Origin of the sequence: Nostoc sp. FACHB-152, from assembly GCF_014697475.1 — a bacterium.
In the GTDB taxonomy this organism is placed as follows: domain Bacteria; phylum Cyanobacteriota; class Cyanobacteriia; order Cyanobacteriales; family Nostocaceae; genus Nostoc_B.
On the sequence record NZ_JACJRV010000035.1, the window covers coordinates 1 to 57671 of the forward strand.

General features: G+C 39.9%; 49 protein-coding genes. 31 read left to right on the plus strand and 18 right to left on the minus strand.

Annotation, left to right across the window (positions count from 1 at the left end; all coding sequences use genetic code 11):
• Positions 1 to 303 precede the first annotated feature (303 nt).
• Together H6G76_RS20935 and H6G76_RS20940 are read right to left on the minus strand one after the other, a co-directional pair.
• Positions 304 to 1200, minus strand: a complete 897-nt coding sequence (locus tag H6G76_RS20935; protein ID WP_190704965.1) for a CoA-binding protein — start codon at positions 1198 to 1200, stop codon at positions 304 to 306.
• Between the two features lie 30 nt (positions 1201 to 1230).
• Entirely contained in the window at positions 1231 to 2463 is a 1233-nt protein-coding gene (locus tag H6G76_RS20940) for a succinate--CoA ligase subunit beta (protein WP_190704968.1), read from the minus strand.
• A 914-nt stretch (positions 2464 to 3377) separates the two neighbouring features.
• Between H6G76_RS20940 and H6G76_RS20945 the strand changes: the two genes are divergently transcribed.
• From H6G76_RS20945 to H6G76_RS20980, 8 genes are all read left to right on the plus strand, one after another.
• Entirely contained in the window at positions 3378 to 5150 is a 1773-nt protein-coding gene (locus H6G76_RS20945) for a hypothetical protein (protein ID WP_190704971.1), read from the plus strand.
• Between the two features lie 117 nt (positions 5151 to 5267).
• Positions 5268 to 6269, plus strand: coding sequence for a porphobilinogen synthase (gene hemB / locus H6G76_RS20950; protein ID WP_190704974.1), 1002 nt, complete (start codon positions 5268 to 5270; stop codon positions 6267 to 6269).
• A 54-nt stretch (positions 6270 to 6323) separates the two neighbouring features.
• Positions 6324 to 7553, plus strand: coding sequence for an FAD/NAD(P)-binding protein (locus H6G76_RS20955; protein WP_190704977.1), 1230 nt, complete (start codon positions 6324 to 6326; stop codon positions 7551 to 7553).
• A gap of 75 nt (positions 7554 to 7628) precedes the next feature.
• Positions 7629 to 8666 (plus strand): GTP-binding protein, encoded by a 1038-nt coding sequence (locus tag H6G76_RS20960; protein ID WP_190704980.1) that lies wholly within the window; start codon positions 7629 to 7631, stop codon positions 8664 to 8666.
• Between the two features lie 95 nt (positions 8667 to 8761).
• Positions 8762 to 9412 carry a GTP cyclohydrolase I FolE gene (folE, locus tag H6G76_RS20965; protein WP_190704983.1) on the plus strand — a complete coding sequence of 217 codons (651 nt, stop codon included), beginning with the start codon at positions 8762 to 8764 and terminating at the stop codon, positions 9410 to 9412.
• A gap of 255 nt (positions 9413 to 9667) precedes the next feature.
• Positions 9668 to 11248, plus strand: a complete 1581-nt coding sequence (locus H6G76_RS20970; RefSeq protein WP_190704986.1) for a DEAD/DEAH box helicase family protein — start codon at positions 9668 to 9670, stop codon at positions 11246 to 11248.
• Positions 11178 to 12392, plus strand: a complete 1215-nt coding sequence (locus tag H6G76_RS20975) for a DUF790 family protein (protein WP_190704989.1) — start codon at positions 11178 to 11180, stop codon at positions 12390 to 12392. Before H6G76_RS20970 ends, H6G76_RS20975 begins: the two co-directional genes overlap by 71 nt.
• A gap of 516 nt (positions 12393 to 12908) precedes the next feature.
• Positions 12909 to 13097: a hypothetical protein gene (locus H6G76_RS20980; protein WP_190704992.1), complete on the plus strand. Its 189-nt coding sequence runs from the start codon at positions 12909 to 12911 to the stop codon at positions 13095 to 13097.
• Positions 13098 to 13298: 201 nt separating this feature from the next.
• Here H6G76_RS20980 and H6G76_RS20985 read toward each other — a convergent pair whose 3' ends face one another.
• The 3 genes from H6G76_RS20985 to H6G76_RS20995 all read right to left on the minus strand — a co-directional run bounded on the left by H6G76_RS20985 (position 13299) and on the right by H6G76_RS20995 (position 16696).
• Entirely contained in the window at positions 13299 to 13994 is a 696-nt protein-coding gene (locus tag H6G76_RS20985) for a PD-(D/E)XK nuclease family protein (protein ID WP_190704995.1), read from the minus strand.
• A gap of 431 nt (positions 13995 to 14425) precedes the next feature.
• Positions 14426 to 14854: a hypothetical protein gene (locus H6G76_RS20990; RefSeq protein ID WP_190704998.1), complete on the minus strand. Its 429-nt coding sequence runs from the start codon at positions 14852 to 14854 to the stop codon at positions 14426 to 14428.
• Positions 14855 to 14887: 33 nt separating this feature from the next.
• Positions 14888 to 16696: an ABC transporter transmembrane domain-containing protein gene (locus tag H6G76_RS20995; protein WP_190705000.1), complete on the minus strand. Its 1809-nt coding sequence runs from the start codon at positions 16694 to 16696 to the stop codon at positions 14888 to 14890.
• A gap of 137 nt (positions 16697 to 16833) precedes the next feature.
• Here H6G76_RS20995 and H6G76_RS21000 point away from each other — a divergent pair, with 137 nt between their 5' ends.
• From H6G76_RS21000 to H6G76_RS21035, 8 genes are all read left to right on the plus strand, one after another.
• The gene (locus H6G76_RS21000) at positions 16834 to 17682 is read left to right on the plus strand and encodes a prohibitin family protein (protein WP_190705003.1); all 849 of its coding nucleotides are present in this window, start codon (positions 16834 to 16836) and stop codon (positions 17680 to 17682) included.
• 75 nt (positions 17683 to 17757) lie between these two features.
• Positions 17758 to 18174: a DUF1824 family protein gene (locus H6G76_RS21005; protein WP_190705005.1), complete on the plus strand. Its 417-nt coding sequence runs from the start codon at positions 17758 to 17760 to the stop codon at positions 18172 to 18174.
• A gap of 72 nt (positions 18175 to 18246) precedes the next feature.
• Positions 18247 to 20175 carry an ABC-F family ATP-binding cassette domain-containing protein gene (locus H6G76_RS21010; RefSeq protein WP_190705007.1) on the plus strand — a complete coding sequence of 643 codons (1929 nt, stop codon included), beginning with the start codon at positions 18247 to 18249 and terminating at the stop codon, positions 20173 to 20175.
• Between the two features lie 24 nt (positions 20176 to 20199).
• Positions 20200 to 20784 (plus strand): Uma2 family endonuclease, encoded by a 585-nt coding sequence (locus tag H6G76_RS21015; protein ID WP_190705009.1) that lies wholly within the window; start codon positions 20200 to 20202, stop codon positions 20782 to 20784.
• A gap of 8 nt (positions 20785 to 20792) precedes the next feature.
• Positions 20793 to 21290, plus strand: a complete 498-nt coding sequence (locus H6G76_RS21020; RefSeq protein ID WP_190705011.1) for a pentapeptide repeat-containing protein — start codon at positions 20793 to 20795, stop codon at positions 21288 to 21290.
• A 185-nt stretch (positions 21291 to 21475) separates the two neighbouring features.
• Positions 21476 to 22651 (plus strand): formate-dependent phosphoribosylglycinamide formyltransferase, encoded by a 1176-nt coding sequence (gene purT / locus H6G76_RS21025; RefSeq protein WP_190705012.1) that lies wholly within the window; start codon positions 21476 to 21478, stop codon positions 22649 to 22651.
• Positions 22652 to 23122: 471 nt separating this feature from the next.
• Positions 23123 to 26479: a PAS domain S-box protein gene (locus H6G76_RS21030; protein ID WP_190705014.1), complete on the plus strand. Its 3357-nt coding sequence runs from the start codon at positions 23123 to 23125 to the stop codon at positions 26477 to 26479.
• 5 nt (positions 26480 to 26484) lie between these two features.
• Complete coding sequence (locus tag H6G76_RS21035; RefSeq protein WP_190705016.1) at positions 26485 to 27813, plus strand: sensor histidine kinase; 1329 nt, start codon at positions 26485 to 26487, stop codon at positions 27811 to 27813.
• A gap of 51 nt (positions 27814 to 27864) precedes the next feature.
• Here the strand turns inward: H6G76_RS21035 and crtH are convergent, their stop codons facing one another.
• Entirely contained in the window at positions 27865 to 29373 is a 1509-nt protein-coding gene (gene crtH, locus H6G76_RS21040; RefSeq protein ID WP_190705018.1) for a carotenoid isomerase, read from the minus strand.
• A gap of 375 nt (positions 29374 to 29748) precedes the next feature.
• Between crtH and upp the strand changes: the two genes are divergently transcribed.
• The 3 genes from upp to H6G76_RS21055 all read left to right on the plus strand — a co-directional run bounded on the left by upp (position 29749) and on the right by H6G76_RS21055 (position 31531).
• Positions 29749 to 30399: a uracil phosphoribosyltransferase gene (upp, locus tag H6G76_RS21045; protein ID WP_190705021.1), complete on the plus strand. Its 651-nt coding sequence runs from the start codon at positions 29749 to 29751 to the stop codon at positions 30397 to 30399.
• A gap of 74 nt (positions 30400 to 30473) precedes the next feature.
• Positions 30474 to 30818, plus strand: a complete 345-nt coding sequence (locus H6G76_RS21050) for a hypothetical protein (protein WP_190705024.1) — start codon at positions 30474 to 30476, stop codon at positions 30816 to 30818.
• Positions 30819 to 31255: 437 nt separating this feature from the next.
• Positions 31256 to 31531 (plus strand): YggT family protein, encoded by a 276-nt coding sequence (locus H6G76_RS21055; RefSeq protein ID WP_190705026.1) that lies wholly within the window; start codon positions 31256 to 31258, stop codon positions 31529 to 31531.
• A 267-nt stretch (positions 31532 to 31798) separates the two neighbouring features.
• Here the strand turns inward: H6G76_RS21055 and H6G76_RS21060 are convergent, their stop codons facing one another.
• Positions 31799 to 32239: a biotin carboxylase gene (locus H6G76_RS21060; RefSeq protein ID WP_190705116.1), complete on the minus strand. Its 441-nt coding sequence runs from the start codon at positions 32237 to 32239 to the stop codon at positions 31799 to 31801.
• Positions 32240 to 32456: 217 nt separating this feature from the next.
• Between H6G76_RS21060 and H6G76_RS21065 the strand changes: the two genes are divergently transcribed.
• A complete protein-coding gene (locus H6G76_RS21065) occupies positions 32457 to 33068 on the plus strand; it encodes a hypothetical protein (RefSeq protein WP_190705029.1) in 612 nt (203 codons plus the stop codon).
• Between the two features lie 397 nt (positions 33069 to 33465).
• Here the strand turns inward: H6G76_RS21065 and H6G76_RS21070 are convergent, their stop codons facing one another.
• Positions 33466 to 33648 (minus strand): CsbD family protein, encoded by a 183-nt coding sequence (locus H6G76_RS21070; RefSeq protein ID WP_190705032.1) that lies wholly within the window; start codon positions 33646 to 33648, stop codon positions 33466 to 33468.
• Positions 33649 to 33888: 240 nt separating this feature from the next.
• On the opposite strand from H6G76_RS21070, the gene H6G76_RS21075 reads away from it, so the two are divergent.
• From H6G76_RS21075 to H6G76_RS21085, 3 genes are all read left to right on the plus strand, one after another.
• Entirely contained in the window at positions 33889 to 34758 is an 870-nt protein-coding gene (locus tag H6G76_RS21075) for a TIGR02587 family membrane protein (protein ID WP_190705036.1), read from the plus strand.
• Positions 34755 to 35153 carry a TIGR02588 family protein gene (locus H6G76_RS21080; protein WP_190705037.1) on the plus strand — a complete coding sequence of 133 codons (399 nt, stop codon included), beginning with the start codon at positions 34755 to 34757 and terminating at the stop codon, positions 35151 to 35153. Before H6G76_RS21075 ends, H6G76_RS21080 begins: the two co-directional genes overlap by 4 nt.
• A gap of 85 nt (positions 35154 to 35238) precedes the next feature.
• Entirely contained in the window at positions 35239 to 35901 is a 663-nt protein-coding gene (locus H6G76_RS21085) for a hypothetical protein (protein WP_190705040.1), read from the plus strand.
• A gap of 174 nt (positions 35902 to 36075) precedes the next feature.
• Here H6G76_RS21085 and H6G76_RS21090 read toward each other — a convergent pair whose 3' ends face one another.
• Together H6G76_RS21090 and H6G76_RS21095 are read right to left on the minus strand one after the other, a co-directional pair.
• The gene (locus H6G76_RS21090; protein ID WP_190705042.1) at positions 36076 to 37503 is read right to left on the minus strand and encodes an LCP family protein; all 1428 of its coding nucleotides are present in this window, start codon (positions 37501 to 37503) and stop codon (positions 36076 to 36078) included.
• 282 nt (positions 37504 to 37785) lie between these two features.
• Positions 37786 to 38217, minus strand: a complete 432-nt coding sequence (locus tag H6G76_RS21095) for a hypothetical protein (RefSeq protein ID WP_242056477.1) — start codon at positions 38215 to 38217, stop codon at positions 37786 to 37788.
• A 108-nt stretch (positions 38218 to 38325) separates the two neighbouring features.
• Here H6G76_RS21095 and H6G76_RS21100 point away from each other — a divergent pair, with 108 nt between their 5' ends.
• Positions 38326 to 39501: an AI-2E family transporter gene (locus tag H6G76_RS21100; RefSeq protein ID WP_190705046.1), complete on the plus strand. Its 1176-nt coding sequence runs from the start codon at positions 38326 to 38328 to the stop codon at positions 39499 to 39501.
• 76 nt (positions 39502 to 39577) lie between these two features.
• Here H6G76_RS21100 and H6G76_RS21105 read toward each other — a convergent pair whose 3' ends face one another.
• Together H6G76_RS21105 and H6G76_RS21110 are read right to left on the minus strand one after the other, a co-directional pair.
• The gene (locus H6G76_RS21105; protein WP_190705049.1) at positions 39578 to 40900 is read right to left on the minus strand and encodes a serpin family protein; all 1323 of its coding nucleotides are present in this window, start codon (positions 40898 to 40900) and stop codon (positions 39578 to 39580) included.
• Positions 40901 to 41217: 317 nt separating this feature from the next.
• Entirely contained in the window at positions 41218 to 42813 is a 1596-nt protein-coding gene (locus H6G76_RS21110) for a S8 family serine peptidase (protein ID WP_190705052.1), read from the minus strand.
• 173 nt (positions 42814 to 42986) lie between these two features.
• Here H6G76_RS21110 and rpe point away from each other — a divergent pair, with 173 nt between their 5' ends.
• Both rpe and H6G76_RS21120 read left to right on the plus strand, forming a co-directional pair.
• On the plus strand, positions 42987 to 43694 hold the full coding sequence (gene rpe / locus H6G76_RS21115) for a ribulose-phosphate 3-epimerase (RefSeq protein WP_190705055.1): 708 nt from the start codon (positions 42987 to 42989) through the stop codon (positions 43692 to 43694).
• Positions 43695 to 44001: 307 nt separating this feature from the next.
• Entirely contained in the window at positions 44002 to 44424 is a 423-nt protein-coding gene (locus H6G76_RS21120; RefSeq protein ID WP_190705058.1) for an EamA family transporter, read from the plus strand.
• A 3-nt stretch (positions 44425 to 44427) separates the two neighbouring features.
• On the opposite strand, the gene H6G76_RS21125 is transcribed toward H6G76_RS21120, so the two are convergent.
• On the minus strand, positions 44428 to 46266 hold the full coding sequence (locus H6G76_RS21125) for a bifunctional serine/threonine-protein kinase/formylglycine-generating enzyme family protein (RefSeq protein WP_190705071.1): 1839 nt from the start codon (positions 46264 to 46266) through the stop codon (positions 44428 to 44430).
• A 516-nt stretch (positions 46267 to 46782) separates the two neighbouring features.
• Positions 46783 to 47592: an ABC transporter permease gene (locus tag H6G76_RS21130; RefSeq protein WP_190705074.1), complete on the minus strand. Its 810-nt coding sequence runs from the start codon at positions 47590 to 47592 to the stop codon at positions 46783 to 46785.
• Positions 47593 to 47934: 342 nt separating this feature from the next.
• On the opposite strand from H6G76_RS21130, the gene H6G76_RS21135 reads away from it, so the two are divergent.
• Positions 47935 to 49011 carry a glycosyltransferase family 4 protein gene (locus H6G76_RS21135; protein WP_190705076.1) on the plus strand — a complete coding sequence of 359 codons (1077 nt, stop codon included), beginning with the start codon at positions 47935 to 47937 and terminating at the stop codon, positions 49009 to 49011.
• Between the two features lie 93 nt (positions 49012 to 49104).
• Here H6G76_RS21135 and H6G76_RS21140 read toward each other — a convergent pair whose 3' ends face one another.
• Both H6G76_RS21140 and H6G76_RS37210 read right to left on the minus strand, forming a co-directional pair.
• On the minus strand, positions 49105 to 49500 hold the full coding sequence (locus tag H6G76_RS21140; RefSeq protein ID WP_190705078.1) for a DUF1499 domain-containing protein: 396 nt from the start codon (positions 49498 to 49500) through the stop codon (positions 49105 to 49107).
• 70 nt (positions 49501 to 49570) lie between these two features.
• Positions 49571 to 49903, minus strand: coding sequence for an HPP family protein (locus tag H6G76_RS37210; RefSeq protein ID WP_242056478.1), 333 nt, complete (start codon positions 49901 to 49903; stop codon positions 49571 to 49573).
• Positions 49904 to 49907: 4 nt separating this feature from the next.
• On the opposite strand from H6G76_RS37210, the gene H6G76_RS21150 reads away from it, so the two are divergent.
• Complete coding sequence (locus H6G76_RS21150) at positions 49908 to 51056, plus strand: alanine--glyoxylate aminotransferase family protein (protein WP_190705081.1); 1149 nt, start codon at positions 49908 to 49910, stop codon at positions 51054 to 51056.
• A gap of 204 nt (positions 51057 to 51260) precedes the next feature.
• Here H6G76_RS21150 and H6G76_RS21155 read toward each other — a convergent pair whose 3' ends face one another.
• A complete protein-coding gene (locus H6G76_RS21155) occupies positions 51261 to 51497 on the minus strand; it encodes a hypothetical protein (RefSeq protein ID WP_190705084.1) in 237 nt (78 codons plus the stop codon).
• A 533-nt stretch (positions 51498 to 52030) separates the two neighbouring features.
• Here H6G76_RS21155 and H6G76_RS21160 point away from each other — a divergent pair.
• Positions 52031 to 53038, plus strand: a complete 1008-nt coding sequence (locus H6G76_RS21160) for a cyanophycin synthetase (protein ID WP_190705086.1) — start codon at positions 52031 to 52033, stop codon at positions 53036 to 53038.
• A gap of 554 nt (positions 53039 to 53592) precedes the next feature.
• The gene (locus H6G76_RS21165; RefSeq protein WP_190705089.1) at positions 53593 to 54579 is read left to right on the plus strand and encodes a hypothetical protein; all 987 of its coding nucleotides are present in this window, start codon (positions 53593 to 53595) and stop codon (positions 54577 to 54579) included.
• 164 nt (positions 54580 to 54743) lie between these two features.
• Here the strand turns inward: H6G76_RS21165 and H6G76_RS21170 are convergent, their stop codons facing one another.
• Positions 54744 to 56393 carry a Ppx/GppA phosphatase family protein gene (locus tag H6G76_RS21170; RefSeq protein WP_190705092.1) on the minus strand — a complete coding sequence of 550 codons (1650 nt, stop codon included), beginning with the start codon at positions 56391 to 56393 and terminating at the stop codon, positions 54744 to 54746.
• 273 nt (positions 56394 to 56666) lie between these two features.
• Here H6G76_RS21170 and H6G76_RS21175 point away from each other — a divergent pair, with 273 nt between their 5' ends.
• Positions 56667 to 57548 (plus strand): 4-hydroxybenzoate solanesyltransferase, encoded by an 882-nt coding sequence (locus tag H6G76_RS21175; RefSeq protein WP_190705094.1) that lies wholly within the window; start codon positions 56667 to 56669, stop codon positions 57546 to 57548.
• Positions 57549 to 57671: the final 123 nt, after the last annotated feature.

Sequence of the window (57671 nt, forward strand, 5' to 3'; positions counted from 1 at the left end):
AGAAGAGCTTATGGTTTAACTAACTTTGATAATTTTAGAAGAAGAATTCTACTCAATTGGTATTTCTGCTACTAATTTATCATATCTAGTCTGGGAGAGCCTATTTTTATTCTTATTAACTGTACCCCATAACAGCAGGAAGTGCTGTATTACGAATATTACAGTAGAGATGCAACATTTACCGTCGCAAACTATAGCCGCGTGCGAGTTATCGCAGGGAACAGGGTTAAAAGCCCTTTGAAGTAAGGGCTGTAGATTTATTGATGTCCTAATCTATGTGGATACTGCTATAAATCCTTCTTGTCAAGCAACGGGAATGATATTTAACTCTTGTCTCACCAAATCAGGAATTAGCGAAGGACGTTCAGCTACGGGAACTTCTGCTTCTTTGAAAGCCGCTAGTTTACTTTGGGCTGTGCCAAAATTGGGGTCGCGGCCAATAACTGTGGCTAAAGTTCCTGTTTGTCGCCAATTTTTGGCGGGTGGTACTTGTCTCCCGGCGATGTAAGCAATTACAGGTTTATCAATTGCTTCACTAATATATCGCGCGGCGGCTTCTTCACTACCGCCACCAGGTTGACCAACTAAAACGATCGCTTCTGTAGTTTCATCTTCGTCTAAAATTTGCAACCATTGCAAAAATGATGAACCAACGATCGCATCACTACCAATACTGACACTAATTGATTGCCCTAAACCAGCCTTGGTTAATTCTCTGGCGACTTCATAGGTGAGGGTACTGCTACGGCTGACAATTCCTACTGGGCCGGGGGTATAAAATTCGCCCGGATGAGTGCCTAAAAGAATTTTTCCAGGTACGATAATTCCGGGACTGTTCGGCCCGACAATCAGAGTTTCGCAGGCTTCGGCTTTACGAAGTAACTGCACCATATCCAAAGGTGGCACACCAGCAGAGATAATAATAATCTGGCGGATATTAGAGGCGATCGCTTCTAAAGCTGCATCTAACACCTGATAAGGATGGACGCAAATAATTGTTGTGTCAATAGTGCCGAATTGGGCTACTACCTCTTCAACTAAGTCGAATACAGGCAAATCATATTGTTGCTGTCCACCACAGCCGGGATTAACAGCAGCAACCAAATTTGTACCATAAGCTTTCATTTGGGCAATATGAGTTGCTGAGATAAATTCACTGAAGCCTTGAATAATTACTTTACTATCTGGCGTTAAGTTCATAAAAAATCTGAAGTATAAAGTATGAAATTTTTATCTTTTCGCTTTCGTTTTCCCTGGGGATTGATAAGTTGTTGACTTGGTAAAACGAACAGCTTGCGCCACTGCTTCATCTAAATCTTCTACTAATACCAGTTCACCTTGTGCTTCTAATGTTATTAATAAATCTTTAGCAGCATTTAATTCCGAACCAGCTAGCCGGATAACTAAGCGAGGAATATCAAACTCTGGGTAGTTGCGGCGGTTCTGAGTAGTTACATCATGATTGTGGTCTTGAATAAATTTGGCGATTACTTCCGCCGCCGCTTCTGGTTTAGGAATGCTACCCAGGAGGTTAATCAAAATAACTTGAATACTTTTGTCAGCTGTGAGGATATCTAAACCTTTAGCGAGGCGATCGCAAAATGTCGTTGGTGAGGTATCACTTATAAAACCATGTCGCAGATTCATACTCTGACCTGGGGTTCCGCCTGTACTAGCGACTAAATCAAATGTCGCCATCACTGAACCAGTACCATTCCCCAAAATACCAATTTTGCCCTCTGTTTCTCCACTGTTCGAGTCTTTCAATCTGCCGTTGGTTTGATTATTGCTGTGACGCTTGTTGATTTTTGCTGCTATTTCGCTAATTTCTGGATGACGACCAATAGCCCGTTCGTTGATGCTGACTTTGCCATTCAGTGCCATAACTTCATCAGCAGCATTAACAGCTAAAGGATTTATTTCTACTAAGTCTAAATCTTTTTCAATAAATAATTCGTACATCTTCTCGACAATATTGCTGACTGACTGCATCAGCGTGCCTTGCAGACCCATTTTTAAAGCTAGTCGCCGCGCATAAAAAGGAGAGAATTCTTGTTCAACAACTACATATTGCATTTTCTCTCCTGCCGATTCCCAGTCAATATCAGCTTCTTTGCACCCTAAAAGAACTGGGCGACAGACTGCCGTATCTAAAACTACAGCCAGGTAAAATTCTTGCTTGCTATCATATCTAGTTTCTGCCAATACAACTTCTGGTAACTCGCCCCAAATTGGCAAATTAAAGATAGTTTGTGCTGCGGCGATCGCATCGATGGTTGTTTCCACAATTCTCACTCCACCTGCGTGTATTCTTTCGCCTGCATACACTTGAGATTTCAGCACAACTGGATAGCGAATTTTTAAACGTTTGAGATCTGTAGGGTGGTCTATTCTTTGAGAAGGTAATACAGGAATACCTATTTGCCGAAACCATTCTTTAACTTGATACTCTAATAAATCCATTGTTATGCACCTTTTTTCCTATGATCACAAGTATTTTTATGGTGCTGTTTTTTATTTTTTACAGCAACATAATTGTTAAATCAAGCCTAGTTCATCTGTATAAATTAGTTTTTGATGTATTAATTCTAACGAATTCAGCCAATAAGCAAAGGAATTTTTAGTATTAACCTATTTAGCTATAACTATATAATGTAATGAATATTCTCAGTGGAATTGCCAGCATATAACAAAACTAGCCGGGATGTCAAAAAACTTTGGTATAGTATTTTTTCTCTCATTTGGAATAATTTTGTAACTGATATAACAGTCATACTTCATTGGTAAACTTCCTTAGACAATCATGCGATCGCTAACCTTTATTTTTGATTGTAGAGGTTGCTCATTTATATTCTGAGAGTTATATAGCAATCCTATTTGATTTACAAATTACTCGTGGGGGCAGGCAATAGGCAATAGGCAATAGGCAATAGGTTTTGGATTTTATTTAGGCTTGCTATATCAAAATTATATTGAATTGTTTCTTCTTGCTGTGCTGTGCTTTGCTCCTTTTTCCACAAATATGTTCAGTAATCAACCCGAAGTCATATAGTTATTAAGTACTTATTCTTTAATCAACATAAATTAAATGTTAATTTTGATTAAAACCTTTATTATTCCCATTATTTAATTTGTAATTTATTATTTGTCGTTTGACTAGTGAATTCGCGCACATAAAACTGACTAAATTTAAAAATACGAATAATTACTGATATGGTAATTGTGCTGAATAACCTAAATCTGTGTTAGAAAGTTGGTCTATTTTATTTTTGGTTATGGTTGGTTAAATTGTGCATCTGCATTCAACAAACTTAAGCGATTCATCTATTTCCTCCAAAGTTAAAAAAACAATTATAGATAACCAGCAGGAACGCTCTATGAAAGTAGCAGTCCAGCAAGAAGATTTACAGCTTTTAGCCAGGACTTTGCAAGAACAAGTTCTAGCACAAGTCGCTTCTGGTCAAGTCTTCCAGATTAGGTGTGCTGTCAACCAAGACGAGTTGATGATTCTGATTCAACATCCAGTTAATGTTACGGTTGACAACGAACAAATATTTGCAGTAATTGAGGATGCACTCCAGTCGCTAACAACTTACAGAGAGCAAAGAGTGCAATGTTTTCTGAGAATAATTAGCGAAAAACTGCCCTATGCCAAACGTGACATCACAATCAAGCAAAAGCGGCAAGAAGTCCCACAGCCAAAGGAATTAGAAAACACACCAGAAATACCCGATGCTTCACTATTCTGGCCCGGTACAAATACAGAGTCTTCATTTGTGGATGAACATCCAATTGAGCAAGAAGCCGACGAAGAAATATTTGATCCCTTAGCAGACGCGCCAGATCTAACTACTACCAAACACAAACGTCTAGTCATACCAAAGCTTTTGCTGGGTGTAGGTTTGCTAGGAATTATTTTATTAGGGGCTGGTGGTTATTTACTAACTCGGCCTTGTATTTTGTCTGCGTGTCAAGAGATCGAAACAGCAGAGACACTTAAAACAGCATCTCGGCACATGATTGCTCGTGCCAAGTCAGAAAATGAATTATTAGCAGTAAAACAACAGTTAGAGACAGCTAGCAACGCGCTGACAATTATTCCCCAATGGTCGCCCCGTTATCAGCAAGCCGAGGAACTCAAAACTAACTTATCTGGAAATTCACAGAAGATTAGTCAAGTGCTGACAGCTTTGCAGGCGGGAGCTAAGGCCGAGCAAGAAACACAAACTACTACAAATAGTTTAGGAGAATTGCAAGCCAGACAGCACCTGTGGCGACAAGCGATCGCACCTTTAGAAGCTATCAATCCTAAAAGTGAACTTTATGGGTTTATTCAGCCAAAATTAACCAAATATCGGGTAAATTTGCAAACTATCAATCAGCAGTTACTCGCTCAAGAAAAATGGTTGAAAAAAATTACCGCCGCCAAAAATGTCGCTAGCATAGCTACCCAGCGACAAAACGCTGCTAAATCATTGCGTGATTGGCAAAAGGCACAATCGACTTGGCAAATTGCTGTTAATGCCTTAATCATTATTCCTGCCAGTAGCCCAGCATACCCAGAAGCACAAAAGCTATTAACAGAATATAAACCACAATTAGCCAGAACACGCGATCGCGCCACCTCAGAACAATTAGCAGCAAAAAGCTATCAGCAAGCATTTAACATTGCTAAACAAGCCAAAGCCTACGAAAAATCTAATCAATGGCAAGCGGCAGCAGCATACTGGGAACAGGCTTTGCAAACAGCGAAAAATGTCTCTCAAAATACTTTGTACTACACTCAAGCCCAAAGTTTGATTGCCCCCTACTCGGCTAATCTCAAACAAGCACAAGAAAAAGTACAACTTACCAATGCTTCACAACAAACCCGCCTGGACTTAACCAAAACTTGTGCTGGTCAGATTCGGATTTGTACTTTCACCATCAACAATACAGGCATTATTGTTACCACTACCCCTGAGTACGAACAAACCATCCAAACTAACTTGGCACAAGCGAACCCAGAAAATCCCGACCCAGCTGTTGGGGTCACTAATCATTGGCAAGTCTTACAAGAAGCCCTCACCGTCATTAGTGAGAATGCTAATTTACCTCTAGTTATTTACGACTCCCAAGGCCAAGAAGTTTATATACGCACACCAGGCTAGTGGGAGGAGCGAAGGTTTTAGCTGAGGGGAGGTTAAAAAACTGCTAATAAAAGGTTTACTAAAATGATAATCATTATTATAGTTTTATAATAATGATTATCATTTTAGTTTGCTTTTATGTTCGTCAAACCATTGAACCTCTCGCAACGTCCTCGTCGTCTGCGTCGGACTGCAACGCTGCGGCAGATGGTGCGGGAAACAACTCTCAGTGTGGATGACTTAATTTATCCAATGTTTGTTATGGAAGGAGAAGAGCAAAAAGTCGAAATCCCCTCCATGCCAGGATGTTATCGATATTCTCTAGATTTGTTACTGAAAGAAATAGCAGAAGTTTCGAGTTTGGGAATTAATGCGATCGCTCTTTTCCCCGTCATCCCCGAATATAAAAAAGACGACACAGGTACAGAAAGTTACAATCCAGAAGGATTAGTACAGCAAACTGTCAAAGCTATTAAACAAGCAGTTCCCGATATTGTGATCATTACCGACGTTGCTCTTGACCCCTTCACTACACATGGTCACGATGGTTTAGTCGATGAAAATGGCACTATCTTAAATGACCCGACTGTAGAAGTGCTAGTCAAAATGGCACTTTCTCAAGCCGCAGCCGGAGCAGATTTTGTTGCCCCTTCCGACATGATGGATGGCAGAATCGGCGCAATTCGTCAGGCTTTAGACGCTGAAGGTTATATCAACGTAGGGATTTTGGCATACTCCGCCAAATACGCTTCCGCCTACTACGGCCCCTTTCGGGATGCTTTAGATTCAGCCCCGAAATTTGGCGATAAAAAAACCTATCAAATGGACATCGCCAACGCCAGAGAAGCTTTAAAAGAAGTAGCACTAGATATTGCCGAAGGTGCAGATATCGTCATGGTCAAACCTGCCCTCGCTTACCTAGATATTATTCAGCAAATCCGCCAAACCACTCAGCTACCCATTGCCGCCTATAACGTTAGTGGTGAGTACGCCATGATTAAAGCCGCCGCACAAATGGGTTGGATTGATGAAAAACAAGTAATTTTGGAAAGCTTAACCAGCATGAAACGCGCAGGCGCAGATTTGATTTTGACCTACTTCGCCAAAGAAGTAGCGTTGATAAAAAAGTATGAAGTCTGAAGTATGAAATTTTATTGATTGACCTTTTGACCAATAACTATTGACCCTTGACCAATGACTAAAAACATTGATTTGGCTATTGTTGGTGCAGGGCCTCATGCTCTGACTTTAACTACCCATCTGTTGCAGAAACGGCAGTCTATCAGGGGAAAGTTTTGGGTATTTGACCCCAGTGGTATGTGGATGAGTCGCTGGAAGCAGCAATTTGCAGCGTTGGAAATTCCTCATTTACGTTCCCCCGCCGTGCATCATCCTGATCCCAATGCATTTGCTTTACGGAAGTTTGCTGAATCTCGTCCCCATGAGTTATTTGCCCCTTATGATTTACCAGGAACGCAACTATTTGAAGATTTCTGTCAAAATGTGATTCAAGCTTGGCAGTTACCACAAGTTATCCCTTCGGCCGTAAAGAGTATTGAACCCTTACCTCATCCTGTGCGTTCTCAATTTCGCCTCTGTTTGCAAGACGGACAAGAAGTTACTGCACGGCGGGTAGTGCTGGCAACTGGTAGCGCGCAACGTCAAATACCTGATTGGGTGAACGAAATTCAGACAACGTACCCAGAAGATAGACTTTGCCACTCTCAAACAATTGATTTACGAAAATTACAGTTGGCGGGTAAGCGAGTATTAATTGTTGGCGGTGGGTTGACGAGTGGACATTTGGCTGTGGGTGCAATTTCTCGCAGCGCAAAGGTGCATTTGCTAATTCGGCGACGGTTAGCAGAAAAATTATTCGATGCGGAACCGGGTTGGCTGGGGCCAAAGTATTTAAAGGAATTTTTTGCTCAATCAGATTGGCTACAACGCTTGACGATGATTCAGCAAGCGAGAAATGGTGGCTCGATGACCCCGGCGATCGCTACTCAACTAAGGCGACAAGTACGCAATGGTAACATCAGAATTGACGAAAACTGCCAAATCATCAAAGCCCAATGGTTGGGTGAAAATTGGCGCGTTCAATGTAGTGATGGTAGCCAGCATGAGTGTGATTATATTTGGCTTTCGACTGGTACAAAATTTGATGTCACTACAGAACCTTTGTTAAAAAACATTCTAGAGGCTTACCCCATTCCCATCGTTAAAGGTTTGCCAGTTTTAGATACTTGTTTGCGTTGGCCTGGTTGTGAATTGTTCATTATGGGTGGTCTAGCCGCGCTGCAAGTAGGGCCGACAGCCAGAAATTTATCAGGTGCAAGGATGGCTTGTGAAAAAATTGTTCCCGCCATTGTCAAACCGAGTGTAGCCTTTTCCCCCAGCGTTATTGGAGTTAAAGCAAGCTAATACTAATTCTCCAAAAATCAGTAACACAGTCTAGAAAAGCTAATAATAACTTGGAAATTCCTAGAAGGCTCAATCATGACTCAATTAACAACACAAACTGCAAATTTAAGTATTGATATTCCTAAACAAGGAATGCCTGTGACTATTATCACGGGATTTTTAGGCAGTGGTAAAACTACACTACTTAATCAAATTCTGAAAAACAAACAAGATTTAAAAGTTGCTGTTCTTGTGAATGAGTTTGGTGATATTAACATAGATAGCCAATTACTCATTTCTGTAGATCAAGATATGGTCGAACTGAGCAATGGCTGTATATGCTGTACCATTAATGATAGTTTAGTGGATTCAGTTTATCGAGTTCTAGAACGAGAAGAGCGCATTGATTATTTAGTTATTGAAACGACCGGAGTAGCTGATCCATTACCAATTATTTTAACGTTTTTGGGTACAGAATTAAGAGATTTAACAAATCTCGACTCGATTTTAACTGTAGTCGATGCAGAGACATTTAATGCAGAACATTTCAAGAGTGAAGCTGCCTTAAAGCAGATTACTTATGGTGATATTATTCTGTTAAATAAAACAGACTTGGTACCTCCAGAAAAAATTTCAGAATTAGAAAAATTTATCCATGATGTGAAACATGGTGCGAGAATTTTACATACTCAATATGGAGAGGTAGCATTACCATTAATTTTAAACGTGGGTTTAACTCCAGCAGATGAGTATACTCCTCATGATCATGATCATGAGCATGAACATCATCATGATCATGAGCATCATCATGAGCATGACCATCATCATGAACATCACTCACACCATTTAGAAAATGATGGATTTGTCTCCATTTCTTTCCAAAGTGATCGACCCTTTGATGTTTATAAATTTGAGAACTTTCTAACTGAAGAAATGTCAGAAGATGTATTTCGTGCTAAGGGAATTTTATGGTTTAGCGATAGTGAATCTCGTCATATTTTTCAGTTGAGTGGACCCAGGTATAACTTATACGCTGATGAATGGCGGACTCAACCTAAAAATCAGTTAGTATTTATTGGCAGGAAATTGAATCATAATCAAATTTACGCGCAGTTAAACGAATGTTTGGGATGATTAATTAATGTTAAGATATCTATATTAGTTAATAGTTATTTCTGGTTACTAGACTATTAACTAATTTCAGAATTTATCTCAATTAAACAACGAAAATGACTCTATCGATTCATCCCGATATGAATTCTGCTGCTCAAGTAGTTTCATCTTTATCTACGCAGCAGTTACCAACTGTCACAGAAGCGGAAATGATGCAAGCTGTGCGTACATTGCTAATTGGATTAGGAGAAAATCCTGACCGGGAAGGGTTAATAGATACTCCTAAGCGAGTTGTTAAAGCCTTAAAATTTCTCACCAAAGGGTATCATGAATCTTTAGATGAACTACTTAATGGTGCAGTTTTTACGGAAGATGCCAATGAAATGGTATTAATTCGGGATATCGATATTTTCAGTTCTTGCGAACATCATATTTTACCGATTCTCGGTCGCGCTCATGTTGCTTATATCCCTAATGGTAAGGTGATAGGCTTATCGAAAATAGCCCGTATTTGTGAAATGTATGCTCGACGTTTACAAGTGCAAGAGCGTCTTACCCTACAAATTGCTGATGCATTGCAAGGTTTACTCAAACCTCAAGGGGTTGCAGTTGTAATAGAAGCATCTCATATGTGTATGGTGATGCGGGGTGTGCAGAAACCTGGTTCTTGGACTGTTACTAGTGCTATGCGCGGTGTATTTGCTGAAGATGCACGGACTCGTGAGGAGTTTATGAATTTGGTGCGACACAATGCTAATTTTCACTAACTGCCGCTTTAATCAGTAAATTGATGGTAAACAATAGCACCTTGCCCAATGCCTGGGCTTGCAGTCGTAACTGTGCCGCAGTGTAGTTCTACTAAGTGACGATGCCCTTTTTGCGTTATTAATAATCAAAGGGCTAAAGGCTGAGAGAGGAGACAAAAGAGATTAGGAAGAATTTAGTAAGTAAATAACTAACTTTCTCCTATGCCTCACTCTGCGCCTTGGCTCCTTTGCTCCTCTGCATCTATCAATGTAAGAATGGCTCGTACTTCCAAATTAACGTTCGATCGCGGCACTTTAATTTTGCATCCACCACCACGCGGTAAAGCTTGGATGGATTATGCTACATGGGACGATCGCGTGGAAAAGTTTCGGATTCCCGCAATTCGCTACCGCACTTTAGTGGAAGCACTGCAAGCGGAAGAAGTGGATTTTATCGATGAGGCGAAGGCGTTTTATTCGATAGATTTGGTTGCGAGTTTAGAAATGGAACCTTATCCCCACCAAAGTGAAGCTTTAGCGGCTTGGAAGTTGGCGGGGAGACAAGGAGTTGTGGTGCTACCTACGGCGGCGGGAAAAACTTATCTGGCGCAGATGGCAATGCAAGCGACACCGCGCACAACGTTGATTGTTGTGCCAACGTTGGATTTGATGCATCAGTGGTATGCACATTTAGAAGCGGCGTTCCCAGATGCGGAGGTGGGATTGCTAGGTGGTGGTTCACGGGATAAAACACCGATATTAGTGGCGACTTACGACAGTGCAGCTATTCATGCGGAAGCTTTAGGTAGTCAATATGCGTTGATTATATTTGACGAATGTCATCATTTACCAACAGACTTTAACCGGGTGATTGCGGAATATGCGATCGCACCTTATCGTTTAGGCTTATCAGCTACACCAGAACGCACCGATGGTAAACACGCTGATTTAAATATTTTGATTGGTCGAGAAGTATATCGCAAACGTGCTGAAGATTTGGCGGGTAAAGCTTTAGCCGAACATGAAATTGTCCAAATTAAGGTGAAATTATCGCAGCTTGAGCGCGAAAGATACACTCAATTAATTCAAACTCGCAATGATTTTTTGCGTCAATCAAAAATTTCTTTGGGAAGTATTCAAGGTTGGCAACTGTTTGTGCAGATGAGTGCGCGATCGCAAGCTGGACGCAGAGCGATGTTAGCGCATCGTGAAGCCAAAGAAATTGCTTTAGGAACTGATGGCAAGTTGCGAATTTTAGCTGATTTATTAGCTACACATTATCCAGAGAGAGTGTTAATTTTCACGGCTGATAATGCCACAGTTTATAAAATTTCTCAAGACTTATTAATTCCGGCAATTACTCATCAGACACCTGTAAAAGAACGCCATGAAATATTAACTAAGTTTCGGGAAGGTGAATACAATACTTTGATTGCTTCTCATGTGTTGAATGAAGGGGTTGATGTCCCGGCGGCTTCTGTGGCAATTATTCTTTCGGGAACAGGTTCGACGCGGGAGTATATTCAACGTTTGGGGAGAGTTTTACGTAAGGGAAATGTTGAAAATAAACAGGCGATTTTGTATGAGGTAATCGCGGAGGATACGAGTGAGGAGGGAACTTCGGCGCGGCGACGTGGGGAGGAGAGAAAAGCAGGGGGAGCAGGGGAAGCCGGGGGAGAAAGAAACAAGAGAGGGAATTTGCAGGTTGTGTATGGAAGTGGGAAGGGAACAAGTTTAAAGGCTGCGGAACAATTAGATATTAATTATTCAAGTAAAAATTCAGAAGATGTTACCAACGGAGTTACTAAGCCATCGCCTAAACGGAGAAGAAATCATTCCGAAGAGACTGAAGATTGATGATAAACATTTGGCGTTGACAAATGAGTTAATTGCTTGTTTTCAAGCTGCGCTGGGTAAGACTCAGGGTCAATTAGAAAAGCTACTTTTAGATTTAGAAGGTGATGCGACAGATTATCGGGTGAAGCGGGGATTAGCTTATATTATCAAAAGTAATTTTTGTACTTTTGAGGTGGTGAGTCCTTTAGAACCACCGATGTTAAGAGAAATGGTGTTTGCTTTGGCGGCTAAGTCTGTTGCTAGTCGAGAATCAACCCAAGCTACTTTAAGCAAAGTTGCTGATGAATTAAGTCAAGAATTAGAAAGAGAAGTTTTGTTAGAACAGGTGCGTGCTGGGTTATATGCTGATTTATCTGAAAATAAAATTTTGACGCAATTTGATACACCTTCGCCAGTAGATATATTAAATCGCTATAACTTATCGCAAGTACAGGGAATTTTTTATAAAGCTAGCCAATTAGTGTTAAATGCTCATCGCAATGTGCCAGGGGAATATAAGCTATTATTTCGCTATTTAAAATTGTTTCAATTGATGGCTTATATTGAGGGTGATGCTGACCACGGCTTTACAATTACGGTTGATGGGCCGACGAGTTTATTTAATCCTAGTACGCGTTATGGGCTGGCGATCGCTAAACTAATTCCGGCTTTACTTCATGTCACAAAATGGAGTCTTTCGGCAACGCTACAAACTCGTGATGTTTATACTGATACTTGGAAAACTGGCAGGTTTACCCTCAATTCTGAATGTGGGTTAGTGTCGCACTATTCTAAAGGTAAACCTTACGACAGTATGCTAGAAGCTTCTTTTGCTGATAAATGGGATGCTTTAAAAACAGACTGGGTGTTAGAGAGAGAAGTTGATTTAATTCCTATTCCTGGTAGTGTGATGATTCCCGATTTTCGCTTAGTCCATCCTGATGGACGGGAATTTTTATTAGAAATTGTGGGTTATTGGCGACCAGAATATTTACAAAAGAAATTTTCTCAGGTGCGGCGTGCAGGATGTGACAATTTGATTTTAGCAATTTCGGAACGGTTGAATTTGGAAAAGGCGGGTGTGAAATTAAATGATGTGCCTGCCAGAATTGTTTGGTTTAAAGATAAGTTATTGCCAAAGTCTGTGTTAGCTGTAATGGATTAAGTTATCTAAGGCAATACGGTGCAGTTAATAATTTCTTCCCACTTTTTGTGTCCTTTTTTTACAAATAGTTTTGAGCTTAACAGAACTGTATTACATCATAAGGTACTCTTCTTTTAATTTCAGTTTTTAATTTAATAATTTAAATTATTAAAATTAATTATTAAAATTAATCTAAAATTTTATCTTTTTAAATCTTGCGGAATTCCTTAACTTAGGGTTGTAGTTTAAATCAATTGTCATAGGTATTCAGGCAGATTAACTACACCTAGTTATCTAGTTCCCTATTTTCTGGCTCTACCAAATAGTTTTTTTAATCTAACTCTAGATAACGATGGGTAGAGATAGAATGCTTGAGATTTCTGCCAAATGTGTATTGCGATCGCTAGGAAAATAATCTTAAACTCTAATCTTAAGAAACTATTAAATATATTTAATTATCTACCTTAGGTATAAGTTAATAATAAGAGTAATTGTAAAGTATGGAGATACAGATAAATCTTTTAAGGAGGTGTCACAGTGCAAAATCTTCGCCTTTACTCCACAATTTCAAATTCCGTAATCCCTGATAGTCGCACTAAGAAGCTTTCAGTTTTAGTTGAATGGTGCAAAATTGTTCATGCTTGTTTAGAAGCTGGGCAGGTAGAGGATGCAAAGATTTTTTTAGAGCAAGCAATTGCTGAGGCAGAAATTCCAAATCGTGAATAATCTACAAAAAATATCTATATATCCTCAGCTAGAGATTTTGTTAAGCTTTTCAGTCTTGATTATCCTACTAGAGATAGTGTGGTAAAAATCTTAAAATAAGATAAAAATTGAACAGATAAAAACGGTGATCAAAGCCGCTAGCTAGCATATAATCCTGCCTCGGTATGTCAATATCCGAGGTTTTTAATTTTTCTCTAGCCTCTAGCCTCTAGCCCCTAACCTCTTTTTCCAATACTCAGCCACTCTTGTTTCCCATTTGTGCCAATAATCTTGAATCAATGCTGGTTCAAACCAAAAAACCTCAGCTGGCATTTCTGGAATTGCCACTACTAACAAAGCATGATTTAGCTCAATACCATAATCTCGATAGTATTCGTTAGCTGCGCCGATATATGCTGTAAGTTGCATAGGATGTTCGTATAAATGTTCAATTGAACCTTTGGGTTTATCTGCTGTTTTCCATTCGCAGAGACAGGGAACGCCTTGATAGCTGGCAAGACAATCAACTTTGCCAGAATAGCTCAAACCGTAATGAAAAACTGAGCTTTCTATCAGCCTCACTGCGTCTATTTCTTGTAAAACTGGCTTGATACTTTCCCAATAAGGAAGACTTGCTTCTGGACAAACAGGATTTTCCCCACGCAGGTATCGTTCAATTTGTTTGTGGGTTTGGGTTCCTCTACGACTGGCAGTGCTAGAAATGCGGGTAGCTTCTGCTGTGCCTACACGCGCTTTCCAGTTTAATAATCTATCACGGTCGGCTTCTGATTTCGTAGCGTTAAGTATTGTCGTAACGCTGGGTAAACGATTTCCCTTAGCATCTACATAATATTGTTTACCGTTTTCTCTCTGGGATTTGGCATTAACAGGTGGTAGCAGTTGAGTTTCAAATTGCATTAGCTGAGGGTTGGTTTTGAGATTCCCTATTAATGCTAAGACACTGCGGTTTACTTGCTAAATCTACTTAAATAATAAAGCGATCGCACTTTTTATTTACCGAATTTATAAAAATGAGTGCGCGATCTACCAAAATGAGTAAGCAAACCGCAGTTTGCTTACTCATTTGCTTCAAATGCTTACTCATTTCGGTAAATTCAGCAAGCAAATTTAAGTTTGTTTATTGATTTGCAGCAAATGCTTACTCATTTTAGTAGATTTAGCAAGCAAACCGCAGTTTGTTAACTCATTTGCTGTAAATGCTTACTCATTTCAGTAGATTCAGCAAGCAAAAAGGCATATTGCTGATTCATTTAGATATTTACCGTCAGCAATATGCTCAATTACTTATTTAGTTTGGCTTTATTGATTAGCCTCTAAGGAATAAACATTTAAACAACAATCTCCCCACTCATTCGCTGTTCCAATAAATCCAACAACTCATCCACATCTTTACCAAGTTGGGCAAAACACTCAGGCGGTGCTGTTTCTGGTGCAAACTGAATTAACTTAACTTCTCCCTTACCAATACCAATCATCAACACTTCTACTTCTGGCTGATGATGGGCAATAATTCCTAAAATCTCTTGCAGGCGATTTTCCACATTCTCATTTAATTTCTCTATCGCCGCTTGCGGACAATAAACAAAATGTGGAGAAGGCTGCAAATCAATGCCGATAGTACCCTGGCTATCACCATTTTGTAACCACAACGCCCAAGATAACGCCGCCAATTCTTGTTGATTTGCTTTCACAAATCTCTCTAACTGACTCCGCCACTTACTATCACCTGCTTCCGACTGGGTACTACCAAACATCATAGTTAATTGCGCCTTTGCGCCTTTGCGCGAAACTTATCTTAAACCCGACTGCACACGCCACAAACTAGCGTAAACTCCATTTTTCTCTAACAACTCCTCATGAGTTCCCGACTCGATTAATTGTCCGTATTCCATGACATAAATAGCATCGGCATTGCGAATTGTGGAAAGACGATGAGCGATCGCAATTGTGGTTCTATTAACTGTAATCTTTTCTAGCGATCTCTGAATAGCGGCTTCGGTTTCATTATCTACGGCGGAGGTAGCTTCATCTAAAATCAGAATTGGGGGATTTTTTAACACTGCCCGTGCGATCGCAATTCTTTGGCGTTGTCCACCAGATAACTTTTGTCCGCGTTCCCCGACAATTGTCTCATAACCTTGGGGCAGATTTTGAATAAATTCATGGGCTTCTGCCACTTTCGCCGCCGTAATAATTTCTTCCTCGGTAGCGTCAAAAGTGCCATAGGCGATATTTTCTGCTACCGTACCATGAAATAGAAACACATCCTGACTAACTAAGCCAATACAACGGCGTAAATCACGCAAACTTAAGTCTTGGATGTTAATCCCATCTACCGTAATGCTGCCGTTTTGCACCTCATAAAACCGCAATAACAGCTTGACGAGGGTACTTTTACCGGAACCTGTGGAACCGACAATGGCGATCGTTTTGCCAGCAGGAACCTGCAAAGATAAATTTGTAATTACCGAAAATCTATCTTGATAAGCAAAAGTGACACCCTTAAATTCCACTTCGCCGCGTACTTTATCTACAGGTAACGCCACATTTCCCGGATGAATTGTAATTGGTGTATCCAACAAATTCATCACCCGGTTAGTAGAAGCCATCGCCCTTTGATATTGGTCAAAAGTTTCCCCTAATCTAGTTAAAGGCCACAACAAACGCTGAATTAAAAACACCAAAACACTGTATGTGCCGACAGTCATTTTTCCCGCAACCGCCGCCATTCCACCGTATAATAGTAATGCAGTAAAACCGACTAAAATCAGCATCCGAATGAGGGGAACAAATGCCGCAGAGAGTTTAATTGCTTTAGAGTTACTTTTTTTATAAGCTTCACTATCTTGGGCTAAACGGAAACTTTCATAATCTTCGGCGGTGAAACTTTTAATAGTAGTAATACCGCTTAAATTATTTACCAGTCTCCCATTCAAATAACCAACCTTTTCTCGCACATCAGCGTAACGAGGTGCAAGTAGCCGTTGATAAGCAAAAGAACCCCAGAGAATAAACGGCATGGGCGACATCGCCATCCACGCTACACTAGGAGCCAATACAAAAAAAGCACCACCTATAATGATTACCGTAGTAACAACTTGAATAATGTCATTGGCTCCCACATCCAAGAAACGCTCTAGTTGGTTGATATCATCACTTAAAATGGACATCAACCCGCCAGTGCTACGTTCTTCAAAATAAGCTAATTCCAAATCTTGCAGATGTTTGTATGCATCCAACCGCAGGTTATGCTGAATATTCTGTGCTAAATTGCGCCAAAGTTTAGCGTATGCGTACTCAAAAGCCGACTCTAGTATCCAAATGATGACAGTGAGTAGTGAAAGAATTAAAAATTGTCCAAAGACATCTTTTACACCCAACTGAGCAATGATAGAATCCTGCTGTTTTACTACCACATCCACCGCCACGCCAATTAATCCTGGTGGTGCTAAATCAAAGAGTTTATTGAGGACAGAACAACCAATTGCTAACCAAATTTGTTTACGATATTGGTGTCCGTAGTCAAGCAGGCGGTGGAGAGGATGCACTGAATGTCTACGCTTGTTTAATATCTGACGAGAATTAAATGCTATAGCCACAGTCGTTTAAAATTGCGTGCATTTGATAATAACACGGAAGAGGAAGTATCTAATCTTTTGTTTAGCCAGCCTCAGCCGACAAAAGACGTGCCACCATAATACAGGAGTTGCCGGAAAATCCAAAAGGAGATACAACCTTGAGAAGTCAGCAGTTAGGAAATTGGCAAACCACCATTGTAGGAATAGTGTTAGGAATACTGGTGATTGTCGGACTAAATTCCTTTATCATTATCAATCCAGGGCAAGCAGGCGTGATTAGTATTTTGGGTAAAGCTAGAGATGGTGCTTTATTGGAGGGTATTCACTTGAAACCGCCCTTTATTTCCGTAATAGATGTGTATGATTTAACAGTTCAAAAATTTGAAGTACCAGCCGAAAGTTCGACTAAGGATTTGCAAAATTTATCGGCGAGATTTGCCATTAACTTTCGCCTTGATCCTTCACAGGTAGTCCAAGTTAGAAGAAAGCAAGGCACCTTAGAGAATATAGTATCAAAAATCATTGCTCCCCAAACCCAAGAAGCATTTAAAATAGCAGCTGCTAGAAGAACAGTAGAAGAGGCGATTACTAAACGCAGTGAATTGAAAGAAGACTTTGATAATGCTTTAGGCGATCGCTTAGACAAATACGGAATAATTGTGTTAGATACTAGTGTAGTTGACCTAACTTTTTCACCTGAATTTGCCAGAGCAGTCGAAGAAAAACAAATAGCCGAACAACGCGCCCAAAGAGCCGTTTATGTAGCACGAGAAGCAGAACAAGAAGCCCAGGCAGAAATTAATCGCGCTAAAGGTAAAGCCGAAGCACAAAGGCTTTTAGCCGAGACACTCAAAGCTCAAGGCGGGCAATTAGTTTTGCAAAAAGAAGCAATTGAAGCATGGAAAACCGGTGGCGCGCAAATGCCAAAAGTTTTAGTTATGGGTGATAAATCACAAAGTAGTGTCCCCTTTATTTTCAACCTTGGGAATGTTCCCAACCAACAATAATTTAGGTAAATTAACCAAGAAAATTTGACTGTGTTCCTCTCACATACAAAGAACCTAGAAACCGCCATTCAATTTATGCCAAATTCAAATCAACTTCCTCTTACCGTTGCTGAAGCTAGAAAATTCCTCAACAAATTCAACTGCTTAGATATTGCACCAGTCCTTGATGCTTCCGAAAAAGCTTTGGTGCGTCAAGCTTTAATCTTAGTTACTAAACTTTCCGATTATCAAATATTAGGAATTTGTGCCGACACAGCCGCAGAAGCACTGCTCGCAATGAAAACTTATTCGCGGGCTTTTGGTTATGAAGCACCCAATAATTTACCCACAACAGAAGGCCCAGTTTATATCAAATTAAACGGCAAAAACGGCTTGTGTTATCTCGATTCCTACGCAGGACATCATCGTGGTGTCTTAGTATCTTGTCAATCTTATGATGAAAGAGGAATCAATGAAATGTATGGACATCTACCCCTCGATTTATTTGCCTAAACTTGGGAGAATAGTAGGTAAGGTGATAACTTTACCTACTTAGGCTCAAAAATAAAAAAAATTTGTATATTTATGAGTATTATTACACTCCAAGCTGTTAAAAAAGATTTTGGGATCAAAGAAATATTAAAAGACGCTAACTTTAGCATCGATGCCAATGATAAAGTTGGTTTAATTGGTACTAATGGTTCGGGAAAATCAACTCTACTAAAAATGATTGCTGGGCTAGAACCAGTTGATAGTGGACAAATTATCAGTAGCTCCGGTGCTAAAATCATCTACCTACCCCAACAACCAGATTTAGATGAAAGTCTCACAGTTTTAGAGCAAGTGTTTGCTGACAGTGGCGAACAAATGAAACTGGTACGCGAGTATGAAGAATTATCAGATAAACTCGCCCATTATCCCGAAGATAGTCAGTTAATGTCTCGCCTGTCTACAGTTATGCAAAGGATGGACGCGACTGGCGCATGGGAACTCGAAACCAACGCTAAAATAATTCTCACAAAGTTAGGAATTGCCGATTTTGATGCACCCATATCCACCTTATCTGGAGGCTACCGTAAGCGCATTGCTCTAGCAACAGCCTTGTTATCAGAACCCGATGTTTTGCTTATGGATGAGCCAACAAACCATCTCGATGCGCTGTCGGTGGAATGGTTACAAAGTTATTTAAATCGCTTTCGCGGCGCACTTTTATTAATTACTCACGATCGCTACTTCTTAGATAAAGTCACCAATCGCATCATCGAAATTGACAGAGGTGACATCTATACTTATACAGGTAATTATTCATATTACCTCGAAAAGAAAGCCTTAGCTGAAGAATCTGCCGTAAGTAGCCAACGCAAACATCAAGGCGTGTTGCGGCGAGAACTCGAATGGTTAAAGCGTGGCCCCAAAGCCAGAAGTACAAAACAAAAAGCCAGAATTCAGCGCATTCAAGCCATGCGCGAAACTGAGTTTAAACCAGGTTTAGGTAAAGTAGATATTTCTACAGTCAGCCGTCGTATTGGCAAAAAAGTTATTGACCTGAAGAATATATCTAAAGCTTATAACGACAGAACTCTGATTAAGAATTTTACTTACGAATTTAGCCCGGAAGACCGCATTGGCATCATTGGTGGTAACGGTGCGGGTAAGTCTACCTTAATGAACATCATCACCGGACGCGTAGAACCGGACTCAGGTAGCGTCGAAATTGGCGGGACAATTCACATTGGTTATTTTGACCAACATTCAGAAGAATTACTCACAGCTTTGAATGAAAATCAGCGCGTGATTGACTATATCAAAGAAGAAGGCGAATTTGTGCAAATTGCTGATGGGACTAAAATCACGGCTTCTCAAATGTTGGAACGGTTTTTATTTCCCGGAAACCAGCAGTATGCGCCAATTCATAAACTTTCTGGTGGGGAGAAACGCCGTTTATTTTTGCTGCGGATATTGATAAGTGCGCCCAATGTCTTAATCTTAGACGAACCGACTAATGATTTAGATGTGCAGACATTAGCAGTTTTAGAAGATTACTTAGAAGATTTTGCCGGAAGTGTAATTGCAGTATCTCACGATCGCTACTTTTTAGACCGCACTGTAGACACAATCTTTGCCTTAGAAGAAGGTGGAAATCTCCGTCAATATCCAGGTAATTATTCTGTGTATCTCGACTATAAAAAAGCCGAAGAAACAGCACAGCAAGAAGCAGCTAAAACTCAAGAGAAACCAAAAAATACTGAAGTTCAAACAGCAACTCAAACTAAAGATAACGAAACTAAAAAACGCCGCAGATTATCCAATTGGGAAAAGCGCGAATTTGAGCAATTAGAAGCTAAAATTGCCCAGCTAGAAACCGAAAAAGCCGAAGCCGAAACAGCAATGAATAAAGCTGCGCCAGGTAATTACAGCCAAGTGCAGAAACTTTACGAACAAGTGGAAGCACTCAAGCAAGCAATTGATACAGCGACAGAACGCTGGTTAGAATTAGCTGAAATGGAGTCTTGAAAAAATAAGAATAAGTAATAACTTATGAATGCTCTGACACTAAATTTACCATCCATCTTGGAATTAACTGACGAACAGTTTTATCAACTTTGCCAGGTAAATCGTGATTTGAGAATTGAGCGTTCAGCCAAGGGAGAGTTAATTATTATGCCACCTACAGGAGGCGAAACAGGGAATCGTAATATTGAAATTGCTTTTCAATTGCAAGCATGGAGCCGACACAATAATTTAGGTATTGCGTTTGATTCTTCTACCTGTTTTAAACTACCCAATGGTGCAGAACGTTCTCCTGATGCTTCTTGGATGCGGCGAGAAAAATGGAATAGTTTGCGTGACGAACAAAAACGCAAATTTCCGCCTTTATGTCCTGAATTTGTTTTAGAGTTGCGTTCCGAAACAGATGCACTAAAACCTCTGCAAGAGAAAATGCAAGAATATATAAATAATGGCGCAAGCTTAGGTTGGCTAATTGACCCGAAAACCAAACAAGTAGAAATCTATCGTTCAGGTCAAGAAGTTGAAATATTAAATAATCCAGAACAACTCTCAGGAGAAAATGTCTTACCAGGATTTATTCTAAATCTTACACTAATTTTTAGCAGTTTTTAGCCTTCATAATGCTGAACTTATCCTCTCAAGATTTACGCCACACAGCAATTCAATTTTTAGAACAAAATCCCGGACAACGGCTACAAACTCTCAAGCAATTGGGAATAGGTCGTTATGAATTTTTAACTAAAATTCAATTAAATGAAGCTAATATAATTTGCATTATGCGGTTTTTACAGAACCCTAAGCAGCTAAAATTTCCTAATTTAGTTAGCGCAGATTTATCTGATTTGATATTAGATGAAGTAAATTTTATTAGAGGGGATTTAACTGGTGCCAACCTGCAACGTACCAGTCTAGTTAATGCCGACCTGCTTTTTGCTAACTTTACCAAAGCTGACTTACGCAATGCAAATTTAACAGGCGCAACCCTCAATCAAACAATTTGGCGAGATGCTTTAGTCGAAGGATGCCAATTTGGTACAGGTATCGGTTTAACTCAGCTACAGCGTCAAGATTTACAACTACGAGGAGCTAAGTTTACTCATCTAAATAGTGATAATTAAAATTATCTAAACCAATTCAGTAGGGTGTGTTATGGCTTTAGCCTAACGCACCGCCGCTACATATAAAATATCTAGATGGTGCGTTGTCTTTTAACGCAACGCACCCTACTTGCTCATCTAAATAATGATAATTAAAATCCGAAAAATTATAAGATGATGATACTAAAATTTTTCTGGATAAATTGATGAGTAATTCAATTAAACTACCCAAAAAACTCATGCTGTTGGGTTCAGGCGAACTCGGCAAAGAATTTGTCATTGCTGCTCAACGTCTGGGTAATTATGTAATTGCCGTTGACCGTTATGCTAATGCTCCAGCTATGCAAGTGGCTGATTGTGCAGAAGTAATTTCAATGCTGAGTGCTGAGGATTTAGAAGCAGTAGTAACCAAACATCAGCCTGATTTGATAATACCAGAAATTGAGGCAATTAGAACCGAAAAACTGCTGGAATTTGAGCAGCGAGGTATTACAGTTATCCCGACGGCGGCGGCGACTAACTACACAATGAACCGTGACAGAATTCGGGAATTGGCACACAAAGAATTAGGCATTAGAACTGCTAAATATGGTTATGCTGTTACTCTGGATGAGTTAATCGCAATTTCTGATGAAATTGGCTTTCCTAATGTGGTGAAACCTGTCATGTCATCCTCTGGAAAAGGTCAATCTGTAGTAGCCAATAAAGATGAAGTTGAACAGGCTTGGAATTATGCGATCGCCAATTCTAGAGGTGACAGTCAAAAATTAATTGTTGAGGAATTTATTAACTTTGAAATTGAAATAACATTACTCACGATTAAACAATGGAATGCCCCAACAATTTTCTGTTCTCCTATCGGTCATCGTCAAGAAAGAGGCGATTATCAAGAATCTTGGCAACCAGCAGCAATTTCTGAAGATAAAATTTTACAATCTCAAGAAATCGCCAGAAAAGTTACCGATGCTTTAGGCGGAGCCGGAACTTTTGGCGTTGAATTTTTCATCACCAAAGATGAAGTAATTTTTTCCGAACTTTCTCCCAGACCTCACGACACGGGTATGGTGACATTAATATCACAAAATCTCAATGAATTTGAATTGCATCTGCGGGCTGTTTTAGGCTTGCCAATTCCTGATATCGAACAACTTGGCCCATCAGCCAGCGCAGTCATTTTAGCTTCCGAACAATCAGATTCGATTGCTTTTGTTGGTGTCGCCGAAGCTTTAGCCCAAAAAGATGTTGATATTAGATTATTTGGTAAACCATCGGCTCATCCTTATCGCCGTATGGGTGTGGCTTTAGCAAAAGCCGAGAATGTTCAACAAGCAAGAGAAAAAGCGACAACAGCAGCTAAAAAAGTCAAAATTATCTCATCTTGAAGAATTAGAAATTAAGAGTCAGGATGCTTCAAAATAAGTATTCTGGCTCATTTTTGCTAACTACTTACAAGTTTTGAAATAATTATCAATACATCACAAAATATGTAAGTAGGTCGTCGTGAATATTTATCGTCAGGATAAGGCAGGAGGCAAGAGGCAGAAGGCAGAAGAGAAGAGGCTTTTAGCTTAATTAATCTTTCGTAACATAGTTAGGTTTTTTCTCACCGACTTACTTATTTTTATTGAATTAGCATAATAACCCAAGCTCAACTTGATTTTTTGTTAGTTTTCAGCATTTTCAGGGAACTCTTTATCTGAAGCCAGTTTGTCAAGACAAACCACTTTATGTAGAAATCGTAGATTTGCAACGACTCCCACCCAAAGCGGGTATAAACTCTTAAATTCAAGCCTGCTAAAGGATTGAAGATTCAGAATAGACCCCAATCTGAAAACAACAATTAAGCAAAGAGCATGAGTGAAATACCAGAGGGAGCCAACTCCCAGAAAGTTCAACCTAAGGGGATTGGGGCAAAAATTGATATAAAATACAATCCAACCGAAATAGCTTTGCATCAATCTATTGAATATGCTCCTATAGGGATAGTCATATTTGATCGAGAGATGCGCTATCTGGCTGTGAGTCGCAAATGGCTAGAAGACTATAACTTGAGCAAAGAAATTATTGGCCGCTCTCATTACGAAGTTTTTCCCGATATTCCTCCAGAGTGGAAGCAAATTCACCAACAGTGTTTAGCAGGTGCGATCGCTCAACATGATGAAGACCCCTTTCCACGCGCCGATGGTTCTGTAGAATGGGTAAGCTGGTCAATCCGTCCTTGGCATCTAGCAAACGGCGAAATTGGCGGTATGACGATGTTTACTCAAAACATCACTCAGCGCAAACAAACAGAAGCCGCTTTAAAAGAAAGCAACATATTACTGCGCTCGATTTTAGAAAGTACACCAGATCTGATTGTTGTTAAAGATTGTAAGGGAATATATTTTACCCTCAACTCTAGTTCTGCGAACTTTCTGGGCAAAACTGTTGAGGAAGTCATCGGGAAAGACGATACTGAAGTTTTTCCCCTTGAAGTTGCATCTGCAATCATGGCAAAAGACCGCCAGATAATCGAAACAGGTGTTGGCGTAACTTACGAGGAAGAACTCTCTAATGGGAAAAGTCAAGGAACTTATTTGACTTCTAAGGCTCCTTGGCGGGATACTCATGGCAACATCTTGGGCATTATTGCGATCACGCGCAATATTAGCAATGTCTACGACGAGCTTCGCTTACGCAAACAAACAGAAGAAGATTTACACAAAAGCAACATATTACTACGCTCAATTTTAGAAAGTACACCTGATTTTATCGTTGTCAAAGATTGCCAAGGTCGTCATGTTGCCCTCAACTCTAATTTGGCCAATTTCATGGGCAAACCAATAGAAGAGATTATCGGCAAAGACGATACGGAAGTGCTGCCACTAGATGCTGCCTTGGCAATCATGGCCAAAGACCGACAGGTGATAGCAACAGGCAAGTTAGAGACTTATGAGGAAGAAGTTTCCAGTGGTAATATCAGTGGCACCTTTCTCACTACAAAAGCTCCCTGGCGCGACACTCAAGGCAATATTCTCGGCATCATCGCCACAACACGCAATATTAGCGATCGCAAACAGGCAGAACTCGCACTACAACTCAGTGAAGAAAGATTCCGCAAGCTTATTGAAGCAACATCACAAATTGTCTGGACTACTGATGCGGAGGGTGCATTTATTACTGACCAACCGCAATGGTGTGCGTTCACTGGGCAAACGTTTGAAGAAGCCAAGGGTTGGGGATGGCTGAACATGATTCATCCCAAAAGCCGAGAGTCCGTTGCCCAGAAATGGACAGATGCCCTAGCTAATCGCAGCTTTTACGAAGTCGAAACCATAACACGGCGTTATGACGGAGAATATCGCTGTTTGATGGTGCGTGGTGTGCCGATTCTTGAAGCAGATGGTAGCATCCGTGAATGGGTAGGAGCCAACACCGACATCACAGAACAAAGACAAGCTGATCAAAAACTCCGGCAAACCCTAGAAATTTTAGACTCAGCCAGCGACAGTATCATCATTCGAGATATGGATGACCGAATTGTGTACTGGAATAAAGGCGCAGAAATCCTCTATGGTTGGAAACGAGGAGAAGTCATTGGGCAGTATATCCATACATTCTTAGAAACAGTCTTTCCCAAACCGTTAGAAACTGTGTTGAGCGAGTTTTTACAGCAGGGACATTGGGGAGGAGAACTGCATCATACAACTCGTGATGGAAGGAACATTATTGTAGCCAGCCGTTGGACACTACAGCGTGACGCAAACGGGCAGCCTGATAATCAACTCGAAATTAACACTGATATTACCGAACGCAAACAATTTGAAGTCGCCTTAACCAAAGCCAAAGAAGCCGCCGAAACCGCCAGCCATGCCAAAAGCGAATTTCTCGCTAACATGAGCCACGAGTTACGCACACCACTGAATGGTATCCTTGGCTATGCCCAAATTTTGCAACGTTCTAAACATCTGGGCGAAGACGAGCGATCGCGCATTGATGTCATTTATCAATGTGGTTCCCATTTGCTCACCTTAATTAACGACATCCTCGATTTGTCAAAAATCGAAGCCCAAAAAGTGGAACTGATGACCAGTGATTTCCACTTCCCGGCATTTCTCCAAGGTGTCGCCGAAATGTGTCGCATTCGTGCCGAACTCAAAGGCATTCAATTCCGCTATCAATTAGCTAACGAACTACCTGTTGGTATCCGTGCTGATGAAAAGCGTCTGCGACAAGTATTAATTAATCTCCTCAGCAACGCCATCAAATTTACCGATGTAGGTAGTGTCACTTTTACCATCAGCTATGCCTCAGAAGGCAAAATCCGCTTTGAAGTCCGCGACAGTGGTATTGGTATCCCTCAAGAAAAACTCCAAGCTATTTTTCAACCCTTTGAACAAGCAGGCGACAGGCGAAGACAAATCGAAGGCACCGGATTAGGATTAGCTATTAGCAAAAGAATTGTGGAATTAATGGACAGCACCATTCAAGTTCAAAGTGAGATAGGTGTTGGCAGTATTTTCTGGTTTGAAGTCCACCTACAAGAAGCCGAAGAATGGGTGAAAAGCTCTCAAGCCGATGACTATGGGCAAATTATCGGTATCAAAGACCGTAGACCAAAGATTCTGGTTGTTGATGATAAATGGGAAAATCGCTCAGTTATTAATAACTTGCTGACTCCCATTGGTTTTGAAGTGACAGAAGCTAATGATGGTGAAGCGGGTTGGCAAAAAATTTTAGAATTTCAGCCTGATCTTGTGCTTACTGATTTGCTGATGCCAGAACTCGATGGTTTTGAATTAATCGGGCGCATTCGTCAATCAGAAGCTTTTAAACATATCATCATTATTGTTTCGTCAGCCAGTGTATTTGAAAGTGATCAACATCGCAGTATTGAAGCAGGTGGAAATGATTTTCTGCCTAAACCTGTACAAGCGATCGCTCTATTTCAAAAATTGCGCCATTATCTTAATTTAGAGTGGCTCTATGAAGAGCGAACAACTGACAATCAGTTAGATCAAGATCATCCTGAACTAGTCTTACCACCTCCAGCAGAATTAAAAACTCTGTATGAGTTCGTGATGAAAGGCAACTTTAAGGGAATCATAAAACAAGCAGCACTAATTTCACAAATAGATCCAAAATATATTCCCTTTGCCAAACAGCTGCATCAACTGGCAAAAGGATTTCAAGACCAAGAAATTCTGGCATTAATTCACCCTCACAAGTAAGCGTTATGAGCCTTACAACCGAACAAACCGCGACAGTTTTGATTGTTGATGACAACCCTGCTAATTTAGGTGTCTTATCTGATGCCTTGGATCAAGCAGGTCTTGAAGTGTGGGTAGCAAAATCTGGAAAAGTAGCTTTAGAACGAGTTAAATATGCTCTACCAAACTTAATTTTATTAGATGTAATGATGCCAGAAATAGATGGATTTGAAACTTGCCGTCTATTAAAAGCAGATCCAAAAACTCAAGATATTCCTGTTATTTTTATGACAGCACTATCTGATACAACTAACAAAATTGAAGGTTTCCAAGTTGGTGCTGTAGACTATATCACCAAACCTTTTCAACAAGAAGAAGTTTTATCACGGGTAAAATTGCACTTAAAACTACATGATTTAGCTGAGAAACTAGAGCATAAAAATTTGCTATTAGAACAGAAGGTCACAGAAGTTAGCCAAGCTTACGAAGAGCTTAAACAAGTGCAAATCCAGCTAATTCAAAGTGAAAAACTGTCCAGCTTAGGGCAAATGGTAGCAGGAATTGCCCATGAAATTAATAACCCTGTGAATTTCATTTATGGCAACCTCGTCCATGCCAATGAATATACTCAAGAAGTCATACATCTGCTGAATTTATATCGAGAAGAATATCCAAATCCGACACCTCGCATTCAAGAACAACTAGAACTAACCGACCTAGAATTTCTGGAGAATGATTTGTTAAAGTTGCTCCAATCGATGAATTTTGGCGCAAGACGAATTCGGGAAATTGTCAAATCCATGCGGGTTTTTTCGCGTACAGATGATGTTAGCTTGACGGAGATTGATATTCATGAATGTCTTGATGGCACGCTCACAATTTTAAATTACCGTCTTAAACCAAAACCAGATCAGCCTGAAATCGAAGTTGTCAAAGATTATAGTTTGTTACCACCAGTAGAATGCTATGCCGGACAAATCAACCAAGTTTTTATGAATATTCTGGCGAATGCTATTGATGCCTTGGATGAATATAATAAACAGCGGTCATATGAGGAGATTAAACAGCAACCAAGCCGCATCAAAATTTGTACAACCATGATTGGAGATGATTGGATTGCCATTCATATTATTGATAACGGCCCAGGAATTACTCAAGAAGTACAAGCAAAGTTATTTCAACCTTTCTTTACAACTAAATCTGCGGGTAAAGGCACCGGATTAGGCTTATCTATTAGTCACCAAATAGTCGTAGATAAGCATGGTGGTAACATCATCTGCCAATCTACCCCAGGAAACGGCACAGAATTTATTATTAAAATTCCCATCCAACAACAAGTCGCCCAAGTTGCCTAAGTAGAGTGGGAGATAGGTTACAGGTTACAGGTTACAGGTGACAAATGACTATTAACCAATTCCCAAATCCACAGCGATGCGATGGGCGCAAGCAAACCCAGAAAAAGCTACAGCATTTAGCCCTTGACCAGGAAAAGTGCTATCGCCTACGCAATAAAGCCCCCGAATAGCTGTGCGGTTAAAGGGCATTCCTAACAAGCCCCACAATTTCCGCCGGGGAATTGGCCCATATGTCCCATCTTCTCGGCCTAAAAAGCGGCGATGGGTGCGGGGCGTTCCAATCTCCAAATAATCTAACCCTGCATCTAACCCAGGAAAAATCTTTTCTAGTCTATCAATAATTCGCCAAGCTGCTGCTTCTTTCTTCGCTTCATACTGGTTTGCAGATAGCCCTTCCCAATCATTTATCCAGTGAGGCGTAAAAGCATGAATGATGTGATATCCCTCAGGTGCTAAATCTGGGTCAAGCAGCGTGGGAATTGAAACAAAAACCGTGCCTTCTGCTGCTGTCATTTTTGCCCAGTTTTCTAACAAAATATGATGGCATTCGGTATTATTCGGTAATACTGAACTTTGGACACCCATGTGCAAACTCAAAAAGCTGGGTGATTTTTCATATCGTTGTTGCCATAGTTTCTCATTATTAGGTATTTTATCTACAGGGATTAATTTCTGAAAAGTATCCCAACGTGTAGCATTAGAAACTATGCGTTTACCTCGATAAATTTGACCACTAGCTAGTTCTACACCAACAGCGCGTCCTTGCTCTATTAGAATCTTTTTTACTCTAGCTTGATACTGGATCTGACCTCCAGCTTTTTCTAGGCCATCTACTAATTTTTGAGCAATTATTCCTACTCCACCTTTAGGGTAATTCACACCACCATAATGTCTATCAGAAAAGACCATACCTGCATTAATCATGGGTGTCATGTTTGCTGGTACTACCGACCAGCAATAACATTCCATATCAATGAATTTGAGTAAAAGAGGGTCTTTGATATAACGACGCGCTACATCACCGACATTTTTTGGTAAATATCTAGCTAAACCAAGACAAGCTAAAGGATGCTGGAAAAACATCCGTATGAGATACCGAGGTTCTTCTAGCGACAATAAATCCATCCTGTTCAGGTAATTAAAAACTTGCCAACATTCGTTATAAAAGCGGCGAATACCTCTTGCTTCTTGAGGAAAGTAAGCAGTAAGATTTTGCAAAAATTTGTCATAAGCTCGGTCAACTTTAATGTCCAATTCATCAGGAAGATGATAATGAATTTGTACAGGGTCGGCTATTGTTTCTAGATGAACATTTACAGCCTTCAGGGCGCGGGTAAGTAAATTAGTTGTGCCGTTTTCTCCCAGTCCAAAAATCATCGATGCGCCAACATCAAAGCGATAATCTTCGCGCTCAAAATAACCTGCACTACCGCCAGGAATCAGATAACTTTCGAGTACTAAAACTTTAGCACCTTTGGCTGCTAGCTGAGTTGCTGTCACCAAGCCACCCATACCAGAGCCTATGATAATAGCGTCAAATATAAATTGGTCATTAGTCATTGGTCATTTGTCCTCTGTTATTAGTCATTGGTTATTAGTATTACAAAATACAAAATCCTTTTACTCGCTAAATTTCCTTGATGTGAAATGTTTATTACACCTCAAACCTTGACCAATGACTAATGACAATTGACCAATGACCAATAAACAAAAAAGAGGGACAAGCCTGCGACTGCTGGCCAATCCCGTCTGCCGATCCTTAAAGAGAGGAGAACACTGATTAATAATATAACCTTGATTGAGAATTGGTGTCAACTATTAATGAAAATCTTTTTCATTAATTTTATGGGTGTTGATTTTAGCTGTCAGCCATACGCAGGAAAGAGTATGATGAGGTTTCAGTTCCTATAGAATCAAAAGTCCCAATATCCGGCTATGACGGTACAGCTGCGTGTTTACGTTCCACCCCATCCCTTAATTAAGCACTGGTTGGCAGTTGCCCGTGATGCTGCTACACCTTCAGTATTATTTCGGAGTGCCATCACTGAGTTAGGCAGATGGCTAACTTACGAAGCGGCAAGAGAATGGTTGCCGACGATAGAAACAACGGTGCAGACTCCTTTAAATGCTTGCCCGGCAACGTTTATTAATCCAGAAGTACCTGTAGCAGTAGTGCCAATTCTGCGAGCAGGATTAGGGCTTTTAGAAGGCGCACAAACTTTGTTGCCTTTGGCTTCGATTTATCATTTGGGTTTAGTACGTGACGAAGAGACGCTTGAAGCTCGGTGTTATCTGAACAAATTGCCGGAAAAATTTGACCCACAAACTAGAGTATTAATTACTGATCCGATGTTAGCTACAGGCGGATCGATTATGCGGGCAATGGCAGAATTAACACAACGGGGTATAGATCCAGCTTTGACTCGAATTGTTAGTGTGGTAGCGGCTCCGCCAGCATTGCAAAAGCTGAGTGCGGCCTATCCAGGTTTGATAGTTTACACCGCAACTATTGATGAAACAGTCAACGATCGCGGTTTTATTGTACCGGGATTAGGAGATGCAGGCGATCGCATTTTTGGTACTTAAGCTAGTATGCAGCTAGAAAAGGAAAATCGCTTAACACAATACAAGTTATAAGTTTGCTTCAAGGCGGTAAAGTTATGAGTCAACGTGATGGTTTTGCTAGTGGTTTTATAGCAGGGGCGTTTTTTGGTGGCGTAGTTGGCGGCGTTTTAGGGGCTATAATTACTTCTCGGCTCGATACAGAATCTATAGAAGAAGAAACAGAACTGAGTAATGGTGCGGTAGAGTCGAAAAAAACCGTAGCAAAACGGCGGATGAGAGCCTCAGAAACTGGCGATGTGGGAATGGAAACAGCTAGGCGATCGCTAGAAGATAAAATTGCCCAGTTAAATGCCACAATTGATGAAGTCCGGAAACAATTAGGGGATGTTAACGATAATGCTAGTCAGATAGCTAGTGAACGTTCATCGCTGCAAGAGTAATAGCCTGCAACTAGTAGTCTGGCAACCCAACTTTGCGTTGTTCATGGTAAGAAAATAAAACTCTTTACCTCTTTGCTTACCCTGCTCCCTCTACCTATCTTCACTCGTGATTTTTGAGTGAACCGAGTCAGCTATTGCGCCTACAAGTTACACAATTTAAATTGTCAGGAAAAACTTCAAACCCTCTCCTCTGCTTACAGCAGTCGCTACAACGGGGGAACTCCCGCAACGCGCTGCCTCCCCTGTCCCCCTGCGGTCTAAACTGCTCTCTTAGGTGTTTAATAGCTTACTAGCCTGCTTCATTCAGACTTATCAAATACAGTGGTCACTGCTTGTCATAGTCAAAATAGACACTAATTCGCAGACACCATGACAGCTACTAAACTAAAATCAACTATAAGCACGCTTGTAAAACTTAACAGGAAATCTAAAAATCCATGTTGTTACTGATTAGCACTCTGAATACCTTCATACAGTTATATACTGCTCTATTGTTCATTAGAGTTATGTTGACTTGGTTCCCAACTATTAATTGGTATAATCAGCCATTTTCTGCTTTAAGCCAAATCACTGACCCATATCTCAATGTCTTCCGTTCTTTCATCCCGCCCTTAGGTGGCATTGATTTTTCTCCGATGTTGGCAATTATACTACTGCAAGTAGTAGGCCAAGTAATAGGTAGTCTGGTGGGTGGTTTGCAAGGATTTGCGTAACTGTCGGCTGACAGTCACTAGTACCGCAAGGCGGAAGTCAAAAGTCAAAAAGCTTTTATTTTGGTCTTTTGAACCTTCTAAAAGGGTATCCAGATTTACGCCGCTTTGTACTAGTTTGAGTCTGGGCTAGTTAACCCAGACTCGTTATATATAGCAGTTGCTAGTGAAATTGAGACATAAACTATTTATCAAACACAGACATCAAGAGACTTTTAACCCTATACCCTGTAACCTGTAACCTATCACCTATCACCTGCTGTATATCGATTAGCGCCGGACTTGGCTACTAAATCCAGATGCTTTAAATTGCTTGAGTTGCAAAGGTAATGGCTGATTTGCCGGTACAGAAATTCTTAATTCAAAATCACTAGTCCCTGGTGGAACTTCGGCAATAGAACCAAGACGGGTACGATTTTGCATCACTGAGTCGTTATTCGCATCGTAAATCCGACCATAGATATCTGCATCATAGACAGTTTTATAAGTGCCATTTTCTGCTTTACCTGTCACAATAAAACAATTAGCAGCTGCTGCACTACCACCACTAGTAACTGCTCCCTTTGCCAGTTCTGCTGGGCAATCTTTATATGAAACGTCAAACAGCCTAATTTGTGTTAAGGCTTCAGCCGTGGGAGTAAGTACCCAAGATAAAAACATCATCAAGCAACAGGTAATCATTACCTGAGCTAGTTTTGAGTAGTTCTGCATGACAAAAGTTGGAAAATTTAATAAAAATGCTCTGGTCTTTTGTTTTTCCATATTTCAAAAAGGTAGTGAGTTCCTCTAAGTGAACTTTGTGCTGAATAGTGACTACTTAGCACGGTTTTTAACCTCAGCTTACCTGAATTTCATAACGAAGAGATTGGAGACTTTAATTTAACATTTGTAATAATTACTGACATAACTCTTAAATTGCTATTAACCTATGAACCCAGATGAGATTGAAACAGCATTGCAAACAGCCTTTAAGCGTTGTGATGTAGCTAGCTGTCCTCTCTCTGAGATGCAGAAACAGATCTTACTGCAAGTAGTCAAGCAAATTCCAGGGAATTCCACAGCTAGGATGTCTGATATAGCCAATCCCTTAGATGAATTGGCTCCAGAAGAATTATTATTATTTTTACAGTTTGTTAAATCTGAGGAACAACAAAACCGTAATTGGAAAGTGCAGTTACTGAATGACTGGTTGCATAACCAAGACTCAGGCTCAGTACAATTCATTCGAGAACGCTATGGTTTGCAATGGTTGAACCAGGTTGAACCACATCACTTTGACAAATATGCTGACTTTGAAGATGCACTTAAGTTAAGAGTAGGCGATCGCATTGAAGTTTCCAACGCACTTTGGGAATGGGTACAAGACGATGGCCCCTGTAAGAGAGAATGGTTCTCTTGCATCGTGATTCAAATAAATGAAATCAACAATGATACAGATTCATCCAGCAATTGTACTGTTCGCTTTCAGAATGGTTCTGAATTTGAAATTTCAGGGGTATATGACTGGAACCGTTACAATTGGCGTTGGCCTCAAAAGTAAGAAGTAATGCCAGAACATCATCCGATTATTTACTTGATTATCTTGATGACATTAAAAAGATAAGTAGAGGGACATAAATAATTGTAGTTAGGAGAAGGCAGGAGGCAGGAGGACGACACTTTGCTCAAGTCGGGAAACCCGCCCACGCAAGTGTCTCCAGAGGGCAGGAGGGAAGAGGTTTTTAGCTATTTTGCCCAAGACTTATCTAGTTAAGTTTATTTGTGCCTTTCTACTTAATATCTAATTGAAAGTAATTAGCAATCATTATCTTAATATTATTTCCCAAATAAAAACTCTACTTTTGCCAAAAGTAGAGTTTTTATTATGAAAATATCAGTCCTGAACTCCAAATATAATTAGTCTAATAGACCTAAATTTATAAACTTTAAAACCACATCTAGTCTATGGCTTTTTTAAGTTCATCTTTGATATTTTCTGTGGTGTGTCTCACTTGAGCTTCAGCTTGTTTAGCTTTACCCTCAGCCTTATCTGATGGATTGCCTGTAACTTCGCCGATTACTTCTTGCACCTTACCTTCAATATTTTTGGCAGTGGCTTCGATTCTGTTTTCAATACTCATATTTTTTTCCTTGTAATATATTTGGAACTATTGAAAATTTAACAACATTATTTAATAGCTTCATCTATCATTAGAATGAAAAATCAAAACTAGTATGCAATACTTAAGATAGATTTACCTCTTAGCTTTAATTAAGATTAATTTTCTTAAACCTAATATTGAATAATATTATTTGTTCTCAATGTGGACTTTTAAATGATATTTAGAATAAAAATAGATTATGGCTAATAAGGGATACAAGTGAGTAAAAAGCAGCAAAAAAATGTTTGGGCAAGCGAAATAAATGATATTATTCGTGGTATCTGTGGAGGTTTTTTATTCGGTGTGCCATTGCTCTACACAATGGAAGTTTGGTGGGTAGGTTCACTGGCAAAACCACAACTGATAATGATGGCGATCGCAGTTACATTTATTGTGGTTTTTCTACTCAACCGCACAGAAGGTTTCCGCAAACGCAGACATACTTTAAGACCATATGAAGCCTTAACAGATAGTGTAGAAGCTATAGCTATTGGCATAGTTTGCTCTAGCTTTGTGTTGTTTCTATTACGAGAAATTACTTTAGAATCACCTCTGCAAGAAGCTCTAGGTAAAATCGTCTTTGAAAGTGTACCTTTCGCCTTGGGCGTAGCATTAGCTAATCAGTTTTTGGGAGATAATCAAAATTCAACTCCAGAACCAAATAATTCCCCTAAGTATCGGCAAAATGGTTTACGTGCCACCTTTGATGATTTAGGTGCAACTTTAATTGGTGCAACTGTAATTGCATTTAACATCGCTCCAACGGATGAAATTTCCATGCTAGCGGCTGCAAATTCACCGCCTGGGCTATTAGCAATGATCGCTGCTTCTTTGATAATTTCTTATGGCATAGTTTTCCAGGCTGGCTTTTCCGATCAGCAAAAACGTAGACAACAAAAAGGTATTTTTCAAAGACCATCTAGTGAAACTATTATGTCTTATTTAGTTTCACTAGTAGCAAGTGCTTTTATGCTATGGTTTTTTCAAAAACTAACTTTTGACGATCCTTGGAGAATGTGGTTAGAACACACTATATTATTAGGTTTACCAGCAACAATTGGTGGTGCGGCAGGTAGGTTGGCAATATGACGAAAGGAGAACAAAAACCAGAGCGATCGCTAGCAGAATGGATCTCATTTAGTGTAGCTTCATTTATTTTGGCTGTGATTGTTGGCTTGGTTAGTTATACTTGGTACAACGAAGACAATCAACCACCGATTATTGCTGTTAGCCGCAAAGAAAACATTCGAGAAAGCAACGGTCAATTTTATGTTTTATTTGATGTAGTGAATAAGGGCGGAAAAACAGCAGAGTCAGTTCAAATTACAGCCGAATTAAAAATTAATGGTCAAGTTACAGAAACAGGAGAGCAAAACATAGATTTTCTATCTAGTGGAGAACAAGAAGAAGGGGCATTTGTCTTTACTCAAAATCCGCGCCAAGGTGAGTTAATTATACGTGTTGCTAGTTATAAGTTGCCTTAACCAACTTGCGGAACTTGTCGTTGAGAATGTGAATCTATTTTGACTCGATAGCTTAGACGACAGAATTCTCAAGAAGGAGTGAATCATGCAAGTAAAAAATAAGCAACTAAAAAAATGGATTTTGCACCCAGTTTTAATAACTTTGGTAACAGTAGGGGCAATTGCTTGCCAATCTACAGTTAGTTCTTCACCCACTAACCAAGCGATCGCAACAGAAGTCAATTCATTAGAAAAGTCTACTTCTAAACCTGTAGCACAAAACCAAGGTACTTATCGCAGCGATCGCTATCATTTTCGGTTTAGCTACTCTCCTAAAGATTTTATTATCGATAACCAGATATCAACCCCTAGAAATAATATTGATGCGCCCCTAGCTGCTATTGATATCTGGACTAAACAACACGCTCAAAAAATCCGTGCCGGTGCTTATGAAGGAGGTACAGAATATCCAGCTAATGTTCAAGTAGCTGTATATAACAATCCGCGTAAACTCTCCTTGCAAAAGTGGATTCAACAGAGTAACCAATTTACAGTTAGCCGAGATTTCAAACCTGGGAGAATTGCCGGACAAACAGGGTTGAAATTTCAATCTAGTGGCTTATACGAACATGAGAACGTTGCTTTTATCAGTCCTAAAGATTCACGTATTATTGTTGTGTCATTAGCCAAGAATGGTAGCAACAATGACGCTATTTACCGCAAAGTATATCAACAGGTAGTGAACTCGTTTGCTTTTCTCAATAAATGAAAATAAGTAGTCATGGAAGTATGAAGTAACCTGTTGGTATTTAACTTGCATATTACTTAAAATTCAAACCTTTATAGGGTGGGTATCTGTCCCGCCCTAATTATGCAAATTAAAAATATAATTTCTAACTTGAAACTTCATCCTTCATAAACACCAGCTCAATCAAGTTGAAATTTAAGGTTGAGTAGAATTATTTAATAGTGCTTTTTGCTGCAACCAATCTTTACCCACTTGAATAGTAACGTCTGAGTTAAGACTACCAGTGCTTTCAACACGCACTTCACCTAGCCCTAATACATCTCGAATCGATTCAGCACTAGTACCGTCTCCTTGTTGAGCCACAATCCGCGTCACATCCAGAGGTTCGCTCCAAGGCTTATACACATAAATATTGTGATATCCTGAGTTTTCTAAAGCTCTCACCAAAGGTCGAAGGCTGGCGCGATCGCTACCTGTACTGTCTTGAATTGCTATGCGTACAGAATTTGGATCACTCACCTGTGATCCAGTAGTTTCATCAGTTGGTTCTAAATCAAAGTGTTTAGCCATCAGTTTGGCAATACCTTCTTTGCTGGGTAGCCAATAGCTTGCATCAAATTCACCCTTCTCGCTAAAGCGTCCTGGTAACATCAACATCTGCATATTCGAGCGATTTGTACGTACACCAAAACCCATTAAAGCTACTAACTCTTCAACCGTTAAGTTAGTATCGATGTGTTCTTTGACAACATCCAGAATTTTAGGTAATTGAGTTACTGTCGCAGGATTGAGACTTTGGTCAATCAAAGCACGAATTACCATTTGCTGACGTTGAATTCGGCCTATATCGCCTAATTCATCATGGCGAAAACGCAGTAATTGTAGTGCTTGGTCGCCATTAAGATGTTGCTTGCCTGCTTTTAGATTGATATATAAATGTTGAGAATCATCTTGGTATTTCATATCCTTGGGAACATATACATTCACCCCACCCAAGGCATCAATAAGTTTAGCAACTCCTAGAACATTAATCCGCACATAGCGGTCAATCGCTACACCACCCAAAAGATTGCTGACAGTCTTGGCTGTTAACGCTGGCCCCCCTTCCACATTAGCGGCATTAATTTTCCGTACTCCATGCCCTTCGATTTCTGTGCGGGTATCTCTCGGAATTGAGAGCATGACTACTTTTTTAGTCTCTGGGTCAAATTTGACCATCAACATGACATCAGAAAGACCATCAAAAGAATTGACTTGAGGTAGGTATTTAAGCTCTTTGGTTTCGGCGGGAGGATTTTGGATATCTGGAGGCAAGACACTCATCCCCATCACTAAAAGATTGACAGGACGAGTTAATTCCGAAAATCTTAATCCACCGAAAGATATCGCATCACTGTCAAAGACTGCCTCTTCTTGGGGACTTAGAGGATTTTGCTGCAACGGCGTACTAGTCAATGAAACCGCCAGCAAAGCTCCTGCCATTGCCGAAACCATAGCAATGCCGCTCATCCCCACCCAAAACCACAACCAACGTCCGGTTTTGGGATTTATGGACTTTCTGCCCTTTGATTTAGGAGTTTTTGCTGAGTGGTTATCTTCCGCCGAAGTTCTTTGAATAGTCACAGACTTCCTCACACTTACTGATTAAATTCGGTATTTTTGCAGATTATGAATATGCAAATACATCAACTCATAGTAGTTAATTAATAATTAACTATGTTGACTTTTCGCGCTTTATGTCAACCACAACACTTATAACAGGATTTCTCCTTTTTTGTGGCCAACCCCGATATGTTTTATAGAAGTATGACAACAATAAGCCAGTTTGACCAGATCTGCTAGAAAATAATCTGTATTTACAGCAAAATTCAGTAATAATACTGTCTAGAGGTGCGTTTAGAAGCATCAAGATAAATACTTGCCTAATAGTTGCTCGGCTAAGTTGCTCAACCCTGGTAAACGACTAGATTGCCCTCTGATAATCCGAAACATTAACCAGATACTTACTAAGAAATAACCAGATGTCAGAAAGCTATTTAGTATTAATAAACGCAACCCAAAAAATTCGGAAGTGGCAGATCCAGTTGCTAATAAGAGATAAGCTAACAACCAGGTAAATGTCATAGTAATAGACAGACGGCTAACTTTCATTTGTTCCCGATTGCCTTGACGATGGTAGAGAGTCCATAGGGATGGAAGAACACCAATCACAGGAATTAAATAAATTAGCAGCTGTCTTTGACGAGTCAGGGAGTTTTGTCTCAAGGTTTGGGTTTGGGCATGATTTACTGCCTCTACCCCTGAAGAATCACTAATTGGTGGTTCAATATTTTCCATTTGGGTGGGTCTAATCCTAAACTAGAGGGATGAAACACAGTAATGTAGTTAGAGATAATAGGCGTTAGAGAAAGATTTTATTTAGTTTTATCTCGCAAGCGGCTAAAGATGCAGACACGCAAGCTAATCGACTGGTGGCAGACACTAACACCAATAGCGCGAATCGGAGCGATCGCTCTGTTCGCCCCACTGCTAGTCCTCAATGGTTGGGCGATTTCAGCCATTTTTGAGTATTTCCACTCCCTAATAGTTATTTTAGTCGGAGCCTCTGTATTGGCATTTTTGCTCAACTACCCCGTTAGCTGGATGGAGCGACACGGAGCCAAGCGAGAGCAAGTTGCGATCCTGGTGTTTTTATTAGCGTTATCGATTTTATTAGCATTAGGTGTAACACTGTTTCCACTAGCTCTTACCCAAGCACAACAACTTGTGGCTCGCATTCCAGAATTGATTGATTCTGGGCGATCGCAGTTAATGATGTTAAACGAGAAAGCAGAACTGCTCGGCTTACCAATTAACCTTGATGCACTTGTAGTGCAAATTAATGATCGCGTCAAGGGACAACTCCAAGCGATCGCCGGACAAGTTCTGAATCTGGCTGTTGTCACATTCACTAGCTTGCTAGATTTTCTGTTGACGATGGTTCTAACTTTCTATCTTTTGCAGCATGGCGATGAACTCTGGCAAAGTTTAGTGGAGTGGCTACCTAGTAGATTCCGCGATCCTTTCTCTCAAACAGTACGCCTTAGTTTCCAAAACTTTTTTATCACTCAGCTAATTTTATCTACCTGTATGGCATCAGCCTTAATTCCCGCCTTCTTGTGGCTGAAAGTGCCATTTGGGCTGTTATTTGGTCTGACTATTGGTATTATGGCCCTTGTCCCGTTTGGCGGCTCTGTGGGTATCATCCTGACTACCTCATTGGTGGCTTTGCAAGACTTCTGGATGGGAGCCAGAGTTTTAGTCGCCGCCGTGATTGTGCAGCAAATTTTAGAAAATTTAATTGCTCCTCGGATATTAGGCAGTTTTACTGGCTTAAACCCAGTATGGATATTAATTTCTGTTTTGACGGGCGCAAGAGTTGGCGGACTTTTGGGTGTGATTGTCGCCGTACCCACAGCTGTCATAGTTAAAACTGCCTTAGTAGCTCTCCGTCCTAGTAAATTAATTATTGAAGATGAGAGCAGTTCTAAATGCGATAAAACTGCACCTGGTGTAGCGGAAGAACCTGCCAAAGCCGAAGCCAAAAATCCCCTCAGCTTTTCGGAGCCGACATTACCCTAAAAGAGTTATGGGGGCAGGGGGCAAGGAGCAAGGGGGAATAACGAATAACCAATGACCAATGACAAATGGCTATTGGTTATGGCTGCAAAATTGAACCCATAAACAAAATGCTACCTGTTTGATTATCCCGAATGGCACAGAAGAAGGGACGGTTAACAACCATGCGGAACGGTGGTAGTGGATTTATTACCGCAGATGTTAATGTTATTCCCACCGATGTAGCCGCAGCCGCTTCAGTCCCTTCTTCATTCACTTCCACAAAAGTTTTATGCTTGACGTTGCTAATTGCCAAATTTTCCCCTATGCCAGAAAAATTAGCTTGATTACTAAAAGCCACCTGCATACCTAAAGCTTTCAATGCATCGTTGAGTGTGACTTCGTAGTCGGTTTTAAACCGGGGTAGGCGAATAAAACCGTCTCGGTTTTGGAACTTTGCTAGCCATTTTTCCCAGTTCTCAGCATTTAAGTTTTGATAAAAGGTCTTGAGATTAGAGTTCTGTTTCGGCAGAAAGATGTAAAAACTAACTTTGCCATTTTTACCGTAAGGTAAACTTACAGCTTGGAACTGTTCGTTTTCATAATATTGATACTCCCCTGTTTGCGACATCATCGGGTGTTTTTTTTGCTGTCCAGATGCACTGTAAAAGGGATATTCAGCAGTTTGATTTTTGTCAAACTTATCAGTCCATTGCCCTTTGAAGTAGATGGCGTTAATTAAAAACAGCACTTGATTTGGGTCAATTGTGTCAACTATCTTGTTGATTTTGCCGTTAGTATTATCGTTAACCCAATTATTGATAGTACTTAAAGCTGAGGAATCTTGAAAGTCTAAATTAGCTACCTTAGCTTTGTAGAACTGTTGATTTCGTTGCAGAAAATCTGGACGCAATCTAAAACCTTGTTTTACCCAAAGTGAGTTAGCAATATTTAATTGCACGTTAGCATCAGGATTTTCTAACAGATTCTTTAAGGCTGCATTATTAGAGTTGATATCTGCCAAACTCAAACCCTGTAATTCTAAGGTTTGAGCCATTGCTTTTTGAGTAGATCCACTAGCACCGTTATAGGTCATAGCTAGGGCGATCGCTAAACTAGAAGGCGAGATAAAAATATTTTTCTTGCTACTATCTTCTTTCAGAATTTCTGAGAACAGCTTGAAGCCAAATTTATTATTAGCATTGACTAGTTTGGTATCTAGTTTTACTGTTTTTTTTTGCAATGGTAACTCTGGTTGAGGAATTCTAGAGTCGGCTAAGGCATTACTATTAACTTGAGAACAACCTAAGACACCAAACAAAACGACGCTAGCAGCAGCTACAACGTAACGCCTACCCAGACTCACAGCATAACGTCTTTGCAGAAAATTTTCTTTCATCCCGCTCAACTTTTGCCGATTCATTCTTCCACCTCACTTACCAAAGATTTTTATCTATTAATTAAGATTGATGCTAGCCATGTGTTAATGATTAATATTGCACTATCAGGGGCATCAACCCTTGATGGTTACAGTTTTGGTAACGGCAATCAAAAGGGAATAGGCAATAGGCAATAGGGGAATAAGTAATAGTGGTAACAATTATGTCAGACAATTTGGATACAGAGCTATTTAATTAGTTTTTTTTAAGGTAATAGGCAACAAGCAATATAAAATTTCTCTAGTATTGCTTATTACCTGTTTCTGTTCCCTTCTGATATTTAGACTTCAACCTTCAGACTTCAATTTATAGGCACAGTCCACCAAGCCAAGGCATAAGGTTGAGATGCTAAGTTTACTTTTTGGCGAAACTGAACACGAATTTTGTAATTGCCATTAGCAGGAACGGGGCAGAAAATATGTTCTACACTATCAATTGGACTGATGGAAGAACAAACAGCACCATTCTGAGAATCTTTAGCATCAGCTTTGACTAAGTAGAGGTCGAGGTTATTCAAACCGCGATTGCTAAAAGTTTCGCCGACATCAAATTGCTGGTTTTGATTGCGATCGTTTAATTCCACCAATCTATCCCAACTGAGAGTAATAGATACGAAACTCCCTTGCTTTAACGGTTTTGTTAACCGATAATCAACAGCATTCCCGGCCGCCACTTCTCGATAATCCCAACCAATAGGGGAAACTGTGTTTGAGGGTTGCCATTGACCCGCGCTAAATTGTTGGTAAGCGCGAAAAGCATTTAAATGTCCTGTCCCCATTTGGGCATTTAAGGGAATTTTCGGGTCTTTATAAGCATCAGACTCTAACCAATTTTGATTTTGTTTATCGATTAGGGTGCGTGTCATTCCTAAGCGCAAGCCGTTACCACTATCTTGGATTTTTTCGGCTGAGTTGAGTAAAACAGCTTTCATTACTTGATGACGGCGACTATCAACGCTCCAATTAGGTTTTTTTGCGCGTAATTGGCGATCGCCAAATTCTTGTAACAAAGCGATCGTAGCTGTAACATGAGGTGCAGCAAAACTTGTACCTGTAGCTTTATTCAGTTTGCCGTCAGGATTCAGCAACGGTATATTACTCCCAGGCGCAACTATACTTACAGAGCGACGACCATCAAGATTAAATTCTTTTCCAGCTAACCTTCCACTCACTCCCTGATTCAGACCTGCGAGGTTAGAAACATCTACTTTATTAAAAATCCCGTTTCGTCGGGATGAAAACGCCACGTTAACTGCATTAAAATTATCTGTAGGAATCGGAATACCCCCTTTACCTTGATTGCCTGCGATCGCATACAAAACATCGTGAACACGACTCGACCAATCAACGCATAATGTTAATAAAGCATTCCCATCTAGAACCGCATCGGGTCGCGGGTCACGGTTGAGGGGTTCACCAAAGCTAAAGTTAATCGCGCGGATATCACCACCGTTTTGTATTGCTATATGCTGTGCTGTTAAACACTCTTCTGGCTGACCCATGTTTTTAGTAGAACCGACAGCAGAAGAATACAGCCTCGCTCCTGGTGCAACTCCCGGTAGAGCTTTGTCTGTACTCACCATTACCCCAGCCACGTTGTAAGCGTGGGGGTCAACGCCACTATTTGATTTTGCTCGGCCATTGCGTAAGAAAACTGCTACTAGAGATAAAGTACGATTTTTCGAGACAGCTTTATCCCAACCAAACATTCCCGGACGACCGATTTCTACCTGACCAATAGCAATCTTACGACCTGTTAAATTGTAAGGAGGTTGATGTAATTTCAAAGCATCAATACCATTTGTTCCTAACGAAGTTTGTAAACCTGAAGCTAATACAGGCACACTCAAACAAGAAACACCTAAACCGCAAATTAGCCAAATTAATTTTTTGTTCATAGTCAAATAGTCAATGGTCAATAGTCATTAGTTGTTTTCTCCCCACTCCCCACTTCCCACTCCCCTACTTTTTTCTGATAAAGCAAGATTAAATTTCAAAGAAATACTCAACATTTTGTTACAGTATTTTGTTACAATACTTACAGACGAGGACGCTTAAAAACCCACTAGCCATGACCCAAAACCAATCTGAAAAGCCCATTGTGATTGCTCCATCTATCCTATCAGCCGACTTTAGCCGTCTGGGTGATGAAATTCGTGCTGTAGACGCAGCTGGAGCAGATTGGATTCATGTTGATGTAATGGACGGTCGTTTTGTACCTAATATTACGATAGGCCCTCTGGTTGTGGAGGCGATTCGTCCGGTTACTAAAAAACCACTGGATGTCCACTTGATGATTGTGGAACCAGAAAAATATGTAGAAGGCTTTGCTAAAGCAGGTGCAGACATTATCTCTGTACACGCTGAACATAATGCTTCACCACACTTACACCGCACGCTTGGTCAAATTAAAGAACTTGGTAAGCAAGCTGGGGTAGTACTTAACCCGTCCACACCACTAGAATTTATTGAGTATGTGCTGGAGCTTTGTGATTTAGTTCTGATTATGAGCGTTAACCCCGGTTTCGGTGGTCAAAGCTTCATTCCTGGTGTAATACCCAAAATTAGAAAGCTGCGTCAGATGTGTGATGAGCGTGGGCTTGACCCCTGGATTGAGGTAGATGGCGGACTGAAAGCTAACAATACTTGGCAAGTTTTAGAAGCTGGTGCTAATGCAATTGTTGCTGGTTCGGCTGTATTCAACGCTAAAGATTATGCTGAAGCGATTACTAATATTCGCAACAGTAAGCGTCCTACACCAGAGTTGGCAAAAGTTTAATTCAGTTAAAATTTTGAATTAATAGGATTAGGGTAAGCATTGCTTACCCTAATTTTTTGCTGTTTGTAATTGAATTACACGATTTTAGACTTACTAATTTTAGCCATGCCAGCAGGGTGTGTTGGCGCACAGCGCAACGCACCATTATGATATCTGGAGCGGTGCGTTAGTTACAACTTAAGATCGTTGGGTTACTACGATAATTATAAGTATTGGCTGAACCGTATTAATTTATAACTATATCTGGTATTTTTGAGCATCATTAGTTAAATTTTTGAACTTATTTCTAATTTCAATATAATTGAGAATGCTTACAAGTCTGAATTGGTTGATATACGCTTTGTGTTCTACATTGTTATATGGTTTTTGGGGCTTTTTTAGTAAATTAGCAACTAACCATATGAATTCTTATAGTATTTTGATCTACGAAACTTGTGGCAGCATTTTAGTAGCGTTATTTGTTTTAGTCAGGCTAGATTTTAAGCCACAAGTTGAAGCTTGGGGAATTATTTACGCGTTTTTGATCGGAATTTTTGGAGTACTAGCCACATTATTTTTTCTGCTGGCGGTTAGTCACGGTAAAGTTTCAGTAGTGATAACTCTAACGGCTTTATATCCTGTAGTAAGTATTTTACTTGCGGCTGTGATTCTCAAAGAATCAATTACTATGCGGCAAGGTCTAGGGATTGCATTAGCGATCGCAGCTATGTTACTTTTTGCATCTGAGTAAGATTTACTCTACAGAAAAAACAACGCGAAAACCGCAGATTCTCAAACCGCCATCTGATTCATTCCAACTGCGGCTAGCACTGCGACACAATTCAGCACCAAAATTCCAGGAACCACCACGTAGCACTCGACGGTTCATATCGCCGCCATTTTCCCAAACTCTGCCGTCTATGGGTGCGCCATGATAATTGTTGTGCCAAGGGTCAGCACACCATTCCCAAACTAAGCCGTGCATATCGTACAATCCAAAGGCGTTAGCTACTAAAAAACTACCAACATCGGTGGTTTCTTTGCGGTATCTGGTTTTTGTTTCTGTGAGATAAGTATCGCTGTCGCTGTAGTTGACTAATTCTGTGGTGATTTTTTCCCCAAAATGAAAGGCTGTGGTGGTTCCGGCGCGACAAGCATATTCCCATTCGGCTTCACTGGGTAGACGATATTCGCGTCCGGTTTTTTCGGAAAGTCGCACACAAAATTCTACAGCTTCGTGCCAAGATACATTTTCTACTGGTCGATTTGCACCTTTAAACCTAGAGGGATAGGGATTTAAGGTTTGTTTGACTTTGGGTAAGGCGGCGACAGCACGCCATTGTGCTTGGGTTATAGGATATTTACCCATAAAAAAGGGTGCGATCGCAACTCGATGTTGGGGACGTTCATCTGCATCGCCTTCAAAGTTGGGCGAACCCATTTTAAAACTACCACCAGGAATTGCGATCATTTCTAAGGTGACACCTTTAGTTAATTCTTCCACAAAGAACTCGGCAGTAGCGCGATCGCGGCTAACTTCTCTACCGCCTGTGTCTACTGTCACTACTTCAAATTCACAAGTCTTTAACGCAGGTAAAGGGGTGGCAATTTTGGGTGGTGTTGGTAATGGTAATAATGTTGATTGAGTAATTTCTGGTTCAATAATTATTGTTTTGGCACACTTCAAATCATTGAGAACTTCTGCTGCTGATTGATATCTTTCGCTGGCTAAATGTTTGAGTAATTTATCTAATATTCTGCTTAAGTCTTCGCTGATGGGAATATCATGTGATTTCACATATTCCTGCCACAACCACTGGGCGTTCATGGCATCATAAAGCGGATCTTTAATTTGCCCGTAAGCATCTTGAATAGGCAAACATTGAGTTAACAACCGCACACAAGTTACACCCAAAGCATATAAATCACTAGCAGGACAAGCAAAGCCTGCCATTTGCTCACTAGGGGCATAACCCATTGTATAAATTACTGTAGCTTGTCTGGCTATACTAGTTTGCGTTACTTGTTTTGCACCGCCAAAGTCAATTAATACTAAATTGCTATCAATATCACGCCGAATTATATTTTCTGGTTTAATATCTCGATGAATAACGTTACTAGAATGAATAAATTCTAATACTGGTAATAAATTAGTTAATAATTGCCGAATTTTCTCTTCGTTAAAAGTTTGCTCTTGCACTTCTTCTAAGAGAGTTTTGCCCTGAATGAATTCTTGGACTAAATACAAGCTAGAACCTTGGGAAAAATAAGCTAATAGCCTGGGAATTTGGCTATGGTTTTCTCCCAATTCATACAAGCGGAATGCTTCTTCTTTAAAGAATTCGGCTGCTTTAGTACGTTGTCCCGTTCCTTGAATTTGTGGAAAAAATTGCTTGATGACGCAAGGTGCATCTAGTCTATCTGCATCTTCGGCTGCATAGGTTTTGCTAAATCCGCCTTCGCCTAATAGTCTTAATACGCGGTAACGGTTTCTGAGTAGTTTGCCAAAACTACTGTGACCACAAGTTATGCAAAATCTATTGCCGTCAGCATTGAAGGGATTTGAACAATTGGGATTTTGGCAGATTTGCATAGTGAGGAGGAGGTAGCATCTTGTCCAAAGTTAGCCCCAATATTATCGAATTGAAAACCGATTTCTAGATAAATAAATATAAACTATATTTCATCTGTATAGATATCAGCATGAAGAATACAGATGAAAGTAATTAACTTATTTATCGCTTTGTGTTGGGTACTCTTGAAGTTTGAGAATGTATATAATGTTTTCCATTCCAAAAAGAATAATATGATGTAATCTTTAAATTGTCAAGGGTGGTTGAAGTTGTGATGTGAGTATTATTTTGTGATTAAGTTGTTTAAAAATGATTTATTATACTGCGGGGCATTTTTACGGTAAAAATTAAAAATTGTTTAATTTAAATATCCGAAAATGCCGGCAGACTTTCTAATTTAATTGTGTGTAGCACTGCATACAAAATTATTATAAGACTCATATTTAATTTTTGAAAAAATCAGTACATTTCTACCTGCCTTCTTTACTATTGCCTTCCTACACAAGTATGTTCAGTAATCAAACCGAATTCCTATATTAGTTATTAGTCTTTCTTTCGCCTACAATCCGTATTAATTCAGCTATAAAAGCAACAAGTGCTGATACACTTATTAACAAAACACTGAGGGCATTAATATCAGGTTTCACGCCACTTCTAATCCGACTAAAAATTTCCATTGGCAGAGTGTTAGAACCGCTACCTGCGGTAAAACTGGCGATGAGAAAATCATCTAAGCTGAGAACAAAAGCTAATAGACACCCAGCTACAATCCCAGGCATTAATTGAGGTAACAATACTTTGATAAAGGCTTGTACTGGTGTTGCGCCTAAATCTAATGCGGCTTCTTCTAAATGCGGATCTAAGTTGTTGAGTCTGGCTGCTACGACTAATGCAACGTAGGCGAGGCAAAATACCACATGGGCGGCGACAATTGTCCACAAACTCAAGGGAATGGCAAAGGTGGCGAGGAAAACGAGAGTGGCAACAGCGATCGCAATATCCGGAATAATTAAGGGTAAGTAAGAAACTCCACGATATAAACTCTTACCTGGAAATTTATAACGCGCCAATCCTACCGCCATTAAGGTTCCTAACACTGCTGAAATGCCCACAGCAAAAAAGGCAACTATCAAGCTGTTACTCAAAGCCGATAAGATGCGATCGTCGCTGAATAGTTTGTGATACCAATCAAAGGTAAATCCTTGCCAAGTTGCACTGTAAGGGGATTGGTTAAAACTATAAAAGCTTAATACTAGTATAGGCAAATACATAAATACAAATATAATTACTGAGAAAACCGCCTGCCATGCGACACGCGGTTTTATTTTGATTGGCAAAATATTCATAATTATTTTTTAGTAACTTTTGAGATTTTACCAGTGTATCCTATTTAACTAAAACGTCAATGTTAACAATTCTATCAATTTAGAACTAATTTTACCTCTTGCGGAGAGTGTAATTTCTCTACAAAGATAGACAACTAATTCATCAGTTCCAACCTAAAATATTAATACAATTAGTTAATAAATTTTGTTTTCAAACTGAGTTAGTAGTGGTTGTAAAAAAGTGCTGAGTTTCGAGTTAAGGGAGTTATTTTCACTTAATGCTCATCACTTTTGAATGCTCAACAACTGTGAACCAAAAATAAAGCACTATTAATTCAAAATTTATTTTTTAGGAGGTTTGTGATGAGAATAGCTCAAGTTTCCCCGCTATGGGAGCGAGTACCACCTCCAGCTTACGGGGGGATAGAGTTAGTAGTGGGGTTACTGACCGATGAATTAGTCAGGCGTGGACATGAAGTTACCTTGTTTGCCACAGGCGATTCTATCACTTTAGCCAAGCTAGAATCAGTGCATCCTCGTGCAATCAGACTTGATAAAGATGTTAAAGAATATAGCGTTTATGAAATGTTGCAGTTAGCCTCGGTGTACGAACGAGCAGATGAATTTGATATTATTCATTCTCATATGGGCTGCGCTGCACTACCTTATGCAAACCTTGTAAGTACTCCCACAGTTCATACCCTACATGGAGTTTTTACACCTGATAATCAGAAGCTATTTCAACACGCGAAACGTCAACGTTTTGTTAGCATTTCTAATGCCCAAAGAGAATTAACTTTAGATTTGAATTATGCGGATACAGTTTACAACGGTATTGATGTTAGCAGCTACAAGTTTTATCCTAAACCGGATGAACCACCTTATTTAGCATTTTTAGGTCGGTTGTCTCCAGAGAAAGGGCCACATTTAGCTATAACTATTGCTAAACAATCTGGCTGGTGTTTAAAAATGGCTGGTAAGGTAGATCCAGTTGATGTGGAATATTTTGAACGGGAAATTAAACCTTTAATTGATGGCGAACAAATTCAGTATTTAGGTGAAGCTAACCATCAACAAAAAAATGTCTTGATGGGAGGTGCAGTCGCTACTTTATTCCCCATCACTTGGCGAGAACCCTTTGGATTGGTGATGGTAGAATCAATGGCAGCAGGTACACCAGTGATAGCTATGAAAATGGGATCTACATCTGAAGTCATTGCTCACGGTAAGACTGGTTTTGTCTGCAACAATGTCACAGAATGCATAGATGCTATTGATAAAGCAGCCGAATTAGACCGTTATGCTTGTCGTCAGTATGTGCAGAATTATTTTAGTTATCAAAGTATGACTGACGGTTATGAAGAAGTTTATCGACAAATTCTGCAACATAAATTTGCGAAAAATGGTCATATCCGCAGTAAAGTTGGTTTATTGAATTAAGCCAATCCTAATTTGTGAAAGTTAGGCTTATACGTTATTTGTCATTCGTCATTTGCAGTACTAATAACAAATGACAAATGACAAAATAACAGATTATAATTCGTTGAGTTTGGCGCGAATTGTTTCTATCCTTTTGCGATTAACGCCCAAATCACTTTGACCTAAGCGTGAGGCTGAACGCACTTGGATAACATTAGCATTACGGTCTAGATAAAACTCTACGTCATCAACAAATCCCATCAAAGCAGTTTTAAATTCTGCATATATATAGTCTTGATTTTCAGTAATAATTGTTGTCCTGGGTAAGGATTGAATAATAGTTTTGAGATTGGCGATCGCTTGTTCGGGAGTAGTAGTAAAAGTTAGTGGCGCAATTTGGTGAACTGCATCGTTACTTTGGCTAGATACACAATTAGGAGAGTTAGGGCAAGGTGCTAACTTGCCATCACGCACGCCTAAATTATTGGGACGCTTACCTGCAAATATCATAACTTTGTTATCTGATAGTTGAATAAGTACACAGTTAATATTTACTTTACACGCATTGATTTGTACTTTTTTATTTGTGGCTGTAATGTGCTAATAGCCATAAGGTATAACGCTCTAATCCTACTAATACAGCAGTAATTCTAATTGCTAAACCAAGTAAAACTAAATTACTCACATTGCCAGCCTTTAAAGCAAAACTTAAAGAAGTAGCGACAGCCGGAGAGTGCATCGCATCTAAGATAATCATGAGTGCGATCGCACATACCATCTCGTCTGTCACGCTGCGTTGACATTGTAAAACTTGGCAGTTATTAGGTCTTCTTGCAAATGAGGGATTCTTCAGACGATACAACGGTGATGCGATCGCTTTATGATGCGGTAAGTATTGTCTAGACGAAAACAATATTATGTCGCAAACAATCTCGATTAACGACAGTCAGCGTTTACAACTCAAACCGCTAGAAATCCAATCCAAACTGCTGTTAGGGCCTGGCCCTTCCAATGCTCATCCTACAGTTCTCCAGGCTATGAGTACCACACCCCTGGGACATCTTGACCCAGATTTTTTAGGTGTGATGGATGAAATTCAGTCCTTACTACGTTATGTCTGGCAAACCGAAAATCCTTTGACTATCGCCGTTAGTGGTACAGGTTCTGCCGCAATGGAAGCCACCATTGCTAATGCTGTAGAACCTGGTGACGTAGTGTTAATTGGTGTGGCAGGATATTTTGGTAATCGTTTAGTTGATATGGCTGGGCGATATGGCGCAGATGTACGCACCATTAATAAACCTTGGGGTCAAGTTTTCTCTCTAGAAGAACTCCGTGCGGCGGTAGAAACCCATCGTCCGACAATTTTGGCTTTAGTTCACGCCGAAACTTCTACCGGTGCGCGTCAACCTTTGGAAGGGGTGGGTGAACTGTGCCGAGAATTCGGCACGCTATTGTTAGTTGATACTGTCACCAGTCTTGGCGGTGTTCCCATATTTTTAGATGAGTGGGGAGTTGACTTAGCCTATAGCTGTAGTCAAAAAGGCTTGGGTTGCTCACCTGGGGCTTCTCCTTTTACCATGAGTCCCCGTGCTTGGGAGAAATTGCAGCGTCGCAGCACGAAGGTAACAAACTGGTACTTGGATATGAATTTGCTAAGTAAGTACTGGGGTAGCGAACGTGTTTATCACCACACAGCACCGATTAACTTGTACTATGGTTTACGGGAAGCACTGCGTTTAGTAGCAGAGGAAGGACTAGCAAACTGCTGGCAGCGTCATCAAAAGAATGTCGAATACCTCTGGGAAGGCTTGGAAAGCTTGGGACTGAGTATGCACGTTGAGCGTGAGTACCGTTTACCAACTCTCACCACAGTCCGCATCCCTGAAGGAGTAGATGGTAAAGCCATTGCACGCCAGTTATTAACAGAACATGGAATTGAAGTTGGCGGCGGGCTTGGAGAACTAGGCGGTAAAGTCTGGCGCGTCGGGCTGATGGGCTTTAATAGCCGTAAAGAAAGCGTTGACCGACTGATAGAAGCACTGGCAAAGGTTTTGCCTAAATAGTTATCACAGAGGCTGGGGATTAGGGAGACTTAGAAAAAATTGACTGATTTTTCACTACTCCCCACTCCCTACTTCCCACTGCCTATTTTTATAAATAACGGCGATGCCTCACGGCAAGTCGCAAAGCGTCTACGCACCCTTAATCTTACTGAGAATCTACTGTTCAATAAAAGCTTGTCGTCAGATATCACTTCTGCCGACACTTTAAGCTACAACTTCGTCACGCTGACAATCAAAGACAACAACAAAAGAAGCATTAGGCATCATTTGGGACAGACGCTGCATATAGCCATCTGCATCAGAACGACTGCGGAAGCGTGCTACGATTTCTCGTTCTGCATTGGGCTGTAAACGAGCAATTGCCCAACCATTTAGCCGCTCTTTGTAAGCGATCGCGTGATTTTCTTGAGGGGTGGCTTTTAATTCGATGTTTTGTGGCATGATTTATGATATCCGTGTGTAATTTTCAGTAAAGGCGTTACTGAGTCTCTTGGCGGGGATGTAATAACGCCTTTTTTCAGGCTGCTGCCACCTTGTTATTCCATTATTTTTGGATTGTCAAGACTGAAGGTAACTTTTTACAAGAACTTTTCTTGAAATTAGACTTTCCCTTCGTCTCAAACCCTTTACTAGCAAGTAAAGAATACAAAAAGCCAATCCAAATTTAGAATTATGAACAAGTGTGGCATTTCCATTAGTCTCACCTACTTCTACAAGCAACTTTAATACAAACAGGAAAATTCCTTTATGTTTTAAAGTATACGTAAATTGATTTACTTACGGAAAAATCTGACTGTTACAAAATTCTTTCAGACTCAAAAATAATATTAATTTTTGCAAACTTTTTAGCAATTAATTACTCTAACTTTTCGTCGCTTTGAAAAAAGTGATTTTTTAGTGCTTAATTTTATTAACTTGACCAAGCCTTGCCAATCCGTTAAAATTTCTGCGAATTATACTTGTATATATAAAAAATGCCATTAGTAACCTCAATAATTCAAAAAATAGCTGCACAAATAGGTGCAGTAGTTATCGTAGATCCAGAATACGAATTTGTCGGACATATTACATTTAAAAACGGGAATAAAGCTTGTTTTAGTAGTACCAAACTAAATATTAATGGGTTCGGTTCTGCCGAAATAGCAAAAGATAAAGCTTACTCTAACTTCTTCCTCAAACAATTTGGTTATAAAACCACTGAAGGAAAAACTTTTTTTAGCAAAAAACTGTGTGAAAAAATTGGCAGTAAAAGAAATATTGATGCAGGATTTGAATATGCAAAAGAATTAGGTTTTCCTGTAATTGTTAAGCCAATTAATCTCAGCCAAGGTAGATTTGTTGTCAAAGCTTATAACAAAACAGAATACTATCAAGTTGCAAAAAAAATACTACGAATTACGCCCGGTCTTATTGTCGAAAGATTTTATGTTGGAAATGATTACAGAATCGTAGTTATCGATGATGAAGTAATGGCGGTATATCAAAGAGTTCCCTTATATGTGGTGGGAAATGGTAAGTCTACTATTTTAGAACTCTTACAGCAAAAAGAAGAATATTTTCTTGCTAATGGCAGAAAAAAGAGTATAGATTTTAATGATTTCCGTATCAAACAAAAACTAAGACGACAAAAGCTCAAATTCGATAGTATTTTACCGGAAAATCAGGTTGCTTATCTTCTAGATAATGCTAATTTATCAAGTGGAGGAGATGGGTTAGATTTCACTGAAAATATCCATCCTGACTTTCAAAAATTAGCAATAAATATTACTAAAGATATGGGTTTGAGATTGGCAGGTTTAGATATCATTACTGATGATATAACCATGCCGATGAACAATTACGTAATTATCGAAGTTAATGGTTCTCCTGGTTTAACTCACTATGCCTCTATTGGTGATGTTCAGGCAGAAAGAGTAGAAAAGTTATATTTCAAAATTCTTAAAGCTTTGGAAAATGAGCAGATATGTGTGCGGACTAATTAATTAACATAAGTACGATTTCTCGATTTGGTTAAATATAAACAAATAGTAGGATTAGCATTTTAAGCCAATACAGTTCAGTTAAGTCTCAAACTCTTGGTTAAAATCAATTTTTTTAACGAAACCCAAAGAGCGCAAAGAGAAAGAAGAGATTACTAACTGAACCGTATTGCATTTTAAGCTACTTAATACCTATAAAGTTTTCAGTTTGGCTTGCAAGTTATTAAGTTTTTTTTGCTTTTTTATGATAGGTTTCTGACACGTCTTAATCCACTATTTTCTTTCTTATGCTACCAGTTTTAATACTTACACTAAACTGCTGCAAGATGCTTAATCACTAAAGTAGAGCAGGTTACATAACCATAATGTAACTGTTAACGGGTGTTGCCACATCGTTGCTTTTAACACATATAAATATGAAACTCTTACAATTTGCAATTGAAAGGGTAATTACCTATTTTGTCAACTCCTTGAAAATTAATATAGTTGTTGTTGCTGATGCGGTACTCATCTAAATAGCTAATACTAGACCAAGTAGCATAAATACTCAAAATTTTATGAGCAAAATTAAATGCAAAGGTTTGATTATATTTTTACTTATAGGAAGCGTAATTTCAACTACCGGAAGCTGTAAGTTTGAATCCAAAGTATCAAAAGAATCCACAATCATACCAGAATCAGAAATAACTTCTACAAAGTACAGTTGTAAATACTGGAATAAAAGTATAGGTAAAGGATCTCCTGATAAACTCAACAATATTTTAGTAACTGGCAGCGAATTAGGCGACAGTGGATTAGGAGATTTATATGAAGAAAAATGGGATGATTGTTTCGTTTTTTTAAATAAAAGCAAACAAATACTGGTGATTGAAGTCAGTACTAGTTGGAACAGTAGCGACATGAATATAATTAATACGCAAAAGAAAGTATTGGAATTAGATATTAGTAGTAAAAAATATATAGAAAAAACCATTGATATAATAGGAGATAAAGAGAATTTTAATGATTTAACTCCTATGTTTCATCAAGACTTAGCAACTTATGAGATTGAAACAGAGCCAGTAGTAAATAGAACTATAATTTATCTTGAAGAAGCTGCCAATTCTTTAAAAAAAGAAGGGTCTGAGTGGGCTAAATTTGATTGGCGAGAAAGAGTTGAGTTAGATGCCATTACATACGAAAAATTATTCCCTGGTAAAATCAGTAAATTTAATCCTGAATTAACTCAACTGACTGAAGGGATGCCTTACTCTAAAGTACGTGAAATTTTATTTAATAATGGATGGAAAGCTCACAATGAGCCAATAGATGAATCCGAGTATGATAGACCTACGTACCAAGATTTAGTTATTAATCAAGGCTACAAAGAGTATTTATTTTGTTCTGGTACTGGCTTAGGTATCTGTAGCTTTAAGTTTATAAATGATCAACATCAATCAGTAGAAATACTAACGGCTGGAGACCCTCAAGGCAGCGTATTCTATAAAATATCTGACCTGAAAACTTCCCCTGAGTCGCATAGTAAAACTGATAGTCTGCCATAAATAGATCTGACTATAAAAAGTATAATATTATTGTATTTAACTCTAATGTTTTTGACCGTTTTCTTTAAAACATTGGATTAAACAATAAAGCTTTATTTTTCAATAATACACGATTAATAAGGTGCGTTAGCCTTCGGCATAACACACCACTACTTATTTTGGTATTAGCTGATGGCTACTTTAGAAGGTTCTAAAGTGACAAATAGCCTAAGACCGAATTCTGCTTCAAATACACCTTTTTTGTAATCTAAACTCCACATTTCTAATGTGCAATCATCATCAGGGTAAGAGGGAAAAACTAATAGGTGAAACTCTTGATCATCAGGATAATATTTACACTGAATTTGAGAGATAGCTCCAATTTGCCGCCTATCTAAGGCTACAGCTAATCTTAAAATCGCACTTAATTGACTGACTATTTGGCGATGATTCTTACCTAATAAATTACGGAAGTTTTCGTGCTTTTTCTTAGGTGGTGATTTGCGATGATAACGGGCTATATTCGCAATAATTTCTATCTCAGTTTCGGTATAGCCTAGCAGTTCCCCATTGCGAATTAAATAGTAAGAATGTTTGTGGTGAGATGAATGGCTAATATAATGACCACAATTGTGTAAGATAGCTGCTGCCCACAATAATTGACGCTCTTCATCTTCCCAGTTGTGAAGGATGCCTTGAGTTTGGTCAAATAAACTCAGGGCGAATACAGCTACGCGATCGCTATGTTCGATATTGATATGATATTTATTTACCAGCTTCAGCACACTGCGCTGGCGAATTGAACTTTGAAAGCGCAATCGGTCTTCGATTAAACCGTGGGCTAGCATCCAATCGACAATTACCCCTTCCCGCAAAGCGCGTCCACATAAAGTTACAGAATTTACACCCAACAGTATCATCGCTTCTTGAAGTACGATCGCACCAGCTAAGATGACTTCTGACCGCTTCTCTGGCATACCTGGGATCGTAGCCCTTTCGACATTGGACATTTTCGCCAAACGATTCACCCATTCCCGCAACTCTTCTAGGCTGAATTCATAGCCATTGAGTGTAGAAGGTTCAACACCCAACTTTTCGCGCGCATTAATCAACGCTATGGTTTCAATTGTGCCGGATGTTCCCACCAAACGCGGAGACTCACCCGACTGAATATTTGCTAGCACTTCTTCTACAGAACGTTCTAGCATTCCCCGTGCGTAAGCTTGCAAATATTGAAACTCAATGTTATTGATGGGGTCGGTGGTGATTAATTCAGTAGTCAGCCTGACTGCACCCACCTTAGTACTAGTCAAAGCCCTTGGTTCATGGCTATCGCCCAAAATAATTTCTGTGGAACCGCCACCAATATCAATAATGATGTGGGGCTGGTTGTTAAATTCCATCCCCGACAGCACTCCTAAATAGATGCGGCGTGCTTCTTCTTGACCAGAAATTAAGTCAACGCTTAAACCTAATTCGCTGTCTATCTGGTGGAGAAAATCTTTGCCATTGGGGGCTTCGCGCACTGCACTCGTCGCCACAGCAATAATAGTTTCAGCATTGAAAGTTTGAGCGAGTGTTTGAAAACGCCGCAAACAAGCGATCGCTTTTGCTATGATCTCTGGTTTTAACTCGCCAGTGATTAAATCGCGATCGCCCAGCCTCACAGTCTCTTTTTCTCTGGTAATGATGCTAAAAGCTGGTAAAGTCGCGTCAATTTTTACTACTACCATGTGCAGAGAATTGGTTCCCATATCAATGGCAGCAATAATCCGGTGTTGCTGAACTGGTTGCGTTTTCACACTTTCCCAGTTAGCCGAAACTAAATTTAGCATCTAGTTTTCTCTCTCTATTTAGGAAGGACGATAAAAGATGGTGTGTCGGAATTATGGAATTTGAAACTGGTTGCCACAGATGCATTTTCAGGCTGATCGTGTTCAGACGCTACCTGAGTTAGGTAGATTTACCCTGCCATTTACAAGTTGAGTGACGATTGAAATGTGTGCAACGTTGCAAATTTAGGTTGTGTTTTTACAAATAACAAATAAAGTTATTCTATAGATGTAAAGTTGTGTTAATTCATCAAAATTAATTTTTTCTAGAATTCTATGTTGACTACGCCAGAACGCAACCAGGAACCTGTATGGCTTGTGATTATGCGGCTTTTAAGGTGGCACAAACCGGAAGGGCGGCTGATTTTGATGATTCCTGCCCTGTGGGCTGTGTTTTTGGCGGCTGCTGGTCAACCGCCTTTACCTTTGGTGGGAGTGATTGTTTTAGGTACTCTCGCCACCAGTGCGGCTGGATGCGTGGTTAACGATTTGTGGGATAAAGATATTGATCCTGAAGTCGAGAGAACACGCGATCGCCCCTTAGCATCTCGCGCCTTATCTATCAAAGTTGGCATTGTAGTAGCGATCGTGGCACTAGCCTGTGCGGCTATTCTTGCATTTTATCTTAATCCTCTAAGCTTCTGGCTATCTGTCGCAGCAGTTCCCGTAATTCTCCTCTATCCAGGGGCAAAGCGAGTATTTCCTGTGCCGCAACTGGTACTGTCTATCGCTTGGGGTTTTGCCGTCTTAATTAGCTGGAGTGCAGTCACTCAAAACATTTCCCAGCCAACTTGGTTACTTTGGGGTGCAACAGTACTGTGGACATTAGGATTTGATACTGTTTATGCCATGAGCGACAAGGAAGATGACCGACGCATAGGTATTAATTCTAGTGCTTTATTTTTTGGCAAATATGCCCCAACCGCCATCGGGATTTTCTTCGCTGGCACAGTTTTGTTATTAGCTTGGCTGGGTGCTGCAATCAATCTTCACCTCGCCTTTTGGATAAGCCTAGCACTAGCTACCATCGCCTGGGTTTGGCAGTATTGGCGATTAATACAGCCACATTTGCCTAACGCCGCTTACGCCCAAATGTTCCGACAAAACGTTTGGATAGGCTTCATACTCCTAGCAGGCATGATTGCAGGATCTTTCTAAAAAACTCTGCGTCACTCTGCGTTTACCTCCGGATACCTCCGCGTTTAAAAAACCAAAACCCTCCATTCCCCACATCAGGACAATTTACAATACTTTTACAAATCTCCCGTAATTTCCCGGTTT

Excerpts from the sequence above, each read along its gene's own strand:
- H6G76_RS21155 (WP_190705084.1), bottom strand. The coding sequence starts at position 51,497 with ATGCCACAAAACATCGAATTAAAAGCCACCCCTCAAGAAAATCACGCG.
- H6G76_RS21060 (WP_190705116.1), bottom strand. The coding sequence starts at position 32,239 with ATGCAGAACTACTCAAAACTAGCTCAGGTAATGATTACCTGTTGCTTG.
- H6G76_RS21135 (WP_190705076.1), top strand. The coding sequence starts at position 47,935 with ATGAGAATAGCTCAAGTTTCCCCGCTATGGGAGCGAGTACCACCTCCA.
- H6G76_RS20960 (WP_190704980.1), top strand. The coding sequence starts at position 7,629 with ATGACTCAATTAACAACACAAACTGCAAATTTAAGTATTGATATTCCT.
- H6G76_RS21070 (WP_190705032.1), bottom strand. The coding sequence starts at position 33,648 with ATGAGTATTGAAAACAGAATCGAAGCCACTGCCAAAAATATTGAAGGT.
- H6G76_RS21175 (WP_190705094.1), top strand. The coding sequence starts at position 56,667 with ATGTTGACTACGCCAGAACGCAACCAGGAACCTGTATGGCTTGTGATT.
- H6G76_RS21035 (WP_190705016.1), top strand. The coding sequence starts at position 26,485 with ATGAGCCTTACAACCGAACAAACCGCGACAGTTTTGATTGTTGATGAC.
- H6G76_RS21065 (WP_190705029.1), top strand. The coding sequence starts at position 32,457 with ATGAACCCAGATGAGATTGAAACAGCATTGCAAACAGCCTTTAAGCGT.
- H6G76_RS21105 (WP_190705049.1), bottom strand. The coding sequence starts at position 40,900 with ATGAATCGGCAAAAGTTGAGCGGGATGAAAGAAAATTTTCTGCAAAGA.
- H6G76_RS21170 (WP_190705092.1), bottom strand. The coding sequence starts at position 56,393 with ATGCTAAATTTAGTTTCGGCTAACTGGGAAAGTGTGAAAACGCAACCA.
- folE (WP_190704983.1), top strand. The coding sequence starts at position 8,762 with ATGACTCTATCGATTCATCCCGATATGAATTCTGCTGCTCAAGTAGTT.
- H6G76_RS21080 (WP_190705037.1), top strand. The coding sequence starts at position 34,755 with ATGACGAAAGGAGAACAAAAACCAGAGCGATCGCTAGCAGAATGGATC.
- H6G76_RS20970 (WP_190704986.1), top strand. The coding sequence starts at position 9,668 with ATGGCTCGTACTTCCAAATTAACGTTCGATCGCGGCACTTTAATTTTG.
- upp (WP_190705021.1), top strand. The coding sequence starts at position 29,749 with ATGACGGTACAGCTGCGTGTTTACGTTCCACCCCATCCCTTAATTAAG.
- H6G76_RS21120 (WP_190705058.1), top strand. The coding sequence starts at position 44,002 with ATGCTTACAAGTCTGAATTGGTTGATATACGCTTTGTGTTCTACATTG.
- H6G76_RS20940 (WP_190704968.1), bottom strand. The coding sequence starts at position 2,463 with ATGGATTTATTAGAGTATCAAGTTAAAGAATGGTTTCGGCAAATAGGT.
- H6G76_RS21165 (WP_190705089.1), top strand. The coding sequence starts at position 53,593 with ATGAGCAAAATTAAATGCAAAGGTTTGATTATATTTTTACTTATAGGA.
- H6G76_RS21020 (WP_190705011.1), top strand. The coding sequence starts at position 20,793 with ATGCTGAACTTATCCTCTCAAGATTTACGCCACACAGCAATTCAATTT.
- H6G76_RS20990 (WP_190704998.1), bottom strand. The coding sequence starts at position 14,854 with ATGATGTTTGGTAGTACCCAGTCGGAAGCAGGTGATAGTAAGTGGCGG.
- H6G76_RS21030 (WP_190705014.1), top strand. The coding sequence starts at position 23,123 with ATGAGTGAAATACCAGAGGGAGCCAACTCCCAGAAAGTTCAACCTAAG.
- H6G76_RS21100 (WP_190705046.1), top strand. The coding sequence starts at position 38,326 with ATGCAGACACGCAAGCTAATCGACTGGTGGCAGACACTAACACCAATA.
- H6G76_RS21150 (WP_190705081.1), top strand. The coding sequence starts at position 49,908 with ATGTCGCAAACAATCTCGATTAACGACAGTCAGCGTTTACAACTCAAA.
- H6G76_RS21125 (WP_190705071.1), bottom strand. The coding sequence starts at position 46,266 with ATGCAAATCTGCCAAAATCCCAATTGTTCAAATCCCTTCAATGCTGAC.
- H6G76_RS20985 (WP_190704995.1), bottom strand. The coding sequence starts at position 13,994 with ATGCAATTTGAAACTCAACTGCTACCACCTGTTAATGCCAAATCCCAG.
- H6G76_RS21005 (WP_190705005.1), top strand. The coding sequence starts at position 17,758 with ATGCCAAATTCAAATCAACTTCCTCTTACCGTTGCTGAAGCTAGAAAA.
- H6G76_RS21015 (WP_190705009.1), top strand. The coding sequence starts at position 20,200 with ATGAATGCTCTGACACTAAATTTACCATCCATCTTGGAATTAACTGAC.
- H6G76_RS21130 (WP_190705074.1), bottom strand. The coding sequence starts at position 47,592 with ATGAATATTTTGCCAATCAAAATAAAACCGCGTGTCGCATGGCAGGCG.
- H6G76_RS21160 (WP_190705086.1), top strand. The coding sequence starts at position 52,031 with ATGCCATTAGTAACCTCAATAATTCAAAAAATAGCTGCACAAATAGGT.
- H6G76_RS20975 (WP_190704989.1), top strand. The coding sequence starts at position 11,178 with ATGTTACCAACGGAGTTACTAAGCCATCGCCTAAACGGAGAAGAAATC.
- H6G76_RS20945 (WP_190704971.1), top strand. The coding sequence starts at position 3,378 with ATGAAAGTAGCAGTCCAGCAAGAAGATTTACAGCTTTTAGCCAGGACT.
- H6G76_RS21055 (WP_190705026.1), top strand. The coding sequence starts at position 31,256 with ATGTTGTTACTGATTAGCACTCTGAATACCTTCATACAGTTATATACT.
- H6G76_RS21050 (WP_190705024.1), top strand. The coding sequence starts at position 30,474 with ATGAGTCAACGTGATGGTTTTGCTAGTGGTTTTATAGCAGGGGCGTTT.
- H6G76_RS20935 (WP_190704965.1), bottom strand. The coding sequence starts at position 1,200 with ATGAACTTAACGCCAGATAGTAAAGTAATTATTCAAGGCTTCAGTGAA.
- purT (WP_190705012.1), top strand. The coding sequence starts at position 21,476 with ATGAGTAATTCAATTAAACTACCCAAAAAACTCATGCTGTTGGGTTCA.
- H6G76_RS21085 (WP_190705040.1), top strand. The coding sequence starts at position 35,239 with ATGCAAGTAAAAAATAAGCAACTAAAAAAATGGATTTTGCACCCAGTT.
- rpe (WP_190705055.1), top strand. The coding sequence starts at position 42,987 with ATGACCCAAAACCAATCTGAAAAGCCCATTGTGATTGCTCCATCTATC.
- H6G76_RS20955 (WP_190704977.1), top strand. The coding sequence starts at position 6,324 with ATGACTAAAAACATTGATTTGGCTATTGTTGGTGCAGGGCCTCATGCT.
- crtH (WP_190705018.1), bottom strand. The coding sequence starts at position 29,373 with ATGACTAATGACCAATTTATATTTGACGCTATTATCATAGGCTCTGGT.
- H6G76_RS21110 (WP_190705052.1), bottom strand. The coding sequence starts at position 42,813 with ATGAACAAAAAATTAATTTGGCTAATTTGCGGTTTAGGTGTTTCTTGT.
- H6G76_RS21140 (WP_190705078.1), bottom strand. The coding sequence starts at position 49,500 with ATGATATTTGCAGGTAAGCGTCCCAATAATTTAGGCGTGCGTGATGGC.
- H6G76_RS21010 (WP_190705007.1), top strand. The coding sequence starts at position 18,247 with ATGAGTATTATTACACTCCAAGCTGTTAAAAAAGATTTTGGGATCAAA.
- hemB (WP_190704974.1), top strand. The coding sequence starts at position 5,268 with ATGTTCGTCAAACCATTGAACCTCTCGCAACGTCCTCGTCGTCTGCGT.
- H6G76_RS21095 (WP_242056477.1), bottom strand. The coding sequence starts at position 38,217 with ATGGAAAATATTGAACCACCAATTAGTGATTCTTCAGGGGTAGAGGCA.